The sequence below is a fragment of the Streptomyces sp. NPDC050418 genome (assembly GCF_044458745.1).
Lineage (GTDB): Bacteria > Actinomycetota > Actinomycetes > Streptomycetales > Streptomycetaceae > Streptomyces.
This window is the reverse complement of record NZ_JBITIG010000014.1, coordinates 115,344-170,876: the sequence shown is the minus strand read 5'-3', so window position 1 is coordinate 170,876 and position 55,533 is coordinate 115,344. Positions and strand designations below refer to the sequence as shown.

General features: G+C 70.9%; 56 protein-coding genes, 1 pseudogene and 1 riboswitch (2 of these 58 running past the window's edge). Of the genes and pseudogenes, 34 read left to right on the top strand and 23 right to left on the bottom strand.

Annotation, left to right across the window (positions count from 1 at the left end):
• The 8 genes from ACIBI4_RS30090 to yhfZ form a co-directional block, all read right to left on the bottom strand.
• Nucleotides 1–1,191: the 5' portion of a phosphopentomutase gene (locus ACIBI4_RS30090; protein WP_399207300.1), read on the bottom strand. The gene continues 48 nt to the left of window position 1, outside the view; only the first 1,191 of its 1,239 coding nucleotides appear in the window; it begins with the start codon at nucleotides 1,189–1,191; the stop codon falls past the left edge of the window.
• Nucleotides 1,188–2,357: an alanine racemase gene (locus ACIBI4_RS30085; RefSeq protein WP_399207299.1), complete on the bottom strand. Its 1,170-nt coding sequence runs from the start codon at nucleotides 2,355–2,357 to the stop codon at nucleotides 1,188–1,190. Before ACIBI4_RS30085 ends, ACIBI4_RS30090 begins: the two co-directional genes overlap by 4 nt.
• Before the next feature lie 6 nt (nucleotides 2,358–2,363).
• On the bottom strand, nucleotides 2,364–3,491 hold the full coding sequence (locus ACIBI4_RS30080) for an aminotransferase class V-fold PLP-dependent enzyme (protein WP_399207298.1): 1,128 nt from the start codon (nucleotides 3,489–3,491) through the stop codon (nucleotides 2,364–2,366).
• A 1-nt stretch (nucleotide 3,492) separates the two neighbouring features.
• Nucleotides 3,493–4,455, bottom strand: a complete 963-nt coding sequence (locus ACIBI4_RS30075; protein ID WP_399207297.1) for a phosphotriesterase — start codon at nucleotides 4,453–4,455, stop codon at nucleotides 3,493–3,495.
• 56 nt (nucleotides 4,456–4,511) lie between these two features.
• Nucleotides 4,512–5,795, bottom strand: coding sequence for a YhfT family protein (locus tag ACIBI4_RS30070; protein WP_399207350.1), 1,284 nt, complete (start codon nucleotides 5,793–5,795; stop codon nucleotides 4,512–4,514).
• 134 nt (nucleotides 5,796–5,929) lie between these two features.
• Nucleotides 5,930–6,286, bottom strand: coding sequence for a DUF2620 domain-containing protein (locus ACIBI4_RS30065; RefSeq protein WP_399207296.1), 357 nt, complete (start codon nucleotides 6,284–6,286; stop codon nucleotides 5,930–5,932).
• An 86-nt stretch (nucleotides 6,287–6,372) separates the two neighbouring features.
• The gene (locus ACIBI4_RS30060; protein WP_399207295.1) at nucleotides 6,373–6,750 is read right to left on the bottom strand and encodes a PRD domain-containing protein; all 378 of its coding nucleotides are present in this window, start codon (nucleotides 6,748–6,750) and stop codon (nucleotides 6,373–6,375) included.
• 98 nt (nucleotides 6,751–6,848) lie between these two features.
• Nucleotides 6,849–7,790 (bottom strand): GntR family transcriptional regulator YhfZ, encoded by a 942-nt coding sequence (yhfZ, locus tag ACIBI4_RS30055; protein WP_399207294.1) that lies wholly within the window; start codon nucleotides 7,788–7,790, stop codon nucleotides 6,849–6,851.
• A 95-nt stretch (nucleotides 7,791–7,885) separates the two neighbouring features.
• Here yhfZ and ftsH point away from each other — a divergent pair, with 95 nt between their 5' ends.
• Entirely contained in the window at nucleotides 7,886–9,811 is a 1,926-nt protein-coding gene (ftsH, locus tag ACIBI4_RS30050) for an ATP-dependent zinc metalloprotease FtsH (RefSeq protein WP_399207293.1), read from the top strand.
• A 23-nt stretch (nucleotides 9,812–9,834) separates the two neighbouring features.
• Here the strand turns inward: ftsH and ACIBI4_RS30045 are convergent, their stop codons facing one another.
• Nucleotides 9,835–10,680 (bottom strand): SAM-dependent methyltransferase, encoded by an 846-nt coding sequence (locus ACIBI4_RS30045; protein WP_399207292.1) that lies wholly within the window; start codon nucleotides 10,678–10,680, stop codon nucleotides 9,835–9,837.
• 430 nt (nucleotides 10,681–11,110) lie between these two features.
• Here ACIBI4_RS30045 and ACIBI4_RS30040 point away from each other — a divergent pair, with 430 nt between their 5' ends.
• From ACIBI4_RS30040 to ACIBI4_RS29960, 17 genes are all read left to right on the top strand, one after another.
• A complete protein-coding gene (locus ACIBI4_RS30040) occupies nucleotides 11,111–11,704 on the top strand; it encodes a hypothetical protein (protein WP_399207291.1) in 594 nt (197 codons plus the stop codon).
• Nucleotides 11,705–11,886: 182 nt separating this feature from the next.
• Nucleotides 11,887–12,327, top strand: coding sequence for a 30S ribosomal protein S16 (gene rpsP, locus ACIBI4_RS30035; RefSeq protein WP_399207290.1), 441 nt, complete (start codon nucleotides 11,887–11,889; stop codon nucleotides 12,325–12,327).
• A gap of 2 nt (nucleotides 12,328–12,329) precedes the next feature.
• The gene (locus ACIBI4_RS30030) at nucleotides 12,330–12,569 is read left to right on the top strand and encodes an RNA-binding protein (RefSeq protein ID WP_165332918.1); all 240 of its coding nucleotides are present in this window, start codon (nucleotides 12,330–12,332) and stop codon (nucleotides 12,567–12,569) included.
• Between the two features lie 91 nt (nucleotides 12,570–12,660).
• The gene (rimM, locus tag ACIBI4_RS30025) at nucleotides 12,661–13,266 is read left to right on the top strand and encodes a ribosome maturation factor RimM (protein WP_399207289.1); all 606 of its coding nucleotides are present in this window, start codon (nucleotides 12,661–12,663) and stop codon (nucleotides 13,264–13,266) included.
• Entirely contained in the window at nucleotides 13,266–14,087 is an 822-nt protein-coding gene (gene trmD, locus ACIBI4_RS30020; RefSeq protein ID WP_399207288.1) for a tRNA (guanosine(37)-N1)-methyltransferase TrmD, read from the top strand. The genes rimM and trmD overlap by 1 nt, the downstream gene beginning before the upstream one ends.
• A gap of 128 nt (nucleotides 14,088–14,215) precedes the next feature.
• On the top strand, nucleotides 14,216–14,566 hold the full coding sequence (gene rplS, locus ACIBI4_RS30015) for a 50S ribosomal protein L19 (protein WP_399207287.1): 351 nt from the start codon (nucleotides 14,216–14,218) through the stop codon (nucleotides 14,564–14,566).
• Between the two features lie 72 nt (nucleotides 14,567–14,638).
• A complete protein-coding gene (gene lepB, locus ACIBI4_RS30010; RefSeq protein WP_399207286.1) occupies nucleotides 14,639–15,316 on the top strand; it encodes a signal peptidase I in 678 nt (225 codons plus the stop codon).
• On the top strand, nucleotides 15,309–16,337 hold the full coding sequence (gene lepB, locus ACIBI4_RS30005; RefSeq protein WP_399207285.1) for a signal peptidase I: 1,029 nt from the start codon (nucleotides 15,309–15,311) through the stop codon (nucleotides 16,335–16,337). The genes lepB (ACIBI4_RS30010) and lepB (ACIBI4_RS30005) overlap by 8 nt, the downstream gene beginning before the upstream one ends.
• The gene (gene lepB / locus ACIBI4_RS30000; RefSeq protein WP_399207284.1) at nucleotides 16,279–17,208 is read left to right on the top strand and encodes a signal peptidase I; all 930 of its coding nucleotides are present in this window, start codon (nucleotides 16,279–16,281) and stop codon (nucleotides 17,206–17,208) included. Before lepB (ACIBI4_RS30005) ends, lepB (ACIBI4_RS30000) begins: the two co-directional genes overlap by 59 nt.
• A gap of 162 nt (nucleotides 17,209–17,370) precedes the next feature.
• Nucleotides 17,371–18,129: a signal peptidase I gene (lepB, locus tag ACIBI4_RS29995; protein ID WP_399207283.1), complete on the top strand. Its 759-nt coding sequence runs from the start codon at nucleotides 17,371–17,373 to the stop codon at nucleotides 18,127–18,129.
• Complete coding sequence (locus ACIBI4_RS29990) at nucleotides 18,122–18,667, top strand: NUDIX hydrolase (protein WP_399207282.1); 546 nt, start codon at nucleotides 18,122–18,124, stop codon at nucleotides 18,665–18,667. The genes lepB (ACIBI4_RS29995) and ACIBI4_RS29990 overlap by 8 nt, the downstream gene beginning before the upstream one ends.
• A gap of 55 nt (nucleotides 18,668–18,722) precedes the next feature.
• Nucleotides 18,723–19,031, top strand: coding sequence for a DUF2469 domain-containing protein (locus tag ACIBI4_RS29985; RefSeq protein WP_003993268.1), 309 nt, complete (start codon nucleotides 18,723–18,725; stop codon nucleotides 19,029–19,031).
• 123 nt (nucleotides 19,032–19,154) lie between these two features.
• Nucleotides 19,155–19,535 (top strand): YraN family protein, encoded by a 381-nt coding sequence (locus ACIBI4_RS29980; protein WP_399207281.1) that lies wholly within the window; start codon nucleotides 19,155–19,157, stop codon nucleotides 19,533–19,535.
• The gene (locus ACIBI4_RS29975; RefSeq protein ID WP_399207280.1) at nucleotides 19,535–21,154 is read left to right on the top strand and encodes a YifB family Mg chelatase-like AAA ATPase; all 1,620 of its coding nucleotides are present in this window, start codon (nucleotides 19,535–19,537) and stop codon (nucleotides 21,152–21,154) included. The genes ACIBI4_RS29980 and ACIBI4_RS29975 overlap by 1 nt, the downstream gene beginning before the upstream one ends.
• Nucleotides 21,151–22,377, top strand: a complete 1,227-nt coding sequence (gene dprA, locus ACIBI4_RS29970) for a DNA-processing protein DprA (protein ID WP_399207279.1) — start codon at nucleotides 21,151–21,153, stop codon at nucleotides 22,375–22,377. The genes ACIBI4_RS29975 and dprA overlap by 4 nt, the downstream gene beginning before the upstream one ends.
• 251 nt (nucleotides 22,378–22,628) lie before the next feature.
• Nucleotides 22,629–23,462: an RNA polymerase sigma factor WhiG gene (whiG, locus tag ACIBI4_RS29965; protein ID WP_399207277.1), complete on the top strand. Its 834-nt coding sequence runs from the start codon at nucleotides 22,629–22,631 to the stop codon at nucleotides 23,460–23,462.
• Between the two features lie 76 nt (nucleotides 23,463–23,538).
• Nucleotides 23,539–24,096, top strand: a complete 558-nt coding sequence (locus tag ACIBI4_RS29960; RefSeq protein ID WP_399207349.1) for a TetR/AcrR family transcriptional regulator — start codon at nucleotides 23,539–23,541, stop codon at nucleotides 24,094–24,096.
• 291 nt (nucleotides 24,097–24,387) lie between these two features.
• On the opposite strand, the pseudogene ACIBI4_RS29955 reads toward ACIBI4_RS29960, so the two are convergent.
• A pseudogene (locus ACIBI4_RS29955) lies at nucleotides 24,388–24,723 on the bottom strand (peptidoglycan DD-metalloendopeptidase family protein); the annotation flags it as partial.
• A 450-nt stretch (nucleotides 24,724–25,173) separates the two neighbouring features.
• Between ACIBI4_RS29955 and rpsB the strand changes: the two are divergent.
• The 11 genes from rpsB (at nucleotide 25,174) to ACIBI4_RS29900 (ending at nucleotide 36,002) form a co-directional block, all read left to right on the top strand.
• Nucleotides 25,174–26,061 (top strand): 30S ribosomal protein S2, encoded by an 888-nt coding sequence (rpsB, locus tag ACIBI4_RS29950; protein WP_399207276.1) that lies wholly within the window; start codon nucleotides 25,174–25,176, stop codon nucleotides 26,059–26,061.
• Nucleotides 26,062–26,159: 98 nt separating this feature from the next.
• Nucleotides 26,160–26,996 carry a translation elongation factor Ts gene (gene tsf / locus ACIBI4_RS29945; RefSeq protein WP_399207275.1) on the top strand — a complete coding sequence of 279 codons (837 nt, stop codon included), beginning with the start codon at nucleotides 26,160–26,162 and terminating at the stop codon, nucleotides 26,994–26,996.
• A gap of 177 nt (nucleotides 26,997–27,173) precedes the next feature.
• Nucleotides 27,174–27,920 (top strand): UMP kinase, encoded by a 747-nt coding sequence (gene pyrH / locus ACIBI4_RS29940; RefSeq protein WP_399207274.1) that lies wholly within the window; start codon nucleotides 27,174–27,176, stop codon nucleotides 27,918–27,920.
• Between the two features lie 130 nt (nucleotides 27,921–28,050).
• Nucleotides 28,051–28,608 (top strand): ribosome recycling factor, encoded by a 558-nt coding sequence (gene frr, locus ACIBI4_RS29935; protein ID WP_399207273.1) that lies wholly within the window; start codon nucleotides 28,051–28,053, stop codon nucleotides 28,606–28,608.
• Entirely contained in the window at nucleotides 28,608–29,849 is a 1,242-nt protein-coding gene (locus tag ACIBI4_RS29930) for a phosphatidate cytidylyltransferase (protein ID WP_399207272.1), read from the top strand. Before frr ends, ACIBI4_RS29930 begins: the two co-directional genes overlap by 1 nt.
• An 81-nt stretch (nucleotides 29,850–29,930) precedes the next feature.
• Entirely contained in the window at nucleotides 29,931–30,395 is a 465-nt protein-coding gene (locus tag ACIBI4_RS29925; protein ID WP_399207271.1) for a hypothetical protein, read from the top strand.
• A 151-nt stretch (nucleotides 30,396–30,546) separates the two neighbouring features.
• Nucleotides 30,547–30,735: a hypothetical protein gene (locus tag ACIBI4_RS29920; protein ID WP_399207270.1), complete on the top strand. Its 189-nt coding sequence runs from the start codon at nucleotides 30,547–30,549 to the stop codon at nucleotides 30,733–30,735.
• A 77-nt stretch (nucleotides 30,736–30,812) separates the two neighbouring features.
• On the top strand, nucleotides 30,813–31,919 hold the full coding sequence (gene rlmN / locus ACIBI4_RS29915; RefSeq protein WP_399207269.1) for a 23S rRNA (adenine(2503)-C(2))-methyltransferase RlmN: 1,107 nt from the start codon (nucleotides 30,813–30,815) through the stop codon (nucleotides 31,917–31,919).
• A gap of 81 nt (nucleotides 31,920–32,000) precedes the next feature.
• Nucleotides 32,001–32,127: riboswitch (TPP riboswitch) on the top strand.
• A 79-nt stretch (nucleotides 32,128–32,206) separates the two neighbouring features.
• Nucleotides 32,207–33,301, top strand: a complete 1,095-nt coding sequence (locus tag ACIBI4_RS29910) for a thiamine ABC transporter substrate binding subunit (protein ID WP_399207268.1) — start codon at nucleotides 32,207–32,209, stop codon at nucleotides 33,299–33,301.
• A 59-nt stretch (nucleotides 33,302–33,360) separates the two neighbouring features.
• The gene (locus ACIBI4_RS29905) at nucleotides 33,361–34,968 is read left to right on the top strand and encodes an ABC transporter permease (RefSeq protein ID WP_399207267.1); all 1,608 of its coding nucleotides are present in this window, start codon (nucleotides 33,361–33,363) and stop codon (nucleotides 34,966–34,968) included.
• On the top strand, nucleotides 34,968–36,002 hold the full coding sequence (locus tag ACIBI4_RS29900; protein WP_399207266.1) for an ABC transporter ATP-binding protein: 1,035 nt from the start codon (nucleotides 34,968–34,970) through the stop codon (nucleotides 36,000–36,002). The genes ACIBI4_RS29905 and ACIBI4_RS29900 overlap by 1 nt, the downstream gene beginning before the upstream one ends.
• 99 nt (nucleotides 36,003–36,101) lie before the next feature.
• On the opposite strand, the gene ACIBI4_RS29895 is transcribed toward ACIBI4_RS29900, so the two are convergent.
• From ACIBI4_RS29895 to ACIBI4_RS29880, 4 genes are all read right to left on the bottom strand, one after another.
• The gene (locus ACIBI4_RS29895) at nucleotides 36,102–36,749 is read right to left on the bottom strand and encodes an LAETG motif-containing sortase-dependent surface protein (RefSeq protein WP_399207265.1); all 648 of its coding nucleotides are present in this window, start codon (nucleotides 36,747–36,749) and stop codon (nucleotides 36,102–36,104) included.
• Nucleotides 36,750–36,967: 218 nt separating this feature from the next.
• Nucleotides 36,968–38,083 (bottom strand): LOG family protein, encoded by a 1,116-nt coding sequence (locus ACIBI4_RS29890; protein ID WP_399207264.1) that lies wholly within the window; start codon nucleotides 38,081–38,083, stop codon nucleotides 36,968–36,970.
• A 64-nt stretch (nucleotides 38,084–38,147) separates the two neighbouring features.
• Nucleotides 38,148–38,819, bottom strand: coding sequence for a hypothetical protein (locus ACIBI4_RS29885; protein ID WP_399207263.1), 672 nt, complete (start codon nucleotides 38,817–38,819; stop codon nucleotides 38,148–38,150).
• 349 nt (nucleotides 38,820–39,168) lie between these two features.
• Nucleotides 39,169–40,095, bottom strand: coding sequence for a LysR family transcriptional regulator (locus ACIBI4_RS29880; RefSeq protein WP_399207262.1), 927 nt, complete (start codon nucleotides 40,093–40,095; stop codon nucleotides 39,169–39,171).
• 133 nt (nucleotides 40,096–40,228) lie between these two features.
• Here ACIBI4_RS29880 and ACIBI4_RS29875 point away from each other — a divergent pair, with 133 nt between their 5' ends.
• Nucleotides 40,229–41,437, top strand: a complete 1,209-nt coding sequence (locus tag ACIBI4_RS29875) for an MFS transporter (RefSeq protein WP_399207261.1) — start codon at nucleotides 40,229–40,231, stop codon at nucleotides 41,435–41,437.
• Here the strand turns inward: ACIBI4_RS29875 and ACIBI4_RS29870 are convergent.
• The 6 genes from ACIBI4_RS29870 to ACIBI4_RS29845 form a co-directional block, all read right to left on the bottom strand.
• Entirely contained in the window at nucleotides 41,427–43,808 is a 2,382-nt protein-coding gene (locus ACIBI4_RS29870; RefSeq protein ID WP_399207260.1) for a xanthine dehydrogenase family protein molybdopterin-binding subunit, read from the bottom strand. The two genes, ACIBI4_RS29875 and ACIBI4_RS29870, sit on opposite strands and share 11 nt — an antisense overlap.
• Nucleotides 43,809–43,813: 5 nt before the next feature.
• The gene (locus ACIBI4_RS29865; protein ID WP_399207259.1) at nucleotides 43,814–44,233 is read right to left on the bottom strand and encodes a VOC family protein; all 420 of its coding nucleotides are present in this window, start codon (nucleotides 44,231–44,233) and stop codon (nucleotides 43,814–43,816) included.
• A gap of 103 nt (nucleotides 44,234–44,336) precedes the next feature.
• A complete protein-coding gene (locus ACIBI4_RS29860) occupies nucleotides 44,337–45,497 on the bottom strand; it encodes a hypothetical protein (protein WP_399207258.1) in 1,161 nt (386 codons plus the stop codon).
• Nucleotides 45,479–46,252 (bottom strand): ABC transporter ATP-binding protein, encoded by a 774-nt coding sequence (locus ACIBI4_RS29855; RefSeq protein WP_399207257.1) that lies wholly within the window; start codon nucleotides 46,250–46,252, stop codon nucleotides 45,479–45,481. Before ACIBI4_RS29855 ends, ACIBI4_RS29860 begins: the two co-directional genes overlap by 19 nt.
• Before the next feature lie 205 nt (nucleotides 46,253–46,457).
• A complete protein-coding gene (locus ACIBI4_RS29850; RefSeq protein ID WP_399207255.1) occupies nucleotides 46,458–47,837 on the bottom strand; it encodes an aspartate aminotransferase family protein in 1,380 nt (459 codons plus the stop codon).
• Nucleotides 47,822–48,322 carry an Lrp/AsnC family transcriptional regulator gene (locus ACIBI4_RS29845; protein ID WP_399207348.1) on the bottom strand — a complete coding sequence of 167 codons (501 nt, stop codon included), beginning with the start codon at nucleotides 48,320–48,322 and terminating at the stop codon, nucleotides 47,822–47,824. The genes ACIBI4_RS29850 and ACIBI4_RS29845 overlap by 16 nt, the downstream gene beginning before the upstream one ends.
• Nucleotides 48,323–48,512: 190 nt before the next feature.
• Between ACIBI4_RS29845 and ACIBI4_RS29840 the strand changes: the two genes are divergently transcribed.
• Entirely contained in the window at nucleotides 48,513–49,949 is a 1,437-nt protein-coding gene (locus tag ACIBI4_RS29840; RefSeq protein ID WP_399207254.1) for a gamma-aminobutyraldehyde dehydrogenase, read from the top strand.
• Nucleotides 49,950–50,010: 61 nt separating this feature from the next.
• Here ACIBI4_RS29840 and ACIBI4_RS29835 read toward each other — a convergent pair whose 3' ends face one another.
• Entirely contained in the window at nucleotides 50,011–50,637 is a 627-nt protein-coding gene (locus ACIBI4_RS29835; protein ID WP_399207252.1) for a hypothetical protein, read from the bottom strand.
• Nucleotides 50,638–50,833: 196 nt separating this feature from the next.
• Here ACIBI4_RS29835 and ACIBI4_RS29830 point away from each other — a divergent pair, with 196 nt between their 5' ends.
• From ACIBI4_RS29830 to ACIBI4_RS29820, 3 genes are all read left to right on the top strand, one after another.
• Nucleotides 50,834–51,487, top strand: coding sequence for a response regulator transcription factor (locus ACIBI4_RS29830; protein ID WP_399207251.1), 654 nt, complete (start codon nucleotides 50,834–50,836; stop codon nucleotides 51,485–51,487).
• On the top strand, nucleotides 51,484–52,713 hold the full coding sequence (locus ACIBI4_RS29825; protein WP_399207249.1) for a sensor histidine kinase: 1,230 nt from the start codon (nucleotides 51,484–51,486) through the stop codon (nucleotides 52,711–52,713). The genes ACIBI4_RS29830 and ACIBI4_RS29825 overlap by 4 nt, the downstream gene beginning before the upstream one ends.
• A gap of 195 nt (nucleotides 52,714–52,908) precedes the next feature.
• Nucleotides 52,909–54,099 carry a PotD/PotF family extracellular solute-binding protein gene (locus ACIBI4_RS29820; RefSeq protein ID WP_399207248.1) on the top strand — a complete coding sequence of 397 codons (1,191 nt, stop codon included), beginning with the start codon at nucleotides 52,909–52,911 and terminating at the stop codon, nucleotides 54,097–54,099.
• Here ACIBI4_RS29820 and ACIBI4_RS29815 read toward each other — a convergent pair.
• Complete coding sequence (locus tag ACIBI4_RS29815; RefSeq protein ID WP_399207247.1) at nucleotides 54,041–55,357, bottom strand: MFS transporter; 1,317 nt, start codon at nucleotides 55,355–55,357, stop codon at nucleotides 54,041–54,043. The genes ACIBI4_RS29820 and ACIBI4_RS29815 overlap by 59 nt on opposite strands.
• Nucleotides 55,354–55,533 carry the final stretch of an ArsR/SmtB family transcription factor gene (locus tag ACIBI4_RS29810; protein WP_399207246.1) on the bottom strand. It continues 489 nt past the right edge of the window, so only the last 180 of its 669 coding nucleotides appear in the window; the start codon falls outside the window, past its right edge; the stop codon is at nucleotides 55,354–55,356. The genes ACIBI4_RS29815 and ACIBI4_RS29810 overlap by 4 nt, the downstream gene beginning before the upstream one ends.

Below are 55,533 nucleotides of genomic sequence, written 5' to 3'. Positions count from 1 at the left end.
TCCCGGATCCAGCCCCAGCGCAACCGCCGCCGTGGCCCCCACATCCGCCAACGACCCGGCATCCGGCAGGAGTTCGACCCCGGCGGCGCCCGGCCGGTGGATCAGGACCGGGACGTACTCCCGTGTGTGGTACGCGTGCCCGATCGTCGGATCGTTGCCGTGGTCGCCGGTGACGATCAGCCGGTCGCGGGGTGAGTCGAGGAGCGACAGCAGCTCCAGGAGCCCCGCGTCCACCTCCTCCAGGACCTCGCCGAAGCGGCGTACGTCCTGCTGGTGGCCGGCCAGATCCGTCTCCTGGACGTTGGCGACGGTCAGGCCGGGGCGGCGGGCGGCCTCCAGCGTGTGGGCCAGGACCTCGGCCGTCGGCACCGCCGGCCGCCGTACGGCCGCCTCGCACTCCAGGATGTCCGCCGCCTTGCCGACCAGCGTCACCGGGATCCCGGCCGCCGCCGCGAGCGAGGGCAGCTGGCGCGTGTGGTCCAACTCCGCGCCCAGGTGCTGCACTTCGAGCCCGCCGTTGCGGTAGAAACCGCTGGCCGGGGTGTCGAGGCCGATGGTCGAGGCGTCTCCTTCGCGTACGTACGTGGCGAGGGGCGCCGTCGCGTGGCCGCCGACCGCGATCACGCGGGCGACCGGGGCGACCGTCCGTACCGTACGGGCGATGGAGAGGATCGACGCGAAGGGGAAATCCTCCAGGCGGCCGGAGGTGTTCCAGTTGATGCCGGGGTCGGCTTCGAGGTTGTCGTGGACGAGCACGGAACCGTCCACGACCAACAGGGGCTTTCCGTCGAGGAGTTCGACCCGGTGGCCCGCGGCGCGCAGCGCGGCGCTCACCTCGTCGAGGTGCTCCGCGAGCCGCGCCACCGTGACCTTGCTGAAGTCCGCGCCCATCATCGTCTGATGCCCGGCGAAGGTGTCCGCGCCGGGATACCCGAGCGCCGCCCGCCCTGCCGCGACGGGCAGCGGGGTGCTGCGGGCCAGGTCGCGGTGGGGGTGGACGAGCCCGAGGCCCAGCTTGCCGAGGGCGGGCAGGTGCAGGGGCCGGCCGAGGGCGCGGGCGCAGTGGTCGAGGACGTGGCCGCAGGTGTCGGCCTGCAGGTCGCCGGGGCGCAGCACCCCGGCGTCGGGCATCGCGCCCACACCGAAGCCGTCGAGCACGACGATGACGGTACGACCGAGGCCGCTGCTCATGCGGTCGCCTCCGTCTGCGGGCGGCCCAACGCGTCGTACAGGCCGGTGAGCCGAGGACGGCCGGTGGAGATGCCGGCGACCACCGCGACATTGCTGCGGGTCACGAAGATCTGCGTACGGAACGCGAGAAGGGCCGTGTCGCCCACCCGGACCGCGTCCGACGCCTCGAGGAGGCGGTAGTAGTCGATGTTCTCGGCGGGGGCGTCGAGCACGGCGAGGCGCGTTCCCGTACGGGGAAGGAGAGCCTGCTTGATGCCCGCCCGCGGGTAGAACCCGCCGCCGTACACCGCGGGCCGCCCGTCGGCGAGCGTGTGCGCGACCTCGGTGACGTAGACGTACGCGGGCGTCTCGGGCTGGCCGGGGTCCGTCGCGTGCAGCGGGGTCGTGCCGGTCAGCGCGTGGCCGGGCTCGCCGTGCGTCGCGCCGAGCGAGGCGAGCAGCGGCAGCGAGGCCATCGAGGTGGCGCTGGGGGCGCTGAGCTTGAGCGCGGTGTGGCCGCGCGCGGCCAGCACCTCACGGCCCTTGAGCGCGATCTCGAAGTTGGGCGTCGCGCGCGGCGTGCCGTCCTCCGGGTCGCACAGCACGCACGGAAAGGCGGTCACGCCCGCGATCCGCACTCCGTCGAGCCGCTCGGCCTCGGCCGCGAAGGCGTCGAGCGCGTCGAGGGGTACGCCGCCTTCCTGGCCGGGGTAGACGGCGCCGGGTGCGCCTTCGAGGCGGATCAACACATCCTGGACGAAGCCGAGTTCGCGGGCCGCTTCGGATACGGCACGGGCGTTGGCCAGGTCGAAGACCGTGACCGTCTCCGGGCGCCAGGCCAGCATCCCGGGCAGCTGCCGGTGCGGGATCTGCACGAGGTGGCCGAGGTTCCCGGCCTCGGCGCCCGCGGCGTGCAGGACGCGTGCCTCGGGCGGGTCGATGGCCGCGAACTTAGGGATGTGCCGCGCGATGGCCTTGATCAGTTCGGGGTTGCGTCCGAACTGCTTGACCACGAACCAGAGCGTGAGCCCGAGCCGTTCGGCCTCGGCGGCGAGCAGTGCCGCGTTGGCCTCGATCGCGTCGAGGTCCATCACGTACGTGTCCGGCGGGATCGCTCCCGTGCGGTGCAGTTCGGCCGCGGCCGCGGCGAGGCCGGGGTTGCGGGCGAGGAGGCTGGTGAGGAACACGGTCGTTCAGTCCTTGCTGTGGGGCGCGCCCGTGGTGGGCAGCTCGCGAAGGGCCTTGCGCAGGATGTCGATCACCAGGTCGGCGCCGGCCCGCATCGGATTGATCCGTACGGTCCAGTCGGCGAGCTCCGGTGCGTCGTCGAGGGACGAGCTCGACATCCGGTAGAAGAGCGGGGCGATCTCGTAGCGCGAGTTGGAGCCCACGGGGTAGGGCGCGGCTCCGAACTTCGCGGCGACCGCGGGCAGTTCACGGGCCACGGGACGGTCGAGGCGTACGAGCAGACAGCGGTCCTGCGCGTTCGCGATCCGCACCTCGGCCACCCCCTCGACCTCGCCCGCCGCGAGCCGCTCGGCCACCTCCGCACCGACCTGCGACTGCACCGACCACATCACCGGTACGTGGGTCAGGGCCCGCAGCGCGTCGAGGGCCTGGTGGCCCTGGACCTGGCCGCCGCCCGAGTAGTTGTCGGCGCGCACCCGGGCCACGAGGTCCCGCGCGCCGACCACGGCGCCCACACCCTCGGGGCCGTGCAGCTTGAAGAGGGAGAAGCAGGAGGCGTCCGCGCCGAGTTCGACCCCGGCGGCGGGCGTGCGCAGCACCGCGTAGTTGTCGTCGACGACGGTGCGCACCCCGGCCGCCCGGCAGGCCGCGAGGACCTCGCCCGGGTCGTAGGAGTCGGCCAGGCGCTGGCGGGTGTGCTGGACGTAGGCCCAGGTGAACCGGCCGGAGGCGAGGGCCTCCCGCAGCAGCCCGGCGTCGTTGAAGTCGACCTCGACCGTCTCCAGGCCAAGACCGCGCAGGGTCACTTCGGTGCTGCGGTAGACGGGCGCCTTGTGGATGAGCAGCGGGCCGCGGGCGGTGGCGAGCGCGGCGCGGATCGCGCCGGTGCCCGCGCCCTGCACGAGCGCGGCGTCCTCGGCGCCGAAGAAGGCGGCGAGCACGGCCTCCACACGTGCCGTGGTCCGCGGCCGGCCCAGACCGGGGACGACACCGGCGTCGGCGCTGAAGAGCTGCTCGCCCTCGAAGTGGGCGGCCGTGCACTCCATCAGCCGGAACTGCTTGGCGACGGCCTCCTGCAGGGGAACCGTGGCCAGCGGAAAGGTCTCGGGGAGCGTTGCGTGGGGGAGCTTCATCTCATACGTCCTCGTGGGCGGCGCCGCCCGTCAGGAAGCGCACCGGATTGCGGCGCGTCATCAGATCGATCAGGTCCTCGTCGACCCCCGCTGCCCTGGCCTGCCCCAGGAACGTACGGAACAAGTGCCCGTATCCCGTGCCGCCTTCGGACTCCAGATAGCCGTGCCGCGAGATGTCGCAGCTGAGCAGCACGCGGTCGGCGTGCCCGGCGTCGAGGAGCTGGAGCAGGAGCCGCAGCCGGGTCGCGTCGGACTGGTAGCTCTCCTTGCCCACGGTGTCGAAGGCCACGTAGGCCCCGCTCGCCGCGAGCGTCTTGTGCACGGCCGGGTCGTCGAGCAGGTCCTGGTGCCCGATCGAGATCCGCTGCGGGGCGAGGCCCGCCCCGGTCAGCAGGTCGAGCTGGGCGAGCCCGCCGTGTCCGAGCTGGGCGTGGGTGGCCACCGAGAGCCCGGTGGCCACCGCGGCCTTCGCGGCGGCGAGCAGCGAACGCGTCTCCGGCTCGCTCGGTACGTCGCCGTGGCTGCCGACCTCGCCGATGACCCCAGGACGTACGCCCGTCGTGCCGATCCCGCCGTTGATCTCGCGGATCAGCGTGCCCGCGAGCCGCTCGGCGCTCGCGTCACCGATCTCCTCGGGGTGGAAGGGCTCGTAGTACCAGCCGGTCGCGGCGACCACCGCGACGCCCGACTCCTCGGACATACGGGCCAGGGCCTCGGCGTCGCGGCCCATGCCGCGGCAGGTCAGCTCGATGACGAGCGTGAGCCCGAACTCCTCGCGCAGGGCAGTGAGTTCCCCGGTGATCCGCTTGCCGTGCACGGCCGGGTCGAGCACGGCCGCCCGGTCACCGGTCCGGTCCAGGTCGAGGGCCAGGTGCTCATGGGCGAGGGCGGGGCCGCGGACGGCGGCGGGGGAGAGGGGGCCGAGGACGGTCTGCAGGTGGTTCCCGTGGTGAGGGTGGTTCATGTCGTACGCCTTACTGCTGCTGTGCCGGATGCTGCTGTGGGGGAGCCGCGGCCTGGTCAGCCCTTGAGCGGGGTGAACAGGTTCATCCAGTACAGGAGGTTGAGGACGATGCCGCCGATGATCACCGCGACCGGCGCGGCGGCCATGCGCACGACCGGCCGTCCCATGGCCTCGTTGATCAGGTAGAGACCGCCGCAGATGAGGATGCCGAGGCCGCCGCCCATCGCGTTGGCCGCCATCAGCGAACCGAAGAGGATCGCGAGCCCGAGCGCCTCGCTGATCGCGCTGCGCAGGTGCTCCGAGGAGTCGCGGACGCTGGGGAGCTTGCCGAGGACCTTGCCGATGTAGGAGAGGGCGAGGACTTCGAGGGCGAAGACCGCGGCGCCGGCGAGCGCGGCGAGGAACGGGTTCGGCATCAGATAGCCGATGGGGTACGCGAGGGTGAAGCCCGCGATGCCGTACGCGCCCGAGGCCAGTGCGGTCGTCGCGATCAGCGGGATGAAGCCGAACACGCGGTAGAAGTCGACCTGCGCGGCCTCCGCGTACTGCTCCTTGGCGATCAGGAAGCTGGTGGCCTCGCCGCCGCCGAAGATCTTCATCTGGGCGAGGACACAGATACCGGCGCCGAGCACCATGAACAGCGGCAGGTACTTGCGCAGCCGCGCCGCGCTCGCGCTGAACAGCGAGGCCATCGGGTCCTCGACGCCCTCCGGGAGCTCGTACGAGATACCGGCGGCCTTGTCGGCCTTGCGCTGCTTGAGGTCCTTGTCGATGGCGAAGCCGATGAGGGCGAGGACACCGACGGCCATGGCGAGCGCGCCCGCGAACATGTTGGGCCAGATCTTCATCGTCATGACCACGAGGGCCAGTTCGACGACACCGACGATCGCGCCGCGAAGGCGGCCGAACTGCTTGGTGACCGCGAGCACCGGGAACAGCGTGAACAGGAAGAGGATCGGCGTCGACATCTGCTGCATCGCCGTCAGGAAGTCGACGGGCAGCTTCTTCGCCAGGTCGTTCGCGCCGCCGAGCCCGTAGACCACGACCGCACCCCAGCCGGCGCCCAGCAGCGGGGCCAGCCACTTCTTCGGGGACAGCAGACCGAGGATGTCGGTCGGCAGGAAGAGCAGCCAGGGGTTCAGGACCCCTGACACCAGCGCCATCGGCGCACCCAGACCGAAGATGAACCCCGCCGACAGACCGAACGACACCGCGGTGGTGGCGCTGCGGGTCGTGCGCTTCTGGATGAAGTCGAGCAGGAACGGCCGCACACCGTCGTTGAAGACGGCCAGCGCCATGTGCGAGATGTACGCGGTGAGCGCACACAGGGCGATGACCATCAGCTGCTGGGACAGCGTGAAGTCCAGGTTGCTCGCGGCGAGGTGAAGGGTGTGCGGGTCGCTCTGCGCGACGGCGGCGGATGCGGCGGGGATCACGGGGTCACTCCTTTGTGCCCTGGGTTACGGCGGGGGGATCAGCCGCGTGCGGCTATGGCGCGGGCGATGACCGGGGCGACGTCGCCGATCTGGTCCATCGCGAAGCCGAAGACCTTCTTGCCGCCCGCGATCAGCGCGGTCACCTCGTCCTCGGTGGGAACGCTGCGGCCGAAGGTGTGGCAGGCGGCCTGGCCCATCAGGCCGACGAGCACGCCGAGGGAGGCGCCGGCGCCGGTGTGGCAGGTGCCGAGGTAGAAGTCGGCCTGGTTGACGCGGAGCTTCATCGCCGCGTCCATGTCGCTGGACACGATGACCTCGACGCCGTCGAGACCGAGCTGCTTGACCGCTTCGGCGACCTCGACCTTGCCGACGCCGCCGGTGAGGATCTTCGTCATGATGGGGGTCCTTCTCGTGAGGAGGGAGGTGTGAGGACGGAGGTGTGAGGGGCGGGAGTGAGGGGTGGGGAGTGTGGGGCAGAGGATCAGGCGGTGGTGCTGTGCTGGGCCAGGACGGCCAGGTGCATCGCGAGGAAGTTGACCTCGGAGTCGGGGAGTTCGGCGCCGAGCGCGGTGGCGGCGCGGGCCGACACCTCGCGGGCGCCGGCCAAGGCCTCGGGGTGCCCCGCGAGTTCGGCCTCGACCTGGTCGTCGGTGAGGAACTGCTCGATCGGCTCGCCGGCGAGGAGGCGCGTCAGCGCCATCATCAGATGGCTGGTGAGCATGCCTGCCGACTCCTCCGTGACCGTGCGGCCCCGGTCGGAGAGCGCGGCGAGCTCCGCGGTCACGAAGTCGGCCACCTCGGGCCGGACTTGACCGCTCTCACGGAACAGCTGGATACGGAGTGCGAGCTGATCGTCCATGACCTTCCCTTCCTGCTTGTTTACTTCGGACAGTAACCAGGATTCTGGATTCTCCAGAGAGGCCTTGGTCCCGTCCCTGTCGGGCCTTTGAGCGGGGTTCAGTACGACGGGATCCGCTCGCCCCGCAGGACCTCTTGCTGCAGTGACGTCACGAGTGACAGATCGAGCCCGTCCCGTACCGCCTCCAGTGCGTGCGCCCCCTCCGAGCGGCCGACGATCGCGGCCGAGGAGTTGCGCAGCGACAGCTCCCGCGTGATCTCGTCACCCAGCGGCAGGACGTCGACGACCTCGCCGCCGAGCCGGTCCAGCTCGTCGATGTTCCAGACGGTGGCGTCCACGCGGGCGCGCCGGAAGAGGTCGGGCAGCTGCATGTACGAGGCCTCGATCCACTCGATGTCGGAGCGGCCCGCGAAGGCGCGCTCGACGAGCATCGACTGGTCCTGCGAGGAGCGGTCGATCGCCACGCGGAGCCCGGGCCGGGTGGGCTGGGCGCCCTGGCGTACGAGCAGTCCGTGGGCGCCGACGTAGGTGGCGGGGCCGAGGTCGGCGACCAGCTCGATGGGCTCGCCCGCCTCGATCAGCCGGTCCGCGGCGAAGCGCGAGAGCACGACGAGGTCGACCTTGCGTTCGACCAGCGCCGTGACCCGGTCGGTCGCACCGCGCATGAACGTGATCGCGAAAGGTGCGCCCGCCTCCTCGAACGCGGTCCGCAGGCCGGTCGCGAGGCCCTCGTACCGGCGGGAGTACGGCAGCGGCATCGCGGCGAGCAGGGTGCCGAGGCCGGAGAGGCGCCACAGTATGGCGCGGTCGGAGCGGACCAGGAACGTGCCGAGGTGGCCGCGCGCCTGGGTGGTGATCGCGCCGGACTCCTCGAGCATGGCGAGGGCCGCCTGGACCGTGCCGTTGCCGACCTTCAGCTCTTCGGCGAGGTCGCGCACCCGGGGGAGCCGGGTGTCGGGCTCCTGGCCGAGGAGCAGCACTGCCAGCTGGCGGGCGGTGAGTCCGTTGCGGGTGAGGAAGCGCTCGTCGATGCCGTTCACGGAGCCGACAGTAACCAGGATCCTGGATATTGCACAAGGGCCCTGCGGCCCGAGTCGTAATGCCGGAAATGCCCGCCTCTCGAATAATGGCGAGCGTGACAGCCCCCAGCCCTGTGCCCCCACGCGACCGCACCGACCAGCCGTGGCGCTCCGAGGGCGCACCGCCGCCGCCCCCGCCGAAGAAGAAGCTGTCCTGGCGCAGCCTCCTGTGGACGGCCCTGCTCGTCTATCTGCTGACGAACCTGATCCTGGGCTTCTTCGGCGACGACAAGCCGCGGACCATCTCGTACACGGAGTTCAGCAGCCAGCTCAACGCCGGCAACGTCGAGAAGATCTACGCCAAGGGCGATCAGATCCAGGGCGACCTGAAGAAGTCCGTGGACGCGCCCGACGGCGGCAAGGGGACCTATCAGGAGTTCATCACCCAGCGCCCGAGCTGGGCGGACGACCAGATCTGGGACGAGCTGACCAAGCAGAAGGTCACCGTCACCGCGGAGCCGGTCTACAAGGAGCCCAGCCTCCTCACCAACCTGCTCCTGTCCCTCCTGCCGATCCTGCTGCTCGTCGCGCTGTGGATGTTCATGGCCCGCAGAATGGCGGCGGGCATGGGCGGCGGCGCGGGCGGCATGCTGGGGCGCAAACAGCCGCCGAAACCCGTCGAGTTGGAGGCGGACAAGCGCACCACCTTCAAGGATGTCGCGGGCATCGACGAGGTCGAGGGCGAGCTCAACGATGTCGTCGACTTCCTCAAGAATCCCGAGGCGTACCGCAGGATGGGCGCCAAGATGCCCGGCGGCGTGCTCCTCGCGGGCCCGCCCGGAACCGGCAAGACGCTGCTCGCGCGGGCCGTCGCGGGCGAGGCGGGCGTGCCGTTCTTCTCGGCCTCGGCCTCCGAGTTCATCGAGATGATCGTCGGCGTCGGCGCCTCACGCGTCCGTGAACTCTTCGCCGAGGCACGCAAGGTGGCCCCCGCGATCATCTTCATCGACGAGATCGACACCATCGGCCGGGCCCGCGGCGGCGGCAGCGGCATGGGCGGCCACGACGAACGCGAGCAGACCCTCAACCAGATCCTCACGGAGATGGACGGCTTCTCCGGCTCCGAGGGCGTCGTGGTCCTCGCGGCCACCAACCGCGCCGACATCCTCGACCCCGCGCTCACCCGGCCGGGCCGCTTCGACCGTACGGTCACCGTGAGCCCGCCCGACCGCAAGGGCCGCGAGGCGATCCTGGAGATCCACACCCGCGAGATCCCGCTCGCGGACGGCGTGGACCTCGCGCAGGTGGCCCGTACGACCCCGGGCATGACCGGCGCCGAACTCGCCAACCTCGCCAACGAGGCCGCGCTCCTCGCGGTCAAGCGCCAGCAGACGCAGGTCACCCAGTCCGACCTGTCCGACGCCCTGGAGAAGGTCCAACTCGGCGCCGAGCGCCCGCTGGTGATGCCCGAGGAGGAGCGCCGCCGCACCGCGTACCACGAGAGCGGGCACGCGCTGCTCGGCATGCTGCAGCCGGGCGCCGACCCGGTCCGCAAGATCACCATCGTGCCGCGAGGCCGCGCGCTGGGCGTCACTCTGTCGACTCCCGACGCCGACAAGTACGCGTACACGGAGGAGTACCTGCGCGGCCGGATCATCGGCGCGCTCGGCGGAATGGCCGCCGAGCACACCGTCTTCGGCGTGATCACCACGGGCGCCGAGAGCGACCTGGAGCAGGTCACGAACCTCGCCCGCGGCATGGTCGCCCGCTGGGGCATGAGCGAGCGCGTCGGCCGCCTCTCGGCCGTGCCCAACGACAGCCAGAGCCCGTACGGTCTGACTGCCGCGCCCGCGACGCTCGACGCGATCGACGGCGAGATGCGCCGCATCGTCGACGAGTGCTACGAATCGGCCTGCCGTCAACTCCGCGAACACCGCGACAAGCTGGACGCGCTCTCCGAGGCGCTGCTCGCCGCGGAGACCCTGGACGAGGAGGACGCGTACCGGGCGGCCGGGATCACCCGCCTGACGAAGGCGGAGTGAGCGGCCGTTACTTGGTGGCGTGTTCAGGAACGCGCCACCAAGTAACGGAACACATTGGCCATCCACACCGTCCCGTCCCGCCGCAGATGCGGATGGAGCGCTTCCCTCAGCTCCTTGCGCACCTGCCCGAGGTCGGTCGCGCCGACCGCCGCGTCGAAGAGCCCCGTCGACAGCAGTCCGCGCACCGCGCTGTCCATGTCCGTGTAGCCGAACGGGCAGGACACCCGCCCCGAGCCGTCCGGCCGGAGGCCGGCGCGCTGGGCCACGTCCTCCAGGTCGTCGCGCTCCGAGGGCCGCCAGCTCCCTGTCGACCGCAGCGGATCCGCGAGCCGCGTCGCCACCCGCAGCACCGACGACGTGGTGCACCGCTCGGGCGGCCCCCACCCCGCGAGCACCACCGGGCTCCCGCGCTCGGCGAGCGGCGCGGCCCGCGCGAGCACGGGCGCGAGCCCTTCCGAGTCACCCGCCATGCAGCCGATCGGCTGGAACGCGGTGATGAGGTTGTACGGCGGGTCCCCCGCGGCGGCGGGACCGTCCTCCAGGAGGCGGGCGCTCCGGCCGTCCAGCACTCCATCGGACAGCAGGCGTTCGCGGGCGAGCGTGAGCCGTTCCGGACACAGCGCCTCGACACCGGTGACCTCCGCGCCCCGCGACGCCGCCATCAGGAGCGCGAGCCCCGACCCGCAGCCGAGACCGAGCAGCCGGGTTCCCGCGCCCACTTCGAGCCGCTCGTACACCGCCTCGTAGAGCGGTACGAGCATCCGCTCCTGGATCTCCGCCCAGTCCCGCGCGCGAAGGCGGGCATCCGCCGCCCGGGGAGCAGCGACGCCCGGGTGGGTGAGGTGCCGTTGCGCGAGCGTAGGTGTCATGAAGTGCGCCCCAATCGCCGAGAGTGCCCTATGTGACGTACGGTTCGCCCCGCACTCCCCCCGTATGCCAGACAACTCCCCATCCGCGCCCGCGTCCAGAGGGTGAGGGCAAAGCATGGAAGTCCCGGATACGGTCGCCGCAGGGGCCCTCGGCAACTGAGGCGGACCGCTCCGGTAGCGCCCGTCTCCAAAGAGGCGGAAAAGCCTCTTGCGCATCGCGTGACATCTGCAGCCCCGGCGCGTGTACTGGGCCTACGCGCCGGTGCGTACGCGCCGCTACGTACCTACTTAGTACGAGCTATACGGCATCTCCGCAGATCAGCGCACCCGCCCTCGTCCCGGCGCATGAGCGGCAACTGACTGGTACGGGCAAATTATTTGGGATGCCCCGGAATAGGAACACCGAAGGCCCTTGGCTCGTTATCACGACGTGAGCACGACACCACCTGTTCTCGCCGCAGAGCTGGCGCAGGCGTGGGCCGACATTCAGCGGTTCCACCCCGAGCTGCCGGATCTTGCCGCGCCCGAATCCCTGATCGGAGAGTCCTCGTCCGCCTGTGGCGCCGAGCTCTCCTTCGAGCGCCTGCTGCACGAGGCCGTGCACGGGATCGCCGCGGCCCGCGGTATCCGTGACACCTCGCGCGCGGGGCGCTATCACAACCGCCGCTTCCTCGCGGTCGCCGAGGAGCTGGGGCTCGACCACCCGGAGGAGCCCCATGCGAGCAGCGGTTTCTCGCTGGTCACGCTGAATACGGAGGCCAGAAAGCGCTACCGTCCGACGATCGAGCGGCTGCAGCGCGCCCTCAAGGCGCACACGGCCGCCACCTCGGCGGACACGGCCCGCTCCTTCCGCGGCCCGGCCGCACGCCACGGTTCGTCCGGCGGCGGCGTCCGCGTCAAGGCGGTCTGCGACTGCGGCCGCAATGTCCGGGTGGTCCCCTCGGTCCTGGCCCAGGCCCCGATCATGTGCGGCGGCTGCGGGAAGCCGTTCCGCATCCCTGAGGCCGTCGCGGCCGTCGGCTGAGCCGCGATACGTGGCCGGGGGGAGCGCCCCCGGTCACGTATGGCACAATGGCTAGCTGTACTCGACAGCCGCATAGGAACCCTCTCGCCTCCGGCTGACGCGTCCATCGGGCACCCGAGTACCGCAACCCCACGTGGCATCTCATGTGCCCAACCACGTCAAGACCAGGAGACACCACTCCCGTGGCAGTCAAGATCAAGCTGAAGCGTCTCGGCAAGATTCGCCAGCCGCACTACCGCATCGTCGTCGCCGACTCCCGTACCCGCCGTGACGGCCGGGCCATCGAGGAGATCGGTCTGTACCACCCGACGTACAACCCGTCGCGCATCGAGGTCGACTCGGAGCGTGCCCAGTACTGGCTGTCCGTCGGCGCCCAGCCGACCGAGCCGGTCATGGCCATCCTGAAGCTCACCGGTGACTGGCAGAAGCACAAGGGCCTGCCGGCCCCGGCGCCGCTGCTCCAGCCGGCGACGAAGGAAGACAAGCGCGCCTCCTTCGACGCCTTCGCGAAGAGCATCGAGGGCGACGACGCCAAGGGCGAGGCCATCACGCCGAAGGCGAAGAAGGCCGACAAGAAGGCGGACGAGGCCGAGGCCTCCTCCACCGAGTCGACCGAGGCCTGAGCATGCTCGAGGAGGCTCTCGAGCACCTCGTGAAGGGCATCGTCGACAACCCCGACGACGTGCAGGTCGCTTCCAAGAACCTGCGTCGCGGTCGCGTTCTCGAGGTCCGGGTGCACCCCGACGACCTCGGCAAGGTGATCGGCCGCAACGGCCGCACCGCGCGCGCCCTGCGGACCGTCGTGGGGGCCATCGGCGGCCGCGGTGTCCGCGTCGACCTCGTCGACGTGGACCAGGTTCGCTGAACCAAAAGCAGTACCGGCACGGGCCGGGGAGGGCTTACGGCCCACCCCGGCCCGTAGTCGTACGCAAGGCAGAAACCCCAGGAGAGAAGCAGTGCAGCTCGTAGTCGGCCGGATCGGCCGCGCCCACGGCATCAAGGGCGAGGTCACCGTAGAGGTGCGCACGGACGAGCCGGAGCTCAGGCTCGGCCCCGGCGCCGTACTGACCACCGACCCGGCCGCCACGGGTCCGCTGACCATCGCGGCGGGACGGGTGCACAGCGGGCGGCTGCTCCTGCGCTTCGAGGGCGTGGGCGACCGCACCGGCGCCGAGGCCCTGCGCAACACGCTCCTGATCGCGGACGTCGACCCCGAGGAACTGCCCGAGGGCGAGGACGAGTACTACGACCACCAGCTCATGGACCTGGACGTGGTGCTCGCCGACGGCACCGAGGTCGGGAGGATCACCGAGATCTCGCACCTCGCCTCGCAGGACCTGTTCATCGTGGAGCGGGCCGACGGGACCGAGGTGATGATCCCGTTCGTCGAGGAGATCGTCGTCGAGATCGACCTGGAGAAGCAGCAGGCCGTCATCGACCCGCCGCCCGGCCTGATCGACGACCGCGCCGAGATCGCCTCCGCGCGGGACGCGGAGGCCGAGGGTGAGGCCGAGGGCGCGGAAGCCGAGGGTGCTTCCTCCCGCGAGGAGGCCGCGGAGTAATGCGGCTCGACGTCGTCACGATCTTCCCCGAGTACCTCGACCCCCTGAACGTCTCGCTCGTCGGCAAGGCCCGCGCCCGCGGCCGGCTCGATGTGCACGTCCACGACCTGCGGGAATGGACCTACGACCGGCACAACACGGTCGACGACACCCCCTACGGCGGCGGACCCGGCATGGTCATGAAGACCGAGCCCTGGGGTGACTGCCTGGACCAGGTGCTCGCCGACGGCTACGAGGCGGGTGTCGGCGGCCCCGCGCTCGTCGTGCCCACGCCCAGCGGCCGCCCCTTCACGCAGGAGCTCGCCGTCGAGCTGTCCGAGCGGCCCTGGCTGGTGTTCACACCGGCGCGGTACGAGGGCATCGACCGGCGCGTGATGGACGAGTACGCGACCCGTATGCCCGTCTACGAGGTCTCCATCGGCGACTACGTCCTGGCCGGCGGGGAAGCCGCGGTCCTGGTGATCACCGAGGCCGTGGCCCGGCTGCTTCCCGGGGTCCTCGGCAACGCGGAATCCCACCGCGACGACTCCTTCGCGCCCGGCGCCATGGCCAATCTGCTCGAAGGCCCCGTCTACACGAAGCCGCCGGAGTGGCGCGACCGCGGCATCCCCGACGTGCTGCTCAGCGGTCACCACGGCAAGATCGCCCGCTGGCGGCGGGACGAGGCACTGCGCCGTACGACCGCCAACCGCCCTGATCTCATTGAGCGTTGCGACCCGGCCGTCTTCGACAAGAAGGACCGGGAGATGCTCTCGATCCTGGGCTGGGCCCCGGAGCCCGGCGGCCGATTTTGGCGCAGGCACGAGAGCGTGGAAGAATAGGCGGCTGCTGTACGTCCAGCGTGCGCCCCTGCCACAGGGGGACATGACGCCCGTCCGGCGAAGCAGCTCGGAAACCTCATCTACCTCACCCGTCGATGACCTGTGGCATCGGCGAAGGAAGCGACATCATGGCCAACCTGATCGACGCCGTCAACGCTGCCTCCCTGCGCAGCGACGTCCCGGACTTCCGTCCCGGCGACACCGTCAACGTTCACGTCCGCGTGATCGAGGGCAACCGCTCCCGTATCCAGCAGTTCAAGGGCGTTGTCATCCGCCGCCAGGGCTCGGGCGTCAGCGAGAGCTTCACGGTCCGCAAGGTCTCCTTCTCCGTCGGCGTCGAGCGCACCTTCCCCGTGCACTCGCCGATCTTCGAGAAGATCGAGCTCGTCACCCGCGGTGACGTCCGTCGCGCCAAGCTCTACTACCTGCGTGAGCTGCGCGGCAAGGCTGCCAAGATCAAGGAGAAGCGCGACAACTGATCGCGCGCGCGAGTCCCCGCACCAGGGACTCGCGTACGGCCCGTCGGGGCGGCCGGATAGGCTCTGGCCCCGATGGACACCGAAGCACAGAGCACGGAGCGCGACCGCTCCTCCACCCCCGCAGGGGACCAGGAGGAGGGGCCGCGCTCCGCGCGTTTTCGGCCCTTCGAGCTGCTCGACTCGGGGCCGCGCCGGGCCCTCGCCGGGCTCGTCCTGATCGCCGTGGTGCTGCTCCTTGTCAGCCGCTTCGTGATGCAGCCGTTCCTGATCCCCAGCGGCTCCATGGAGCCGACGCTGCGCAACGGCGACCGCGTTCTCGTCAACAAGCTGGCGTACCGTTTCGGCTCCGCGCCGGAACGTGGAGATGTCGTGGTGTTCGACGGCACGGGCTATTTCGGGAACTCCGACTACGTCAAACGCGTAATGGGAGTGGGCGGTGACCGCATCGTCTGCTGCGGCGACGACGGGAGGATCGAGGTGAACGGCGAGCCGGTGAGCGAGACCTATCTGTACGAGGGCGACGCCCCCTCGACCGTGCCCTTCGACGTCGTCGTGCCCGAGGGCACCCTCTTCCTGCTCGGCGACCACCGCAGCGACTCCAGCGATTCCCGCGACCGACTCGGCTCGCCCGGCGGCGGCTTCCTGCCCGTCGAGCAGGTCGTCGGCCGGGTCGAGTGGGTGGGCTGGCCCGTCGGACGGTGGGCGGACATCGAGCAGGGCGCCGGGCCGGTGAAGGCGCCCCATGGGTAGCCGCGGCCGTCCGCGCGCCCACCACCGCGCCGACACCCGGCTCCCCACCGGCACCCGCCCGACCAGCGGCCCGGTCCTTCCGGGGCGGGCCGACCGGCGCAAGCTCGCGCGGAAGGTGAAGCGCCGGCGCCGCCGCTCGGCCGTCAAGGAGGTGCCGCTCCTCATCGGCGTCGCCGTCCTGATCGCGCTGGTCCTCAAGACCTTCCTGGTGCAGGCCTTCGTCATCCCGTCCGGCTCCATGGAGCAGACGATCAAGGTCGGCGACCGGGTGCTCGTCGACAAGCTCACGCCCTGGTTCGGCTCGAAGCCGCAGCGCGGGGACGTCGTGGTGTTCAAGGACCCCGGCGGCTGGCTGCCCCCGGGCGAGGCCAGGGCCGGCGAGGATCCGGTGGTCCTCAAGCAGATCAAACAGGGCCTCACCTTCATCGGGCTGCTGCCCTCGGACGACGAGCAGGATCTGATCAAGCGCGTCGTCGGCGTCGGCGGCGACCGCGTCAAGTGCTGCGACAAGGACGGCCGCGTCACGGTCAACGGTGTCGCGATCGACGAGCCGTATCTCAACCCGGGGGACAAGCCCTCCATCGACCCCTTCGACGTGAAGGTCCCCGAAGGCCGGCTGTTCGTCCTCGGCGACCACCGCTCGGACTCGGCCGACTCGCGCGCCCACATCGACCAGGGCCAGGGCGGCACGATCTCCGAGGACGGCGTCGTGGGCCGCGCCGTCGTGATCGCCTGGCCGATCGGCAACTGGCGCGGGCTCGAGGAACGCAGCACGTACGCCTCCGTGCCCGATGCCGCGAGCGCGCGTGGCGGGTCGACCGCGGCCGGCGACGTGTCGCATAGGGTGACCCGAGACAATTTCGGTGGGGCTGCCCTGCCGCCGACCCCTGCGGAACTCCCGCTCGTTATGGGAGTGGTAGGCCTGCGTCTGACCTGGCGCAGGCAGCGGTACCGAACGAGGAGTGGATGTGGGGGATTTGGCCGTCGGCGCACGATCCGGACACGACGAACCCGAGGATGAACGCGAAGTGATCAGCGGCGGTGGTCCGGCCGGTTCCGATGACTCCCATGACGGGTCCCGTGGTGCCGGTGACGCCGAGGACAACGACCAGCCGGACGAGACGGCGGACGGCGGTGACAAGAAGCCGCGCTCCTTCTGGAAGGAGCTGCCGCTGCTCATCGGTATCGCGCTGCTGCTCGCGCTGCTGATCAAGACGTTCCTCGTGCAGGCGTTCTCGATCCCCTCGGACTCGATGCAGAACACCCTGCAGCAGGGTGACCGCGTCCTGGTCGACAAGCTCACGCCCTGGTTCGGCTCCGAGCCGGAGCGCGGCGAGGTGATCGTCTTCCACGACCCGGGCAACTGGCTCGCGGGCGAGCCGACCCCGAACCCCAACGCGTTCCAGAAGGTCCTGAGCTTCATCGGCCTGATGCCGTCCGCCGAGGAGAAGGACCTGATCAAGCGGGTCGTCGGCGTGGCCGGTGACACGGTGGAGTGCAATGGCACAGGGCCGCTCATGGTCAACGGACAGGCACTCAACGAGCCGTTCGTGAAGCCTGGCGCCACCCCCTGCTCCGAGGGCAATGACGGCGGGCAGTTCAAGGTCACGGTCCCCGAGGGCAAGCTCTGGGTCATGGGCGACAACCGGCAGAACTCGCTGGACTCGCGCTACCACCAGAACGACCCCGGCGGCGGCTTCGTCCCGGTGGACAACGTCGTGGGCCGCGCCTTCGTCATCGCCTGGCCGCCCACCCGCTGGTCCACGCTGCCCGTCCCGGACACGTTCGACCAGCCGGGCCTGTCCGCCGCGATGTCGGCGGCGCCGGGCGCGCTGGGGCTCGCCGGTGCGGTGCCGCTCGTCGTGTGGCGTCGGCGGAAGTCCCGGGTCTGATCTGTAGAGGTTCGTTCCGGGGTTCCGGGCGAGGGTTTCTGGCGACGGTACTGCCAGGTAGGGTGCCGTCCCAGACCGCCGATCTTCTCGGCGCTCCTTCCGGCGTACGACGCTGAGTGCGTGCGCCCGGAAGGCGGATCCTCCGAGGTGGGACGGGCTGGGATGAGCAGAGCACGCGGGACGGGCCGGAGTGCCGGCCGGTCGGGCAGCAGCGCGGTGTCGGGCATCGCCGTGGCGCTCGGCTGTGTGCTCTTCCTCGGCGGCTTCATCTGGGGCGCGCTCGTCTACCAGCCGTACACCGTGCCCACGAACTCCATGTCGCCCACCATCGAGGCCGGCCAGCGCGTGCTCGCGCAGCGGATCGACGGCGACGAGGTCCGGCGCGGCGACGTCGTGGTCTTCAAGGAGAAGGCCTGGGGCGACCTGCCGATGGTCAAGCGGGTCGTCGCGGTCGGCGGCGACAAGATCGCCTGCTGCGATGCCAAGGGCCGGATGACCGTCAACGGCAAGGCGATCGAGGAATCGTATCTGCCGACGAGCGCGCGGGACGCGGGCACCAGCTTCCCGCCCACGACCGTGCCCAAGGGCCGGATCTTCCTGCTCGGCGACGACCGCTCCATCTCGCTGGACTCCAGCGCCCACATCGAGGACGCCGGCAACGGCGCGGTGCCGGTGTCCGGGGTCGACGCCCGCGTCGAGGCGATTGCCTGGCCGATGGACGGCATGCTCGCCGGGGCCGACGGCTTCAAGGACCTGCCCGGCGGGATCTCCGAGCCCGGGCCGCTGCGCCTGATGATCGCCGCGGTGATCGGCGGCGCGGTGCTCGTCCTGGGCGGCGCGGCCTACGGCTCGCTCGCCGCGCGGGCGGGCAGGCGCGGGCGTCGGCCTGCCGCGCGCAGGGAGGAGCCGGCGGGTGTCTGAGGAGACTGCCGGGCTCAGCGAGTCCGAGGAGACTGCCGGGCTCAGGAAGGTCGCGCGGGTCGTGCTGCTCGATCCACAGGACCGCATTCTGCTGCTGCACGGACATGAGCCCGACCATCCCGAGGACGACTGGTGGTTCACGCCGGGCGGCGGTCTGGAGGGCGACGAGACCCATGAGCAGGCCGCGCTGCGGGAGCTGGCCGAGGAGACCGGGATCACGGACGTGGAGCTGGGTCCCGTCCTGTGGAAGCGGGTCTGTTCCTTCCCGTTCGCCGGGCGCCGCTGGGACCAGGACGAGTGGTACTTCCTGGGGCGTACGACGCACAGCGCCGCGGCCGCAGTGGAGTCGATGACCGCTTCGCCCGGACTGACCGATCTGGAGCGGCGCACTGTCGCGGGATTGCGGTGGTGGACCTGCGGGGAACTCATCACGGCACATGAGACGGTGTATCCGACCAAGCTCGCCGGGCTGCTGAGCGCACTGCTCGACGAGGGTCCCCCGAGCGCTCCCGTGGTCCTCGATACGGAAATCGTCTAGAGGCGGGCGGGGCTGGCGCACAATAGGGGGACGCACGGCTGAAGGGGAACATGCCATGAGCGCCGAGGACCTCGAGAAGTACGAGACCGAGATGGAGCTGAAGCTCTACCGGGAGTACCGCGACGTCGTCGGGCTGTTCAAATATGTGATCGAGACCGAGCGGCGCTTCTACCTCACCAACGACTATGAGATGCAGGTGCACTCGGTCCAGGGCGAGGTCTTCTTCGAGGTCTCCATGGCGGATGCCTGGGTGTGGGACATGTACCGGCCGGCGCGCTTCGTGAAGCAGGTGAGGGTGCTCACGTTCAAGGACGTGAACATCGAGGAGCTCAATAAGAGCGATCTCGAGCTGCCGAGCGGCTGAGGCTCCACGCTGGCTGGGGGTTCCTCATGCGGGTGAGTGAGTTATCCACAACCCGGCGGTTATCCACCAAGATCAACAACTTTTAGCGGACTGCGACACCTTCGACCTCGGAGGTGATGTGCCATGAGCGCACGCAGTGCACTGGGCAAGTACGGGGAGAACCTGGCGGCACGCCGGCTGACCGACGCCGGCCTGAACATCCTGGCGCGCAACTGGCGGGCGGGCCGCCGAGGCGAGATCGACATCGTCGCGATGGACCGTGACGCGCTGGTCGTCTGCGAGGTCAAGACCCGAAGAGCGGGACCACCGGGCGCGCCCGGGCCTTTCCAGCACCCCATGGAAGCGATCACCCCGGCGAAGGCGGAGCGGCTGCGCGCACTGGCCGAGACCTGGGTGCGCCGGCACGGCGGGCCGCCGTCGGGCGGGGTGCGGATCGACCTGGTCGGCGTCGTGCTGCCGTCGCGGGGTGCGCCGGTGGTCGAGCATGTGCGGGGGGTGGCCTGATGGCCTTCGCCCGTACGTGTGCGGTGACGCTGGTCGGCGTCGAGGGCGTCGTCGTCGAGGTGCAGGCGGACCTGGAGCCGGGCGTCGCCGCGTTCACCCTGGTCGGCCTGCCCGACAAGAGCCTCACCGAGAGCCGGGACCGGGTGCGCTCGGCCGTGGTCAACTCCGGGGCCGATTGGCCGCAGAAGAAGCTGACGGTAGGGCTCAGCCCGGCCGCCGTGCCCAAGGCCGGCTCGGGCTTCGACCTCGCCGTCGCCTGCGCGGTCCTCGGCGCCGCGGAGCGGATCGATCCCCGTGAGCTCGCCGACGTCGTGATGATCGGTGAACTGGGTCTTGACGGCCGGGTGCGGCCGGTGCCGGGGGTGCTGCCCTCCGTGCTTGCCGCCGCCGACGCGGGGTTCAAGAAGGTCGTGGTGCCGGAGGCCACGGCGGGCGAGGCGAAGCTGGTCCCGGGGATCTCCGTGCTCGGCGTACGGACGCTGGCGCAGCTCATCGCCGTACTCAGCGACGAGCCGGTACCGCACGAGGAGCCCGACGACAGAGGGCTCCCCGACGCCTCCCTCGCCGGGTTGCACGTTCCGGGCGCCGGAGTGGGCACCGGCCTCTCGGGGATCGGTGACCACGAGCGCGTGCTCGATCTGGCCGACGTCGTGGGCCAGTTGTCGGCGCGAACGGCGATCGAGGTGGCGGCTGCGGGGGGCCATCACCTCTTCCTCTCGGGCCCGCCAGGCGCAGGCAAGACCATGCTGGCCGAGCGGCTCCCCGCGATCATGCCGCCGCTGACCCGGGCGGACGCACTGGAGGTCACGGCCGTCCATTCGGTGGCGGGGATGCTCCCGACGGACAGGCCGCTCGTCGACATGCCGCCGTACTGCGCACCGCACCACTCGGCGACCATGCAGTCCCTCATCGGCGGGGGCAACGGACTGCCGAGGCCGGGAGCCGTGTCCCTTGCGCATCGTGGAGTGCTCTTCCTCGATGAGGCGCCGGAGTTCAGCCCGAAGGCACTGGACTCGCTGCGACAGCCACTTGAGTCGGGGCATGTGATCGTGGCGCGGGCGGCGGGGGTGGTGCGGCTTCCGGCACGGTTCCAGATGGTGCTCGCAGCGAATCCGTGTCCGTGCGGGCAGTACACGGTCATGGGGGAGATGTGCGACTGCCTGCCCGCGATGGTGCGGCGCTATCAGGCACGGCTCTCCGGGCCACTGCTCGACCGCGTGGACATCAAGGTCGAGGTCGACAGGGTCACGCGCACCGAGCTCACCGGACAGCTCGGCGGCGGGGAGCCGACGGCGGTGGTCGCGGCCCGGGTGCGGGCGGCTCGCGAGCGCACCCTGGTCCGCCTCGACGGCACTCCGTGGCGGACCAACGCCGAGGTGCCCGGGCATGAGCTGCGCACCCGCTGGCGCGCGGCGCCGGGCGCGATGGACGGCGCGGAGCGGGACCTCGAACACGGCCTGCTCACCGCACGCGGCCTCGACCGTGTTCTCCGGGTGGCCTGGACCATCGCCGATCTGTCCGGCCACGACCGGCCCGACAGCGCGGACGTCGACCTGGCCCTGCAACTGCGGACCGGGATCTCGCGCGGGGTACCCATGGTGATCGGGGCGGGCGGATGACGGGCGCGGACGGCGTGGAGGCAGAGCCGGATCCCGGAGCGGACGTGGAGCGGTATCCGGATGCAGGCGCGGAGACGGACCTGGAGCGGGAGCGGTGGGGGCGGGTCGCGCTGGCCCGGACGTTCGAGCCCGGGGATGCGCAGGCCGGGCGGTGGCTGCGGACGTACGGCGTGCACGGGACCCTGGAGCGGATCGCGGCAGGGGACGAGACGCTGAGCGGGGTGAAACCGGCGCGGCTCATCGGGCTCGAGGAACGGCTGCGCGCCGCACGGCCCGAGCGTGACCTCGAAGCGGCCGCGGCCTTCGGTGCACGGTTCGTGGTGCCGGGGGACGCGGAATGGCCGCTGCAGCTCGACGATTTGGGCGATGCGCGACCCGTCGGCCTCTGGCTCAGGGGCGGTCAGTCGCTGCGGATATGGGCGCTGCGCTCGGTCGCCGTCGTCGGCTCACGGGCCTGTACGCCCTACGGGGCGCACATGGCCCAGACGCTCAGCGCCGGCCTCGCCGAGCGGGGCTGGGTCGTGGTGTCCGGTGGGGCGTACGGGATCGACGGAGCGGCGCATCGGGGTGCGCTCTGCGCCGGCGGGGCCACCGTCGCGGTGCTCGCCTGCGGGCTCGACCACGTGTACCCCTCGGGGCACAAACGGCTCTTCGCGCGCATCGCCGAACAAGGGCTGCTGGTGGGCGAGTTGTCACCCGGCGCGCACCCCACCCGCTACAGGTTCATCCAGCGCAACCGCGTCATCGCCGCGTTGACCAGGGGAACGGTCGCCGTGGAGGCCGCCGTGCGCAGCGGGGCGCTCGTGACCGTGCGGCGCGCGCAGGAGCTGGGCCGCCATGTCATAGGGGTTCCCGGCCCGGCGACCAGCGGACTCTCCGCCGGGGTGCATCAACTGCTGCGCGGTGAGGGCGTGCTGGTCTCGGATGCCGCCGACGTCGTCGAACAGGTCGGGGAGATGGGAGAGCTGGCGCCCGAGCGGCGCGGCCCCCTCGTCCCCAGGGATCTTCTCGCACCGCCCGCGGCACGGGTGTTGGAGGCGCTGCCCGCGCACGGCTCCGCCACAGCCAAGGAGATCGCACGAAGTGCGCAGACGGCCGTGGACGACGCGGTCGGCAGGCTGTACGAGCTGCAGTCACTGGGGTTCGTCGAACGACACGGCGACGGCTGGCAGTTGACACGCCAGGGTCCGAAATCGTCTGCACGCGAGGAAAGGAGGTCCTGAGCGGGGGATTGAGCCGTCCGGTGGACCGGCCGTGACCTAGGCGGTTGCCGGGATCCGGGGCCCTGGGGCGGTCGGCCGCCGTGAACCGGAGGACGTCAGCCGACGCGTATGCGAGCCCATACGAGCAAGGGTGATCCCCCGCCCTTCGCACACTGCGACACTCCAGTCACGCTACGCTCACAAGGCTTCCGACTCCGACAAGGCCAACTCGGCTTCACTTCACGGTTCCACAGAACGGCACAAGGCGACGAATGCCCCAGCACACCTCCGGGTCTGACCGCGCGGCAGTTCCCCCAGCGGCCCGCGCCGGCGTGCGGCCACCCGCACCCTCGTCGCTCGACGAACTGTGGCGGTCGTACAAGACAACGGGTGACGGAAGGCTGCGCGAGCAGCTGATCCTGCACTACTCGCCGCTGGTCAAGTATGTCGCGGGCCGGGTCAGCGTGGGGCTGCCGCCCAACGTGGAGCAGGCCGACTTCGTGTCCTCCGGGGTGTTCGGGCTGATCGACGCGATCGAGAAGTTCGACATCGAGCGCGAGATCAAGTTCGAGACGTACGCGATCACACGGATCCGTGGCGCGATGATCGACGAACTGCGCGCCCTGGACTGGATTCCGCGGTCCGTGCGGCAGAAGGCGCGCAACGTCGAGCGGGCCTACGCCACGCTGGAGGCACAGCTGCGGCGCACCCCGTCCGAGGCCGAGGTGGCCTCCGAGATGGGGATCGCGGTCGAGGAACTGCACGCGGTCTTCAGCCAGTTGTCCCTGGCCAACGTGGTGGCGCTGGAGGAGCTGCTGCACGTCGGCGGCGAGGGCGACCGGCTGAGTCTCATGGACACGCTCGAGGACACCGCGGCGGACAACCCGGTGGAAGTGGCCGAGGACCGCGAGCTGCGCCGGCTGCTCGCGCGGGCCATCAACACGCTGCCCGACCGTGAGAAGACCGTGGTCACGCTCTACTACTACGAGGGTCTGACGCTGGCCGAGATCGGCAACGTGCTGGGTGTGACGGAGAGCCGGGTCAGCCAGATCCATACGAAGTCGGTGCTGCAGCTTCGCGCCAAGTTGGCGAGCTTTGGCCGCTGAATCGGTCCTGCCGGGCTGGGTTCCGGGCGGGGTGGCTCCGTAGAGTGGGGGCGTGCCAAGGATTCGAGCGGCCTCCGTGGCCGAGCACCGGTCGATGCAGCGCGGCGCTCTACTGGACGCCGCGCGTTCCCTGCTGTCCGAGGGCGGGACGGAGGCGCTGACCTTCCCCGCACTCGCCGAGCGGACCGGTCTGGCCAGGTCCTCGGTCTATGAGTACTTCCGTTCGCGCGCGGCTGTGGTCGAGGAGCTGTGCGAGGTCGACTTCCCCGTGTGGGCGGCGGAGGTCGAGGTGGCCATGGAGCAGGCCGCGACCCCCGAGGGCAAGGTCGAGGCGTATGTGCGCTCGCAGCTCTCGCTCGTCGGGGACCAGCGGCACCGGGCCGTCGTCGCCATCTCCTCCAGCGAGCTCGACGCCGGCGCGCGGGAGAAGATCCGGGCGGCGCACGGCGGGCTGGTGGCGATGATCGTCGAAGCCCTTGAGGCACTGGGGCACACGCAGCCCCGGCTGGCGGCGATGCTGCTGCAGGGCGTCGTGGACGCAGCCGTCCGCCGGATCGAGGGCTCGGCCCCGCAGGACGCGGCGGCGATCACGGACGCGGCGGTGGGGATGGCGCTGCGGGGCGTCAGCGGTTGAGTGCGCTCCGAGCCCGTCTGAGTGCTGCTCGCCCTCTCCTCGCCGGGGCCTGAACCGGCGGTGGGCCAGGGCCGCGGTCAGGAACAGGGCAACGGCCTGGAGGGTTTCGCCCGAGCCCGGGCCGAGGCCGGCGGCAGCCGTCGCCGGGGTCGCCGGGAGTTCCGGGAGGCCCAGGACCGGGAGCAGGCGTGATGGAGCCCGGCGGAGCATCCACGCGGGGAGCAGGTCGAGCGGGTTGAGGTAGACCTTGCCCCGGCGAAGGCCCCAGTGCAGACAGCTCGTGCCGGGGCAGTGGGCCGGGGTGGCCTCCAGAACGGCGATCACTTGGCCCGCGGCCACCTCCTCGTCCTCCTCCACCACGGCACGTACCGGCTCATAGGTCGTCCGCAGCGGCGGGTCGCCCGTGCCCGCCAGTTCGATGGACACGACGCCCTTGCCCGCGACCCGGCCCGCGAACGAGACCCGTCCCGGGGCCGCCGCCCGGACCGCGGCGCCGGGAGCGGCCGCCAGGTCCACGCCCCGGTGACCCGCTCCGTACGGTGACGCGGGCGGATCCCAGCCACGTACGACCGCGGGCCGGTCACCCACCGGCCAGGCGCGGTCGCCGGACGGGACCGGGGCCGCCATCCGGTCCGAGGCGACGGCCCCCGCGCTCGCCGTGCCCAGCAGGACCGTGGCGAGCACCGAAACCAAGGCCGCCACCCGCAGGGGCGGGCCTGCGGACAGGCGCCGCTGTCGTAAGCGAGCCGGGCGAGCCGGGCGTGCCAACCGCACGCGAGCGCTGGGATTCGTCTTCTGGTGCATGCACGGACGGTCGCAGAACACCGGGTTTTCCGCGGATCTTGGCCGTGAACTGTGGATAACCGGCCGGTTGTGGACAGCGGCGTCACCCGCCGCCTTCACGGTCCCGTACACTTCTTGTGGCGATCCGGGTCACCGGGTCGACTTCGCACGCCCCGACGCCGGGCTCTTCGAGCCGTCGGAGTCAGTGCCCAATCGGTCCCGTACCTCAAAGTACGCGGCATGGGTGCGCGTGGGCGTCAGGCACATAACCGAGAACACACAAGGAGTACGGCCATGGCCGTCGTCACGATGCGGGAGCTGCTGGAAAGCGGCGTCCACTTCGGTCACCAGACCCGCCGTTGGAACCCGAAGATGAAGCGCTTCATCTTCACGGAGCGCAACGGCATCTACATCATCGACCTTCTCCAGTCGCTGTCGTACATCGACCGCGCCTACGAGTTCGTCAAGGAGACCGTCGCCCACGGCGGCACGGTCATGTTCGTCGGCACGAAGAAGCAGGCGCAGGAGGCCATCGCGGAGCAGGCCACCCGCGTCGGCATGCCCTACGTGAACCAGCGCTGGCTGGGCGGCATGCTCACCAACTTCTCGACCGTCTACAAGCGTCTGCAGCGCCTCAAGGAGCTCGAGCAGATCGACTTCGACGACGTCGCCGCGTCCGGTCTGACCAAGAAGGAGCTTCTCGTGCTCTCGCGCGAGAAGGCCAAGCTGGAGAAGACCCTCGGTGGTATCCGCGAGATGCAGAAGGTGCCCAGCGCCGTCTGGATCGTGGACACCAAGAAGGAGCACATCGCTGTCGGCGAGGCCCGGAAGCTCAACATCCCGGTCGTCGCGATCCTCGACACGAACTGTGACCCCGACGAGGTCGACTACAAGATCCCGGGCAACGACGACGCGATCCGCTCCGTCACCCTGCTCACCCGCGTGATCGCCGACGCCGTCGCCGAGGGCCTCATCGCCCGCTCCGGCGCTGCCGGCAAGGGCGACAAGGCCGAGGGCGAGCCGCTCGCCGCCTGGGAGCGCGACCTCCTCGAGGGCGAGAAGAAGGCCGAGGAGGCCCCGGCCGCCGCCGAGGCGCCCGCCGCCGACGCCGCCCCGGCCGCCGAGGCTCCGGCTGCCGAGGCCCCGGCTGCCGAGGCCGAGAAGCCGGCCGAGCAGGCCTGACCCACACCCCGGGTTCCAGTTTCGGTAAGTGACGGCGGGGGCCGACCAAGCCCCCGCCGTTCCCCCGTAGACAGACTTCGAGAAAGATTCACTGAATCATGGCGAACTACACCGCCGCCGACGTCAAGAAGCTCCGTGAGCTCACCGGTGTCGGCATGATGGACTGCAAGAAGGCGCTCGACGAGGCCGACGGCGACGTCGACAAGGCCGTCGAGGCGCTCCGTATCAAGGGCCAGAAGGGCGTCGCCAAGCGCGAGGGCCGTTCCGCCGAGAACGGTGCCGTCGTCTCCCTCATCGCCGACGACAACACCACCGGTGTCCTCGTCGAGCTGAAGTGCGAGACGGACTTCGTCGCCAAGGGTGACAAGTTCCAGGCCGTCGCGGGCGAGATCGCCGCGCACGTCGCGAAGACCTCCCCGGCGGACCTCGAGGCGCTCCTCGCGTCCGAGATCGAGGCCGGCAAGACCGTGCAGGCTTTCGTCGACGAGGCCAACGCCCAGCTCGGCGAGAAGATCGTCCTGGACCGCTTCGCGCAGTACAGCGACGGCTTCGTCTACGCGTACATGCACCGCACGATGCCCGACCTGCCCCCGCAGATCGGTGTCCTCGTCGAGCTGGACAAGGCCGACGCCGACGTCGCCAAGGGCGTCGCGCAGCACATCGCCGCCTTCGCGCCGAAGTACCTCTCCCGTGAGGACGTTCCGGCCGAGGTCGTCGAGACCGAGCGTCGCGTCGCCGAGGAGACCACCCGCGCCGAGGGCAAGCCGGAGGCCGCGCTCCCGAAGATCGTCGAGGGTCGCGTCAACGGCTTCTTCAAGGACGCGACCCTCCTGGGTCAGCCCTACGCCCTTGACAACAAGAAGACCGTCGAGAAGGTCCTGGCCGAGGCCGGTGTCACCCTGAAGCGCTTCTCGCGCATCAAGGTCGGCATCTGAGTCCGTACCGCGACCGACGGTAGACCCCGATAGGGTCGACGGCAGTCGCCGCCGCACTCGCCTCGTGCGGGCGGGCGGACGACCGCAGAACTGACGAGGAGGCCATTGCCGAGCAGGGACATCCATCCCCGGCAATGGCCTTCTCGTATGTGCATCACTGCTCCAAGGGAGAACTCCATGCCCCATGCCGATGACGGCAAGAAGTCCGGCCGCTTTCTGCTGAAGCTCTCCGGTGAGGCCTTCGCCGGCGGCGGCGGCCTCGGCGTCGACCCCGACGTGGTGCACGCCATCGCCCGCGAGATCGCCGCGGTCGTCCGTGACGGCGCGGAGATCGCCGTCGTCATCGGCGGCGGCAACTTCTTCCGCGGCGCCGAGCTGCAGCAGCGCGGCATGGACCGGGCGCGCTCCGACTACATGGGCATGCTCGGCACGGTCATGAACTGCCTCGCCCTGCAGGACTTCCTGGAGAAGGAAGGCATCGACTCCCGCGTCCAGACCGCCATCACCATGGGCCAGGTCGCGGAGCCGTACATCCCGCTGCGCGCCGTGCGCCACCTGGAGAAGGGCCGCGTCGTCATCTTCGGCGCCGGTATGGGCATGCCGTACTTCTCCACCGACACCACCGCCGCGCAGCGCGCCCTCGAGATCGACGCCGAGGCGATGCTCATGGGCAAGAACGGTGTCGACGGGGTCTACGACTCCGACCCGAACAAGAACCCCGACGCGGTCAAGTTCGACGCCCTCGAATACGGCGAGGTCATCACGCGCGACCTCAAGGTCGCCGACATGACCGCGATCACCCTGTGCCGGGACAACAAGCTGCCGATTCTCGTCTTCGAGCTTCTGACGGCGGGCAATATCGCTCGCGCGGTCAAGGGTGAGAAGATCGGCACGCTCGTGAGCGACCAGGGCACCCGGAGCTGACTGCCTGACTCCGGGCCATCCCGTACGGGGATGGACAAAGCCCTGCCGGTCGGACACCGTGCAGGAAAGAGACGGACTTAGCCGGCCGCCCCGTGCATGCCGGGCCACTCAAGACACGCAGGAGCAAGTGGTGATCGAAGAGACCCTCCTCGAGGCCGAGGAGAAGATGGAGAAGGCCGTCCTGGTCGCCAAGGACGACTTCGCCGCGATCCGCACCGGGCGTGCGCACCCGGCGATGTTCAACAAGATCGTGGCCGACTACTACGGCGCCCTGACGCCGATCAACCAGCTGGCGTCGTTCTCGGTGCCGGAGCCGCGTATGGCCGTGGTGACCCCCTTCGACAAGAGCGCGCTGCGCAACATCGAGCAGGCGATCCGCGACTCGGACCTGGGCGTCAACCCGAGCAACGACGGTCACCTCATCCGGGTGGTGTTCCCGGAGCTGACCGAGGAGCGCCGCCGCGAGTTCATCAAGGTCGCCAAGACAAAGGCCGAGGACTCCAAGATCTCGATCCGCTCCGTGCGCCGCAAGGCCAAGGAGACGATCGACAAGGCGATCAAGGACGGCGAGGTCGGCGAGGACGAGGGCCGTCGCGCCGAGAAGGAGCTCGACGACACCACCTCGAAGTACGTCGCACAGGTGGACGAGCTGCTCAAGCACAAGGAAGCCGAGCTGCTCGAGGTCTGATGAACGACTCTTCCTGGGGGGCTCCGCCGCAGGCCGGCTACTGGGGACCGCCCGAGATGGGCCCTGTCCAGGGGCGCCCCGAGGCGGGTCCTGCCTACGATGAGCCGGAAGTTCAGCAGACCCGGCCCATGCCTGTCGTATCGGAAGCCGATTTCGCAGAGTTGCACGCGGCGGCCGGTCCGGGCACGGACCAGGACCAGTACGGAACGGGGGCCTCTCGGCTGAGCGGCCCCTTGTTCCGCGACGAGATGCCACAGGAGCCCATGCCCAGCGCCGCCCCCTCGCCCTCGGGCGAGCCTTCCGAGCCGCCGCGGCATGCGGCGCCGCAGGGCGGGGACCACGGTGCGCAGGCCGGAGCCCCGTCGGCACCGGCAGGTCCGTCCGCGGCGCCCGCTCCGTCCGCCGCGCCCGCAGGCCGGCAGAAGAAGCGGGCCGGGCGGGATCTGCGGGCTGCCATAGGCGTCGGTGTCGGGCTCGGCGCGGTGATCATCGCGTCGCTCTTCATCGTCAAGGCGGTGTTCGTCGGCGTCATAGCGCTCGCCGTCGTCGTCGGCCTGTGGGAGCTCACCACGCGGCTGCAGGAGCGCAAGCAGATCAAGGCGCCGCTGGTGCCGCTCGCGGTCGGCGGTGCGGCCATGGTCGTCGCCGGTTACGTGCGCGGGGCCGAGGGCGCCTGGGTGGCGATGGCGCTCACCGCGCTCGCGGTCCTCGTCTGGCGGATGACCGAACCGCCGGAGGGCTACCTCAAGGACGTCACCGCCGGTGTCTTCGCCGCGTTCTACGTGCCGTTCCTGGCCACGTTCGTCGCGCTGATGCTCACGGCGGACGACGGTCCGCAGCGGGTCCTGACCTTCCTGCTTCTGACGGTGGTCAGCGACACCGGTGCGTACGCGGTCGGCTGGCGCTTCGGCAAGCACAAGCTCGCGCCGCGCATCAGCCCCGGCAAGACGCGCGAAGGTCTGCTCGGTGCGGTCTCGTTCGCGATGGTCGCGGGTGCGCTGTGCATGGCGTTCCTGATCGACGGCGGCACGTGGTGGCAGGGTCTGCTGCTCGGGCTCGCGGTCGCGGCGAGTGCCACGCTCGGTGACCTCGGCGAGTCGATGATCAAGCGCGATCTCGGCATCAAGGACATGGGCACGCTGCTGCCGGGCCACGGCGGCATCATGGACCGCCTGGACTCCCTGCTGCCGACGGCTCCGGTCGTCTGGCTGCTGTTCGTGGTGTTCGTGGGGTCCGGCTGACCTGCGTTTCTTTCGTACGAGGAGGGGCTCGCCCAGAAATGGGGCGGGCCCCTTTTCGTATGACCTCCGTATGATCACGCCATGCCGCGCTCGCACCCGCACCCGCACCTGCCGACCACCGAGTCCGCCGTCGCCGCGATCCGCGAGATCGCGCGCGAGGAGAACCGGGAGATGGCCGTCACCGACGCCATCGGGGCGGACCAGACCTCACGGCGGACCTCCGCGGGGGCCTTCGTGGTGCTCGATCCGGACGGTTCGCTGCCGCACGAGGCCTACGTCGAGCTGGGCGGCACACCCGTCGTCGACGTACGGCTCTTCCCCGAGGACGACGCGAAGATCGTGGTCGACGGCGTCGAGTTCCACGACGTCCCGAGGGACGCGGTACCCGCCTTCCTGCGCTCCGTCTACGGCGGCCTCGCCTCGGTCAAGGGACGGTTCTTCCCGCCCGGCGAATGGCTCATCGTGCCGCTGCCGGGCGACGAGACATACAAGGAACTGATCGAGGTCAGCCTGACCCCGTGGCTGGCGCGCAGCGTGCGGAAGTAGCTTCACGACTCGGACGTGGCGAAACTCCTGTGCGCCGGCAACCGAGGGTGCGGCAGCATGGCCGCATGCCTGACCTGAAGTGGGAGGACGTTGAAGTCTTCCTCGATCCTGAACTGAACGGGACGCTGCCGGATATGTGTTGCGGCCGGCCGTGAGCAAGAGGCGATATGTCGCGCGGGGCGTCCCCGGTGGGTATCGGGTGTGGGACAACAAGGGACGGCGATGGTGGGGTGATCACTATGAGCTGTGCCCTGATGATCTCCTGACTGAGCTGAACGGGGCAGCCCGCTCGGAGAAGATCACCGCCCTGATGAAGCGGTACCGGGCGTTGAAGAGGTAGCGACGGCGACCGTCAGTGACAGGGCCCCGGGCGACGGCCGCAGGTCACGTCCATTTGTCTGCGACACTGATACAGCCATGCCTAAACCCGGAGAACTCACTTTCGTCGCCCCCCGCGGAGCCAAGAAGCCGCCGCGGCACCTTGCCGATCTCTCGCCCGCCGAGCGCAAGGAAGCCGTTGCCGCGATCGGGGAGAAGCCGTTTCGTGCCAAGCAGCTGTCGCAGCACTACTTTGCGCGGTATGCCCATGACCCTGCCGAGTGGACGGACATTCCGGCCGGCTCGCGGGGCAAGCTCCAGGAAGCGCTGCTTCCTGAGCTGATGACTGTCGTGCGGCATCTGTCGACCGACCAGGAGACCACCCGCAAGACCCTGTGGAAGCTGCATGACGGGACGCTCGTCGAGTCCGTCCTCATGCGGTATCCCGACCGCGTGACGATGTGCATCTCGTCGCAGGCCGGCTGCGGGATGAACTGTCCGTTCTGCGCGACCGGGCAGGCCGGGCTCGACCGGAACCTGTCGACCGCCGAGATCGTGCACCAGATCGTCGACGGGATGCGCGCGCTGCGGGACGGGGAGGTGCCCGGCGGGCCGTCGCGGCTGTCCAACATCGTCTTCATGGGGATGGGCGAGCCGCTCGCGAACTACAACCGGGTCGTCGGCGCCATCCGGCGGCTGACCGACCCGGAGCCCGACGGGCTCGGGCTGAGCCAGCGCGGGATCACCGTGTCCACGGTCGGGCTCGTCCCGGCGATGCTGCGCTTCGCCGACGAGGGCTTCAAGTGCCGGCTCGCCGTCTCGCTGCACGCGCCCGACGACGAGCTGCGCGACACCCTCGTACCGGTCAATACGCGGTGGAAGGTGCGGGAGGTGCTCGATGCCGCGTGGGAGTACGCGGAGAAGTCCGGGCGCCGCATCTCGATCGAGTACGCGCTGATCCGGGACATCAATGACCAGGCCTGGCGCGGGGACCGGCTCGGGCGGCTGCTCAAGGGGAAGCGGGTGCACGTCAACCTGATCCCGCTGAACCCGACGCCCGGTTCGAAGTGGACGGCCTCGCGGCCCGAGGACGAAAAGGCCTTCGTCGAGGCGATCGCCGCGCACGGTGTACCGGTGACGATCCGGGATACCCGTGGGCAGGAGATCGACGGGGCCTGCGGTCAGCTGGCGGCGTCCGAGCGCTGACGATCAGGGACGACCGTCCCGAGCGCTGAGACTCGTACAGGCGTCCGGCTGTCAGCAGGTAGCCTGGCTGAAAACATCTGCATATTCCGACAGGGGAGCGCCACAGCGCTGAGAGTGCGGACGCCATCGGGCCCAGTGCCCCGGCCGCCGCAGACCCTCTGAACCTTGCCCAGGTCATTCTGGGTAGGAAGTTCGGTCACCACTCGAGCTGTTGCGCCCTGCCCGGAAACCGTCCGCGGTTTCCGGGCAGGGCCGCGTCTCTTCCTGGTCACTTCCAGGAGGAATCAGTGAGCACCACCAGATACGTCACGATCACCGCCGTGGCCACGGGCCTCGGCATGGTCGCCCTCGCCGCCTGCGGCAGCGGCTCGTCCGGTTCCGGTGAAGGCTCCGGCACGGAGTCGAAGACCGTCACGCTGGTCAGCCATGACTCGTTCAACGCGTCGAAGGACGTGCTGGCAGCGTTCGAGAAGAAGACCGGCTACAAGGTCCAGGTCCTCAAGAGCGGCGACGCCGGATCGGCCGTCAACAAGGCGGTCCTGTCCAAGGGCAACCCGCAGGGCGATGTCTTCTTCGGCGTCGACAACACGCTGCTCTCGCGCGCTCTCGACAACGGCATCTTCACCTCGTACGAGGCCAAGGGCCTGGACCGGATCCCTGAGAAGCTGCAGCTCGACAAGGACGGGCACCGGGTGACGCCCGTCGACACCGGTGAGATCTGCGTCAACTACGACAAGGCGTACTTCGAGGAGAAGAAGCTCGACCCGCCGCAGTCCTTCGACGACCTGGTCAAGCCGGAGTACAAGAACCTGCTGGTCACCGAGAACGCCGCGACGTCCTCGCCCGGCCTCGGCTTCCTGCTCGGCACCGCCGCGCAGTACGGCGACGACGGCTGGCAGGACTACTGGTCGAAGCTGAAGGACAACGGCGTCAAGGTCGTCGACAGCTGGGAGCAGGCGTACAACGAGGAGTTCTCGGGCTCCGCCGGCGGCAAGAAGGCCAAGGCCGACCGTCCGCTCGTCGTCTCGTACGCCTCCAGCCCGCCCGTCGAGGTGCTCTACGCGGAGAAGAAGACCGACACCGCGCCGACCGGGGTCTCCACCGGGACCTGCTTCCAGCAGACCGAGTTCGCGGGCCTTCTGAAGGGCGCGAAGAACGAGGCCGGCGGCAAGGCGCTGATCGACTTCCTGATCTCGAAGCAGTTCCAGGACGACATGCCGCTGAACATGTTCGTCAACCCGGTCGTCGAGGACGCGACGCTGCCCGAGCTCTTCACGAAGCACGGCGCGAAGGTCGACGACCCGCAGACGATGGACCCCAAGAAGATCGCGGAGAACCGTGAGGACTGGGTCAAGTCGTGGCAGTCGCTGGTCGTGAAGTAACACCCCGGGCGGCATCCCGGGGCAGGGACCTGCGCGGGAGCGCGATCCGGTGCGGTCTGATGGCCGTGCCGGTCGCGTTCTTCGCGCTGTTCTTCGCCTATCCTGTCGCATCGATCGTCGGACGGGGTCTGAAGACCGGCGAGGGCTGGCAGTTCGGGCGCTTCGGCGAGGTGCTCTCCGATCCGGCGATCGGCCAGGTCCTGTGGTTCACGACCTGGCAGGCCCTCGCCTCGACCGCGCTCACGCTGCTGATCGCGCTGCCAGGCGCGTATGTCTTCGCGCGCTTCGACTTCCCCGGCAAGCAGTTGCTCCGGGCTGTCGTCACCGTGCCGTTCGTGCTGCCCACGGTCGTCGTCGGCTCGGCCTTCCTCGCGCTCCTCGGGCGCGGCGGGCTGCTCGACGAGGCGTGGGGCGTACGGCTCGACACCACGGTGTGGGCGATCCTGCTCGCGCATGTCTTCTTCAATTACGCGGTCGTCGTACGGACCGTCGGCGGTCTGTGGTCGCAGCTCGACCCGCGCCAGGAGGAGGCCGCGCGGATGCTCGGCGCCTCGCGGTTCGCGGCCTGGCGCAAGGTGACGCTGCCCGCGCTCGGGCCCGCGGTCGCGGCGGCCGCGCTGATGGTCTTCCTCTTCACGTTCAGCTCGTTCGGGGTCGTCATGATCCTCGGCGGACCCGCTTTCGCGACCCTTGAGGTCGAGATCTACCGGCAGACCGCGCAGCTGCTCGCCCTCGACACGGCGGCAGTCCTGACGATGGTGCAGTTCGTGGCCGTCTGCGGGATCCTCGCGCTGCACGCGTGGACCGTACGGCGCCGGGAGACGGCACTGAAGCTCGTCGATCCGCAGCGCACCTCGCACCGGCCGCGCGGCGCCGGTCAGTGGACGCTGCTCGGCGGGGTCCTCGCGACCGTCGCGCTCCTGATCGTGCTGCCGCTCGGCGTCCTCGTGCAGCGCTCGTTCGCCACCGCGGACGGCTTCGGGCTCGGCTATTTCAAGGCGCTCACCTCGGCGGAGGGCGGGGCCTTCCTCGTCCCGCCGATCGACGCCGTGTGGAATTCACTGGAGTACGCGGTGGTCGCCACGGCCATCGCCGTGGTGATCGGCGGGCTCGCCGCCGTGGCGCTCACCCGGCGCGCGGGCCGTTTCGTACGGGGCTTCGACGCGCTCCTGATGCTGCCGCTCGGGGTGTCGGCGGTGACCGTCGGCTTCGGGTTCCTGATCACCCTGGACGAGCCGCCCCTCGACCTGCGGGCCTCGTGGATCCTGGTGCCGCTCGCGCAGGCGCTGGTCGGCGTGCCCTTCGTCGTACGGACGATGCTGCCCGTGCTGCGGGCCGTGGACGGGCGGCTGCGGGAGGCCGCGGCGGTGCTCGGGGCCTCGCCGTGGCGGGTGTGGCGCGAGGTCGATCTGCCGCTCGTGCGGCGGGCGCTGCTTGTCGCGGCCGGGTTCGCGTTCGCCGTCTCGCTCGGTGAGTTCGGGGCGACGGTGTTCATCGCACGCCCGGAGAACCCGACGCTGCCCGTCGCCGTGGCCACGCTGCTCGGGCGGGCCGGTGAGCTCAACTACGGGCAGGCGATGGCCCTTTCGACCCTACTGATGCTGGTGTGCGCCGTGTCGCTGCTGCTCCTCGAGCGGGTGCGGACGGACCGGACCGGGGAGTTCTGATGGCGCTGCTCACTCTGGAGACCGCCGGCGTCCGCTTCGGCGGGCACGCGGCGCTCGACGCCGTGGACCTGGAGGTCGCCGAGCACGAGATCGTCTGTGTGCTCGGGCCGAGCGGCAGCGGGAAGTCGACGCTCCTGCGGGCCGTCGCGGGCCTGCAGGACCTCGACTCCGGGCGGGTCCTGCTCGACGGGCGCGACCAGCGCGGGGTGCCCGCGCACCAGCGGGGCGTGGGCCTGATGTTCCAGGACCATCAGCTGTTCCCGCAGCGCGACGTGGGCGGCAACGTCGCCTTCGGGCTGCGGATGCATGGGGCGTCCAAGGCCGAACAGGCCGTACGGGTGGCCGAGTTGCTCGATCTCGTCGGCCTTCCGGGCGCCGGTCGGCGCGCGGTCGGCTCGCTCTCCGGCGGTGAGCAGCAGCGCGTGGCGCTCGCCCGCGCGCTCGCGCCGCGGCCCCGGCTCCTGATGCTCGACGAACCGCTCGGTCAGCTGGACCGCTCGCTGCGCGAACGGCTCGTCGTCGAACTGCGGGAACTCTTCGGCGAGTTGGGCACCACCGTCCTCGCCGTCACCCACGACCAGGGCGAGGCCTTCGCGCTCGCCGACCGGGTGGTCGTGATGCGGGACGGGCGGATCGCCCAGTCGGGGGCGCCCCTCGACGTGTGGCAGCGGCCCGCGGACGCGTTCGTGGCGCGCTTCCTCGGCTTCGACAACGTGGTGGAGGCGACGGTCTCCGGCGAGGTGGCCGACACGGTCTGGGGCAAGATCCCGGTCCCGGCCGATGCGCCCGACGGGCGGTGCGAGCTGCTGATCCGGCCCGCGGGGGTACGCCTCGTGCCCGCCGCCGAGGCCCAGCTGACCTGCGCGGTCGCCGCCCGCACCTTCCGCGGCACGCATGTCGCGCTCCAGTTGCAGCCCGCGGACGCGCCCCGCCTGGAGGCAGCGTGCGCGCTGCGGGACGCGCCCGAACCGGGCCATGAGGTCGGGGTGGCGTTCGACGCGGCGGAGGTCGTGGTGCTTGGGAGCGAGGGCTGAGACGGCGGTAGTGGTCCGCGACGCGGACGTGGCGGTACGGGGAGGACTCACCCCTCCCCGTACCGCCACCGGATCACGGCAGAAGCCGCTTGCCGCGGATCAGTCCCGCGCCGAACTCCGCCTGCGCAGCGCGTACATCACGCCGGCGCCCGCCGCGACCAGCGCCACCGCGATCCCGGCGATGAGGCCGGTGTTGGTGCTCGAACCCGTCTCGGCGAGGTTGGAGTCACCCGCCGGGGAGGGCTTCGTGGTCGGCGGCTCGGTGGGCTCCGCGGGCTTCGACGGCTCCGGGGTCGCCGTCTCGACCGGCGTCGACGGGGTCGGCGTGGGCGGCTCGCTCGGCTTGTCCGGCGTGCAGCCCTTGTCCGGGGTGGTGAGCAGCGGCTTGATGTCCTCGTCGACCAGGTCGGCGGCCTTCACGTGCACGCGGTACGTGGCCTTGGGCTGCCAGTCCTCCTTGAAGGTGATCGTGGTGCCTTCGCGGCTGCCCTTCACCTCCTGGGTGCCGATCAGCTTCTCGGCGCCGTCCGCCTGGCGGTAGACGGTGATGGTCGCAGGGACGCCCGACGGGTCCTTGTCGGTGACGTTGATGACGCCCTGCTCGCCGTCGCAGAGGGCGGCGGCGCTGAACTCGCTGATGTCGCAGGCCAGGGCGGACCCGGCGGCGCCGAGGGTGAGCGCCGTCGCGGCGGCGGCGACACCGGCGAATCGCGCGGCGCGGGTGGATATGCGGGGGGTTGCGGACACGGCTTCCTTCACAGGATCAATGCGGAAGAGAGGTGTGCGAGGAGGCAGTTGGGAGGCATGCGCCGAGGGCGAGCGCAGCTTCTGCCTCAGCACTCTCACGGTCACCACACGTTTACAAGTGCCGGTGAGGCAGCGTCAATGCACTGTGGAGAGCCGGGGCCCAGTCTTGACCGTGGCTTGACCCGCCGTTCCCCTCACAGACGCCGTAGCGCGTCGGCTCACAGACGCCGCAGCGCGTCCGCCGCCTCCTCGACCGTGTCCACGAGCGCGATCCGCGGCTCCATCGCGCGGTCCTTGGCGAGGGCCTGGAGCAGTGGCCATGTGGGGAGGTGCTCGGTCCAGTGGGAGCGGCCGACGAGGACCATCGGGGTCGGCTCGCCGCGCGAGGCGTAGTAGTTGGGCGTCGCGTTGTCGAAGATCTCCTGGACGGTGCCCGCCGCGCCGGGCAGGAAGATCACTCCGGCGTCGGACCGGGCAAGCAGCCCGTCCTCGCGGGTCGCGTTGGCGAAGTACTTGCCGATGTGCGCGGCGAACGGGTTCGGCGGCTCGTGACCGTAGAACCACGTGGGAATGCCGACCGAGGCGCCGCCGTCCGGCCAGCGCTCGCGCACGGCGAAGGCGGCCCGTGCCCACTCGGTGACCGACGGAGTGAACGAGGGTGCCTTGGCGAGGAGTTCGAGCGCCTCGTCGAGCATCGCGTCGTCGTGAGCGGAGGCGTACGCGCCCAGGTTCGCGGCCTCCATCGCCCCAGGTCCGCCGCCCGTGGCGACCGTGAACCCGTGCCGGGCCAGGCTGCGGCCCAGGCGCGCGGCGCCCTCGTACGCATCCGTGCCGCGGCCCATCGCATGCCCGCCCATGACGCCCACCACGCGGGCGCCGGTGAGGAGTTCGTCCAGGGCGTCCGAGATCGAGTCGTCGTGGACGGCGCGCAGCATCGACGCGAACACGTCGCCGCCCGCCTTCGTCTCCTGGAACCACTGGTACGCGCGGGCGTCGGGCGTCGCCTCGTACGAGACGGCGATGCCCTGGAACAGCTCCTCTGGCGTGTAGAGATGCCCGCGGTACGGGTCGAAGGGGAGCCCCGGCACCGGCGGGAACACCAGCGCACCGCCCGCCCTGACCTTGGCCGCCGCGGCCGGCTCCATCGGACAGCCGAGGAAGACGGCCCCCTCGGCGTCGGTGCTCAGCAGGGCGAAGGTGCGCTCCGTGAGATCGACGGCCTGGATGCGGTGCTGGGCGAGGGATCCCTTGGCCACGGCCGCGTCGAACTCGTCGAGCGTTTCGATCTCACGGTTCGCCGAGGGCGCTGGAATGAAGCTGTGGTGGTCGGGCACGCCCGCCAGCTTACGGCGGCGGGCGCGTGGGGACCGGTGCGCAGTGGTGCGCCGATGACGCGTCTCAGCGGCCCAGCGCGCCCCGGATCGTGAGGCCGTGGCGGGTCCGCAGCCGCCGCAGCTCCCACAGGCTCACCGCCGTCACCGACAGCGGGCCGCCGAAGACCGCCGCGAGCCACACGCCCGTGGGCAGCGAGTCGTAGGCGCTCGAGAACAGGTCGAGCAGCGAGAGCTCCCAGACCAGCACGATCGCGATGAGCGGCGGCAGGACCTCGTGGATGTCGGTCGTACGGAACACATGGATCACCGACAGGACGGCGCCCCACAGCACGAACCCGATGCCCCACACGGCGACGAGGGTGAGGACGAGCTGGTACACGAGCATCAGGTAGTCGCCGCCGTCCGGCTGTTCGGGCATCTTGCCGAACGGGCCGCCGGTCAGCTTCTCACCGGTGAGCAGGACCATGTAGACGATCATGGCGCCCATCGAGAGCAGCGCGCCGAGCGGTCCCCGGGCCCGCCGCAGATACAGGCTCCGGCGGGGCGGACGGCTCGCGGCAAGGAACACGCCGACGATGACGGGGAACGTGACCGCGAGAAGGGCCGCCGAGTTGGCCATCTGCTCGGCCCGCTGGGTGGCCACGGCCTGGGCGTCCGAGGCGATCCGGTACGACACGAGGATCCACACCATCGCGAGCAGACCGGCGACCACGCGCAGGATCTGGATCCGCCGCACGGCCGGATCGTCCACCCGGTCGGGACGCGAGGGCTTGCACACGACGCGGGCGACCGCGACCGGGTTGCGGAACCAGAACCTCCGGCGGCGGGGCGCGGGTTGCGGCGGCCAACCGGGCTGCGGAGGACCGCCGGGTCCGACCTGCGGGGGCACACCCGGCTGCGGCTGCGGCGGTCCGGGCGGAGGCCCCCAAGCGGGCTGCGGCCCACCGCCGTACGGCCCTTGTCCAGCACTCATCGACGTCCCCCGATGCGGAATCCCTGACGTGGTCGCGGATGAAGATACGCCGTCCCCGCTCAGCCGTGCGGAGAAACGACACCTCTGCGCCGTACGTGCACAACTGACCCGCTCAGACCGCCCACGAGGGCACCCACACCTCACGCCCCGCGCCCCGTTCCACCCCGGGCAGGAACTCCCGCAGCGCCGTGAGCGCCGGATGCGGATTGTCGGCGTGCCAGATAAGCGAGTGCGGATAGACGGGTGAGGGGCCGCGGACCGGGATGCGGCGCAGGTCGTAGTCCGTGGGCCACACCAGGCGGGTGCCTTCGCCGAGGAGCGTGGTGAGTCCGGTGGAGTCCGCGATGGCCTCGAGGAGCGCCTCGGTGCCGAAGTTCGGCCCGATGGCGTCGATCGACAGGCCGAAGTCCGCGGCCAGTTCGTCGTAGTACGCGGTCCACTCCGCGCCCTCGACCAGGCCCGGCATCCAGATCCGTTGGCCCGCCAGCTCCGCCGGCGTCACCGCGGCGGCGTCCGCGAGCGCGTGGCCGGGGCCGGTCAGGAGCATGTGCGGCTCGTCCAGGACACGGACCGTGCGGATGCTGTCGGGCAGCCGGTCCGGCGGTGCGACCACCGCGCGGAACGACGCGTCGACCGCCCCCGTCCGTACCGCCTCGATCGCCTCGTCGGCGTCGGAGAGCGTCACCACGTCCAGCTCGGCCCGCGGATGCGTCCGGTGGAACTCCCGCAGCAGCTGCGCCGGGGCGATCCGGCGCGCGATCACGTCCACGCGCAGCGCCCGCCGCCCGGGCTGTACGGAGGCCACGGCCCGCTCGGCGGCGCGCAGCAGCTCGCGGGCGTGCGGCAGGAAGGCCCGCCCGTCCACGGTGAGCTGCGCGCCGCGCGTGGTCCGGGCGAAGAGCCGTACCCCGAGCTCCTTCTCCAGGGCCGCGATCCGTTTCGAGACAGCCTGCTGGGTGACCGCAAGCTCCAGGGCCGCGTCCTGGAAACGGCCCGTGGCGGCGACGGCGGCGAACGTACGTACCCCTGCGAGGTCCATGCGGTGCAGCGTACGGACACAACTTCTGGTTGTCGCGGCGGGCGCAGACGGTTGTTTGCGTGCAGCTCGGAGGTCTGGCTTTGATGGCTGCCGTCAACGAGGCGTTGTGTGGCGGCTGGGCAGGGAGGCCGGGATGGGGCGTGGGTTCCGGTGGCTGTGGGCCTCGTACGCCGTGAGTGTGTTCGGCACGTGGCTGGCCTTCGACGCCTTCGCGCTGATCGCGGTCCTCGTCCTGGACACCGGGCCCGCGGGCGTGTCCGCGCTGGCCGCGGCCGGGCCCGCGGTGGGGGCGCTGGTGGCGGTGCCGCTCGGGCCGTGGCTGGAGTTCCGGGCCAAGCGGCCCGTGATGATCGGGATGGACGTGGCGCGGTGCGCGGCGCTCGGGACGCTGCCGGTCGCGTATCTGATGGACGCGCTGACCCTCGGACAGCTCGTGCTGGTGTCGGTGGCCGTCGGGGCGGCGGACATCGCGTTCACGGCGGCCAGTGGTGCGCACCTCAAGGGGCTGGTGCGTGAGGAGCAGCTCCTGGTGGCCAGTGGGCGGTTCGAGTCGACGATGTGGACGGCGTCGATGGTCGGGCCGCCGGCCGGCGGGGCACTGGTGGGGGCCTTCGGGCCCGTGGTCGCCGTCGGGGTGAACGCGGTGAGCTTTCTGCTGTCCGCCGCCGGGATCCGGCTGATCGGTGAGGCCGAGGAACCGCCGCCCGCGAAGGCTCCGGGGGAGAGGGTGCGGCTCGGGGACGGCTTCCGGTACCTGCTCCACCACCGTGAGCTGCGGCCGCTGTTCCTCCACACCGTGCTCGTCAACGCGCTGATCATGACGAGCGCGCCGCTGCTCGCCGTCCTGATGCTGGGACCACTCGGCTTCGCCCCTTGGCAGTACGGGCTCGCCTTCGCGGTGCCGTGCGCGGGCGGGCTGCTCGGCTCACGGCTCGCGCGCCGGCTCGTGCCGCGGTACGGGGAACGGCGGGTGCTGCGGACGGCCGGGGTGCTGCGGGTGTGCTGGCCGGTGGGGCTCGGGCTGGTGCATACGGGGGCGAGCGGTCTGGTGCTCGTGATGGTGGTCGAGTTCGGTCTGATCACCTGTTCCGCCGTGTACAGCCCGGTGCTGGCTGCGCGGCGGCTTGCGGTGGTGCCGCGGGAGTGGGTGGGACGGGTACTTGCGGCTTGGGCGGTGGCGGGGAAGCTGGTGACTGCGGGGCTGGTGGGGATGTGGGGAGTGGTGGGGGCCTCGGTGGGGGTGCGGGAGGCCATCGTGCTGTCCGGCGTGCTGCTGTTGTTCACGCCTCTGCTGCTGGGTGGGCGGGCGCCCGCGAAAAGCGGAGCGCAGCTCAGACCTTGACCAGGCCGAGGATGTGCTCCGGCCGCACCGGCACCCTCCTCAGCGCCACCCCCGTCGCCGCGCGGATCGCCGAGACGATCGCCGGGGTCGAGGAGAGCGTGGGGGCCTCGCCCGCGCCGCGGAGGCCGTACGGGGCGTGGGGGTCGGCCAGTTCGAGGATGTCGGCCGGCATCGGCGGGGTGTCGAGGATCGTCGGGATCAGGTAGTCCGTGAAGGACGGGTTGCGGACCAGGGACGTGGCGGGATCCACCACGATCTCCTCCATGACCGCCAGCCCGAGGCCCTGCGTCGAGCCGCCCTGGATCTGGCCCAGGACCGAGAGCGGGTTCAGCGCCTTGCCCACGTCCTGGGCGCAGGCCAGCTCGACCACCTTCACCAGGCCGAGTTCCACATCCACCTCGACCACCGCGCGGTGCGCCGCGAACGCGTACTGGACGTGGCCGTTGCCCTGGCCGGTGACCGGGTCGAGCGCCTCGGTGGGGCGGTGACGCCACTCCCGTTCCAGGTCGATGGTCTCGTCGCCGAGGACGTCCGTGAGGGAGGCGAGCGGGCGTCCGTCGGGTGCGAGCACCTTGCCGTCCGCGAGGCGGAGGCCCTCGGTGGCCGGCCACGCGAACCTCCGTTGTCCCAGGGCGAGTACGGCTTCGCGTACCGCCTCGCAGGTGTACTTGATCGCGCCCCCGGTGACATAGGTCTGCCGGGACGCCGAGGTCGAGCCCGCGTTGCCCGCCGTGGTGTCGGCGGGCCGCAGCGTGACCTGCGAGACGCCGAGTTCCGTACGGACGATCTGGGCGTGCACCGTCACCCCGCCCTGCCCCACCTCGGCCATCGCGGTGTGCACGGTCACCACCGGCTGCCCGGCGAGGACTTCGAGGCGGATCCGGGCGGTCGAGTAGTCGTCGAAGCCCTCGGAGAAGCCGACGTTCTTGATGCCGACCGCATAGCCGACGCCTCGTACGACCGCCTCGCCATGCGTGGTGTTGGACAGGCCACCGGGCAGGTCACGCAGGTCGGGCGGGCCGCCCGCCGACTCCCAGGGCGCCTCGGGCGGAAGGGGCAGATCCCGGACACGGCCGAGGAGTTCGGCCACGGGCGCGGGGGAGTCGACCGGCTGACCGGTCGGCATCACAGCGCCCTGTGTCATCGCGTTGCGCTGCCGGAACTCCACCGGGTCCAGCCCGAGTTCCGCCGCGACCCGGTCCATCTGGGACTCGTACGCGAAACAGGCCTGCACCGCGCCGAAGCCGCGCATCGCCCCGCAGGGCGGGTTGTTGGTGTAGAGGCCGAGCACCTCGATGGCGGCGGTGTCGCAGACGTACGGACCCATGCCGAGCGAGGCCGCGTTCCCGACGACCGCCGGGGTCGAGGAGGCGTACGCGCCGCCGTCGAGCACGATGCGCGCCACCACATGCGTCAGCTTCCCGTCGCGCGTGGCCCCGTGCTCGTAGTGGAGCTTCGCGGGGTGGCGGTGGACATGACCGAAGAAGGACTCGTAGCGGTTGTAGACCATCTTCACGGGGCGGCCGGTGCGCAGCGCGAGCAGCGAGGCGTGCGCCTGGATCGACAGGTCCTCGCGGCCGCCGAACGCGCCACCCACCCCGGAGAGCGTGAGGCGCACCTTCTCCTCGGGCAGGCCGAGCACGGGCGCGATCTGCTTGCGGTCCACGTGCAGCCACTGCGTGGAGACGTAGAGGTCGATGCCGCCGTCCTCGGCGGGCACCGCGAGACCGGACTCCGGACCGAGGAACGCCTGGTCCTGCATGCCGACTTCGTAGTCCTCGGCCACGATCACATCGGCCCGCGCGCGGGCGGCGCCGAGGTCGCCGCGGACGATCGGCTGGCGGTGGACGATGTTGGGATGCGGTACGTGCCGTGCGTGCGCGTCGTCGCGGTCCGGGTGCAGGACCGGGGCGTCCGGCGCGGTCGCGGTGGCCTCGTCGGTGACGGCGGGCAGCACCTCGTACTCGACGACGATCCGCTCGGCGGCGCGGCGCGCGGTCTCCGGATGGTCGGCCGCGACCAGCGCGACCGGCTCGCCGTGGAAGCGGACCCGGCCGTCGCACAGCACGGGCTGGTCGACGATCTCCAGGCCGTACGTCTTCGCGTGCGGCAGGTCCTCGTACGTCAGAACCGCCTGGACACCGGCCAGTTGCAGGGCCGGACCGATGTCCAGGCGGGTGATGCGGGCATGCGCGTGCGGGGCCCGCAAGGTGTGGCCCCACAGCATGTCCTCGTGCCACAGGTCCGAGGCGTAGGCGAACTCGCCCGTGGTCTTGAGGGTCCCGTCGGGCCGGAGTGTCGACTCGCCGATACCGCCCGGGGTCAGGGTGCCCTGGGTGAGACCGGTCGGAAGGTTGGTCACTCCGGCCATGCCGCTCAGCCCTGCACCATCGCCGGGTCCATCCACATGACCTCGAAGTGGTGGCCGTCCGGGTCCTGGAAGGAGCGCCCGTACATCTGGCCGTAGTCCTGCGGGTCCTTCGCCGGCGCACCGCCCGCGGCCAGCGCCCGGTCGCACAGCTCGTCCACCGCGGTGCGGCTCTCGGCGCTCAGACAGATCAGCGCCTCGTTGGCCACCGCGGAATCGGCCAGCGGCTTCGACGCGAACTCGTTGAACTTCGCCTCGGCGAGCAGCATGATCACGATGGTGTCGCTGATCACCACGGAGGCGGTGTTCTCATCGCTGAACTGCGCGTTGATGGTGTACCCGAGCTCGGAGTAGAACTTCTTCGCGCCGTCGATGTCCTTCGTCGCGAGGTTGATGAAGACCATCGGCGTGTATGCGTTGTCAGCCATGAGGTGTCCGCTCCTGAGTCGCTGTCGTTCGATCGGTGTCGTTCGTTACGCAGGGATAGACGGCAGGCCGTACGGAAACTCATCGGCCCCTGCGACAAGTTTTTCAGCTTGTCAGCGGAGCCGCAGCGAGCAGCGCAATGATGCAGGTCAGAGGCGTGAGGACGGCCAGAAGCGCCAGCGTCCGCAGCCATACGGCGGTCCGGAGCAGCGAGCGGGGCGCCCCGAGCCGCAGCAGCGCGGTCCTGGTGTGCGCCCGGGCCTGCCGGGCCTCCACCGCCGCCGTGACCAGCGCGAGCAGGGTGCAGCCGGCCACGAGAGAGCCGCCGAGCGCGGTCAGCGGCCCGAACGACGCCGCGTCCCCCGCGTACAGCGCCAGCGCCGCGATCCCGGCCGCGACCACCGCGCACACCACACCCAGCGGACGCCCGATCCGGGCCGCCTCCGCCTGCAGGACCCGGCCCGCGAGCAGCCGCGCGGCGCCCGGGCGCCAGGACTGGAGGAGGCGGCCGCACAGATACGTGAGCCCGGGGCCGGCGACCACGAGGCCCGCCGCCGTGACGGCCCAGCCGGCCAGGACGCCGCCCGGGGTGGACACCAGGCGGCCGGGCAGCGGCAGTCCGGCACCGTCCGCCCCGGCCGCGTACAACTCGACGGAGAGACCGACCGCGATCAGCGCCACGCCCCACGGCAGCCCGGTCGGCACGGGGGCCGGCGCCTCGGGCCGTGGGGGGTCGAGCAGTTCGGCCGCGCGCGGGCGGCGCGGGCGTAGGACCAGGGCGCAGGCCGTGGACGCGGCGAGCGGTACGGCCACCAGCAGGGTCAGGACGGCGGCGAAGGGCAACGACTGGCCCGCGCCCAGGACTCCGGCCGCGTCACCGTCCAGCGGCAGACCGCTCAGGTCGCCGCGCAGATGCAGGAAGAAGAGCAGCGCGAGCATCGAGCCGAGGGCGCAGGACATCAGGGTGTTCAGGGCGGCGAGCAGCATCATGCGGTGCTTGCCGAACCCCACAGCCGACAGGCCGCGCTGCACGCGGGTGCCCGGATCGGTGCGGGCGACGGCCACCGCGAGCTGCACGGTCGCCGCGAGCGGCGCCAGACACCACAGCAGCCGCAGCGCGGAAGCCCGGCCCGCGTCGGGGTGGCCCAGCGCGTACCCCATCGCGCACAGGAGCAGAAAGCCCGTGCCCGCCGCGGCGGCCGCGACCGCGAGGCGCCGCAGCAGGACGACCGGGTGGGTGCCGCGGGCTAGACGGAGAGCGAACACGCCGACCCCTCCGGGGCCGGGGCGGGCAGCCGCACCTCATGCGGGGCGGGCTCGGCCGCGGGGCCTGGCACCCGCGCGGCGGCGACCTTGCGGCCGTCGAGCAGCTGCACCGTACGGTCCGCGAGCGAGGCCACCTCGGCGTCGTGCGTGGCGAGCACCACGGTGAAGCCGTGCGAGCGCGCCGCCGTCGTCAGGGTGCGCAGCACCTGGGCGCGGTCGGCGCGGTGCAGCGCCGCGGTGGGCTCGTCGGCGAAGAGCACCGTCGGCCCGGTGACCAGGGCGCGGGCGACGGCGACCCGCTGCCGCTCGGACTGGAGCAGCTCGCAGGGGCGCTTGCGGGCGCAGTCGCCGATGTCCAGGCGCTCCATCCACTCCGCGGCGGCCTTGCGTGCCGTGCGGTGGGGGAGGCCGCGGAGCAGCAGGGGCAGCGCCGCGTTCTCCCAGGCGGTGAGCTCGGGCACGAGGACCGGCGCGGGATCGATCCAGCCGAAGCGCTCCAGGCGCAGCCGCTCCCGTGCCGCCGGGCTCATGGTGTGCACGGGCGCGGAGTTGAACCACACCTCGCCCTGCTGCGGGAGCAGCTGACCGGACAGGCACTGCAGGAGGGTGGTCTTGCCGCTGCCGCGCGGACCGCCGACGGCGAGGATCTCGCCCTCCCGCACCTCGACCGAGACACCCGTGAGGGCGGGTGAGCCCTTGTGCGTGACATGCAGGGCACGGGCCCAGAGCACGTTGTTGTCCGGCGGGGCCACCATGGCGTAACACCTCGGTTCTGTCGTGTACGGCGGTGCGGTGCTGACGGCGTCGGGCGGTGCAAGTCCCGTACCCCGTAAGGGCGAACGAGAGCGGCGGCCGATCGGTCACACGAACCGTAGGGACGAACCGGAACATGGCGGACAACAAACGGCCCGGGCACCCGCGTTCTCACTCGAACGGGGCACCCGGGCCGAAGGTGGGCGCTTAGAGCTTGGTCCACGCCTCCGTGAGCACCGTGCGCAGGATCTGCTCGATCTCGTCGAAGGTCGACTGGTCGGCGATCAGCGGCGGCGCGAGCTGGATCACCGGGTCGCCACGGTCGTCGGCACGGCAGTACAGGCCGTTGTCGTACAGGGCCTTGGAGAGGAAGCCGTACAGGACGCGCTCGGTCTCCTCGTCCGTGAAGGTCTCCTTGGTGACCTTGTCCTTCACGAGCTCGATGCCGTAGAAGAACCCGTTGCCGCGGACGTCGCCGACGATCGGCAGGTCGTGCAGCTTCTCCAGCGTGGCCTTGAACGCGCCCTCGTTGTCGAGGACGTGCTGGTTCAGCTTCTCCTTCTCGAAGATGTCGAGGTTGGCGAGGCCGACGGCCGCGGAGACCGGGTGGCCGCCGAAGGTGTAGCCGTGCAGGAAGGTGTTGTCGCCCTGGTAGAACGGCTCGGCGATCCTGTCGGAGACGATGCAGGCGCCGATCGGGGAGTAGCCCGAGGTCATGCCCTTCGCGCAGGTGATCATGTCCGGTACGTAACCGAACTTGTCGCACGCGAACATCGTGCCGAGCCGGCCGAAGGCGCAGATGACCTCGTCCGAGACGAGCAGCACGTCGTACTGGTCGCAGATCTCGCGCACGCGCTGGAAGTACCCGGGCGGCGGCGGGAAGCAGCCGCCGGCGTTCTGCACCGGCTCCAGGAAGACGGCCGCGACGGTCTCCGGGCCCTCGAAGAGGATCTGCTGCTCGATCTGGTCGGCAGCCCAGCGGCCGAAGGCCTCGGGGTCGTCGCCGTGGATCGGGGCGCGGTAGATGTTGGTGTTCGGCACCTTGTGCGCACCGGGCACCAGCGGCTCGAACGGGGCCTTCAGGGCCGGGAGTCCGGTGATGGACAGGGCGCCCTGCGGGGTGCCGTGGTAGGCGACCGCTCGCGAGATGACCTTGTACTTGGTGTGCTTGCCCTGCAGCTTGAAGTACTGCTTGGCGAGCTTCCAGGCGGTCTCGACCGCCTCGCCGCCGCCGGTGGTGAAGAAGACCTTGTTGAGGTCGCCCGGCGCGTGGTGCGCGAGGCGCTCCGCCAGCTTTACGGCCTTGGGGTGGGCGTACGACCAGACCGGGAAGAAGGCCAGCTCCTGCGCCTGCTTGAAGGCGGTCTCGGCGAGCTCGACGCGGCCGTGACCGGCGTTGACCACGAAGAGGCCGGCGAGGCCGTCGAGGTAGCGCTTGCCCTTGTCGTCGTAGATGTAGGTGCCTTCACCGCGGACGATGGTCGGCACGGGGGAGTTCTCGTACGACGACATCCTGGTGAAGTGCATCCACAGGTGGTCGTAGGCGGTCTGGGAGAGGTCCTTGCCCATGGTTATCGGGATCCCCATTGGTAGGTCTGCTTCTTGAGCTTGAGGTACACGAAGCTCTCGGTGGACCGCACACCGGGAAGCGTGCGGATCCTCTTGCTGATGACGTCGAGCAGGTGGTCGTCGTCCTCGCAGACGACCTCGGCGAGCAGGTCGAACGATCCTGCGGTGAGCACCACGTACTCGACTTCGTCCATGGCCGTCAGCGCGTCGGCGACAGGTTCGAGATCGCCCTCGACGTTGATGCCGAGCATCGCCTGCCGCCGGAAGCCCACGGTGAGCGGGTCGGTGACGGCGACGATCTGCATCACGCCTTGGTCGAGCAGCTTCTGCACCCGTTGGCGCACGGCCGCCTCGGACAGGCCCACGGCCTTGCCGATGGCGGCGTACGGGCGCCTGCCGTCCTCCTGGAGCTGTTCGATGATCGCCAAGGAGACGGCATCGACGCCATTGGGTGTCTTGCCACTGTTGTCTGCGCTGCGACTGGCCACGACCCCACTGTGCAGGAGAGGTCGTCGGTCTCGCAAGCCCTGAGCGATGAAATTCGTTGTTTACGGCTCCGAATGGCGCGGATTCCGTAGTTGTGACCTGAGCGGTATGTCGAAAGCGTCGGTACTCGGTCTAGTGTGGGGATCTCACGTACTGGACAGGTACGGACGTACGCCCACGGGAAGCACCACTACAGGAGGCCGGGCAGTGAGCACCGAACTGCGTCGTCTGCGGAACTACATCAACGGGGAATTCCGGGACGCGGCCGACGGCCGCACCACCGAGGTGGTGAACCCGGCGACGGGCGAGGCGTACGCGACGGCGCCGCTGTCCGGGCAGGCCGACGTCGACGCCGCGATGGACGCCGCCGCGGCCGCGTTCCCGGCCTGGCGCGACCTCGTGCCCGGCGAGCGCCAGAAGTACCTCCTCAAGATCGCGGACGCCTTCGAGGAGCGCGCCGAGGAACTGATCGCGGCCGAGGTCGAGAACACGGGCAAGCCGATCGGGCTGACCCGCGAAGAGGAAATCCCGCCGATGGTGGACCAGATCCGCTTCTTCGCGGGTGCGGCGCGGATGCTCGAAGGCCGTGCGGCCGGCGAGTACATGGACGGCCTCACCTCGATCGTGCGCCGCGAGCCGATCGGTGTCTGCGCGCAGGTCGCGCCGTGGAACTACCCGATGATGATGGGCGTATGGAAGTTCGCCCCGGCGCTCGCCGCGGGCAACACCGTCGTCCTCAAGCCCTCGGACACCACGCCCGCCTCGACCGTCCTGATGGCCGAGATCATCGGCTCGATCGTGCCCGCGGGTGTCTTCAACGTCGTCACCGGCGACCGTGACACCGGCCGCATGATGGTCGAGCACAAGACGCCCGCGATGGCCTCCATCACCGGATCCGTCCGCGCCGGCATGCAGGTCGCCGAGTCCGCGTCGAAGGACCTCAAGCGCGTCCACCTGGAGCTCGGCGGCAAGGCGCCCGTCGTGGTCTTCGAGGACACCGACATCGCCAAGGCCGTCGAGGACATCTCGGTCGCCGGCTTCTTCAACGCCGGCCAGGACTGCACCGCCGCGACCCGCGTGCTCGTGCACGAGTCGATCCACGACGAGTTCGTGACCGCGCTCGCGAAGGCCGCCGCGGACACCAAGACCGGCATGCCGGACGACGAGGACGTGCTCTACGGGCCGCTCAACAACCCGAACCAGCTCGCCCAGGTCTCCGGCTTCATCGACCGTCTCCCGGCGCACGCGCGCGTCGAGGCGGGCGGCCACCGCGTCGGCGAGACAGGCTACTTCTACGCGCCGACCGTCGTCTCGGGCCTCAAGCAGGACGACGAGATCATCCAGAACGAGGTCTTCGGACCCGTCATCACCGTGCAGTCCTTCTCCTCCGAGGAGCAGGCGATCGAGTACGCGAACGGCGTCGACTACGCGCTCGCGTCCTCCGTCTGGACGAAGGACCACGCGCGGGCGATGCGCATGTCCAAGGTGCTCGACTTCGGCTGCGTGTGGATCAACACCCACATCCCGCTGGTCGCGGAGATGCCGCACGGCGGCTTCAAGAAGTCCGGCTACGGCAAGGACCTTTCGGCGTACGGGTTCGACGACTACACCCGGATCAAGCACGTGATGACCTCGCTGGGCTGAGTCGGCTGTACGTGTGAAGGGCGGTCCCGCACGGGGTGCGGGACCGCCCTTCGGCGTCCGATCAGGCCGACTCGCTCGTGGCCCCCTTGCCGTCGTCGTGCCGCTCCTCGTGCAGGGACGGGCCCTTGTCCGGGCCGGGCTTCGCGGGGACGCCCGGTCCGGCCGCCTCGTCCGGCAGCGGCACGCCCGCCTTCTCCATGATCGGGGCGCAGGCCTTGAAGGCCTTCTTGTACGCCTTCGCATGCGGGGCCGACGCCTTGCCGCCGCCGCTCAGTTCGAGCCGTACGGCGCCGTCGCCCGTACTCGACACCTTGACGTCGGGGAACGAGCCGAGGCCGTTGTCGCGCATGCACTCCGAGAAGTCCGCGGCGCCCTGCTTCACCTTGCCGGGATCGGCGCCCTTGACGAGCAGCACCATCGAGAAACGCGCCCCGTCCTTCTTGCCCTTCCCGGCGACCTCCTTGTGCGTGAACGGGCCGTCGTCGAGCGGCGTTCCGTCCGCGGCCGGGTCGGGCCGCTCGTACCCCGGCGGAGTCGAGCCGTCGGACGCCGTCGCCTGGACGGAGAAGACGGTGCCGAGCGCCGCCGCGGACAGCAGAGCGCCGGCGGCCACGAGCCGCCGCTTCCGGGACCGGGCCGGTCCCTGCGGCGGGCCGGGCGGTTGCTGCGGCATGGGCGGTACGTGCATGAGGTTCCTCCTCGTTGATACGCGGCCGGCTCCCCCGAGCCGGTCCTGCGGAGCCAGCACAGCGCGCGGCCGGTTACGGCACGGGAACAGCGGGCGGCGGCCGCACAGGAACCGTCGGCGGGCCCCCTGCGACCAGCGATTCCTTACGCGAACCTCACTTACGCCCCCGTAACCGCGACGCGGCCACACTGCGGGCATGCGGGTGCTGGTGGTCGAGGACCATGTGGAGCTGGCCGAGACGGTGGCCGGGGGGTTGCGTCGGGAGGGGATCGCGGTCGATCTCGCCCATGACGGACCGACCGCCCTGGAACGCGCCGACGTCAACGGCTACGACGTCGTCGTGCTCGACCGCGACCTGCCCGGGCTCCACGGCGACCAGGTGTGCGCCGCGCTGAGCCGGGGCGGCAGCCGCGCCCGCATCCTGATGCTCACGGCGTCGGGGACGGTCGCCGACCGCGTCGAGGGCCTCGCGCTCGGCGCCGACGACTACCTCGCCAAGCCGTTCGCCTTCGCCGAACTCGTCGCCCGATTGCGCGCGCTGGCCCGCCGCGCCCAGCCCGCGCTGCCGCCCGTGCTCGTCCGCGGGGAGCTGCGGCTCGATCCCGCACGCCGTACGGCAGGCAGGGGCGGGCGTGAACTGGCGCTCAGCCCGAAGGAGTTCGCCGTCCTCGAGCTCCTGATGGCGGCGCAGGGCGCGGTGGTCTCGGCGGAGGAGCTGCTCGAACGGGCCTGGGACGAGGCCGCGGATCCTTTCAGCCAGACGGTGAAGGTCACGGTCAGCAGGCTGCGCCGCAAGCTGGGTGAGCCACCGCTGATCGAGACGGTCGAGCGGGCGGGGTACCGGCTGTGAGCAGCGAGCCCACGGCTGCCCGTCCCCGGTTCGGGGTGCCCCGCACGATCCGCTGGCGCCTCACCCTCCTCTACAGCGGCCTGTTCATCGTCGCGGGCACCTGCCTCCTCGGCTTCACCTACCTGCTCGTCTCCCAGGCCGCAGCCCCATCCTCCGCGAGCAGCAGCTCGGTGCAGATCCCCGACGGGCTCCCGGGCGACGGAGCACCGGGCAACGGAGCGCCGGGTGACGGCCTTCCGGGCGGTGGGCTGCACAAGGTCATCGAGGAGGAAGTGGCCGACGCCCGCAGCGAGCAGCTCGACGACCTGCTCGTACGCTCCGTCTTCGCCCTCGCCGTGATGGCCGCCGCCTCCCTCGCGCTCGGCTGGCTGGTCGCCGGGCGGGTGCTCTCGCCGCTGCGCACCATGACTGCCGGTGCCCGCCGGATCTCCGCGGACAATCTGCACGAGCGGCTCGCGGTGCGCGGCCCCGACGACGAACTCAAGGCGCTGGCCGACACGTTCGACGATCTATTGGCCCGGCTGGAGGACTCCTTCGCCGCGCAGCGGCAGTTCGTCGCCAACGCCTCGCACGAACTGCGCACCCCGCTCACGCTCCAGCAGGCCGTCATCGACATCACGCTCGCCGACCCCGGGGCGGACCCGCCCGCGCTGCGCGACGCCCTCGGCCGGGTGCGGGCGGCCGGGCAGCAGCAGGAGCGGCTGATCGACGCGCTGCTCACCCTCGCCCGCAGCCAGCGCGGACTGCAGCGCGAGGAGGCGGTGGACCTGGCCTGCCTGGTCCGCGATCTGCTGCCCGCGGACAGCTCCCTGCCCGCGGACGGCTCACTGCGCGTGGACGCCCGGCTCGAACCGGCACCCGTCCTGGGGGACGCGCAGCTTCTGGAGCGCCTTGTCACCAACCTCAGGGACAACGCCGTACGCCACAACAGCCCTGGTCCGGACGGCAGTTGGATGACCGTACGGACCGGGGTCAGGGACGGCCGGCCGACGCTGCGGATCTCCAACAGCGGCCCGGTGATCCCGGCCGACCAGGTGGCCGGTCTGTTCCAGCCGTTCCGCCGCCTCGGACCCGACCGGGTGCGCGGCAAGGACGGCGGCCAGGGCCTCGGGCTCTCCATCGTGGCGGCCGTCGCCGCGGCGCACGGGGGAGAGGTGCGGGCATGGCCGTGTGCCGGGGGAGGGCTCGACGTGGAGGTGATCCTGCCGACGGCGGTACGCGCCTGAGCTGGGGAACGCCGCGGCCCGAGCGCGGGACGGATGCCACCTGAGTGCGGGATGGATACCGCCCGAGCGCAGGACCGATGCCGCCTGTCCGCCGGACCGGCGCCGCCCACCCGCTGGACAGGGTGTCGGGTGAGCGCCCGACCACTCGACGCCCCGTCCATTGCCCGGACCAGGCCGCCGGGGCAAGCTGCCCCCGTGCTCACTCACCGAAGCGTCAGCCCGCTCTCCCGCCGCAATCTTCTGCGTGCCCTCGGCGGCACGGCCGCGCTCGGTGCGCTGGCCGGCTGCGGGGTGCCCGCCGCGTACATCGGCCCCGAGGACCGGGCCGCCGCCGACCGTTCGGCGCGCGAGAAGAAGCTGTCCTTCGCCAACTGGCCGCTGTACATCGACACCGACGACGAGGACGAGTCGAGCCGGCCCACCCTGGAGGCCTTCGAGAAGCGCACCGGGATCTCCGTGCACTACACGGAGGAGATCAACGACAACGACGAGTTCTTCGGCAAGATCAGCCCCTCGCTGCTCAACCGCCAGGAGACCGGCCGCGATCTGATCGTCATCAGCGACTGGATGTGCGCCCGCTTCGTCCGCCTCGGCTGGGTACAGGAGATGGACCGCTCGCGTCAGCCCAACGTCGCCAAGTACCTGGACCCGCTGCTGCGCGAGCCGCACTTCGACCAGGGCCGCAAGTCCACCGTGCCCTGGCAGTCCGGGATCACCGGCATCGCGTACAACCGCAAGGCGCTGGGCCGCGAGCTGGGTTCGGTCTCCGATCTGTGGGCGGACGACCTGCGCGGCAAGGTGACACTCCTGTCCGGTCTCGACGAGGCCTTCGCGCTCCTGATGCAGGGCGACGGCGTGGACATCACGCGCTGGACCCAGGACGACTTCCACAAGGTGTGCGACCGGATCGAGAAGCTCGTCGACTCCCGGCACATCCGCCGCTTCACCGGCAACGACTACCTCAAGGACCTGGAGAGCGGCGACGTCCTCGCCTGCCAGGCGTACTCCGGAGACGTGATCCAGCTCCAGGCGGACAAGCCGGAGATCGAATTCCTGATCCCGGAGGAGGGCGCCGAGCTCTGGTCGGAGTCCCTGATGATCCCCAACCTGGCCCGCCACAAGGCGAACGCGGAACTCCTCGTCGACCACTACTACGACCCGGAGGTCGCGGCCGAACTCGCCGCCTGGGTCAACTACGTCTGCCCGGTCCCGGCGGCGCGCGACGTCCTCGCGAACTCCAAGGACGAGGAGACGGCGGCGCTCGCCGAGGACCCGCTGATCTTCCCGGACGACGCGATGCGCTCGCGGCTGGCCATCGCGCGCGACATCACGCCCGGGGAGCGGCCCGCTCTGGCGAAGCGGTGGAACGGGATCGTGGGCCTCTGAGCCGGTCCACCTCCCGCCATTCCGGGCGCAGTCCGGCCAGGTTGGTGGTGAGGAAGTACGCGATCCCGCCGGTGACCAGCGCGGGCACGAGGCCCACGCCCGTGACCGCCGCACCCGCGATCAGCCCGCCGAGCGGGATCCCGGCCCAGGCGGCCGCGTCACCGAGCGCGTTGACCCGGCCGCGCATCCCGCGCGGCACGCGCTCGAACAGGAGGGCGCCGAGTACGGGGTTGATGAACCCGGCCCCGAAGCCGCTGACCGCGAACACGGCGACCACCGCACCGAGCGGCACGTCGAAGGCGAGCACCAGGAAGCGCGGCGCCCCGCACAGCAGGAACCCGATGATCACGGTCGCCCTGCGCCGCAGCCGGTGCGCGACGGCCGTGGCGATCAGGCTCCCGCCCACCGCCGCCGCCCCCATCGCACTGCCGAGCAGACCGATGGCGGCGGGCCCGTGGCCGGAGGCGTCCGCCCAGACAGGGATGAGGACGCTGGAGATCGCCGCGTCGAGCAGGTTGGTGATGCTCACCATGACGATGAGGGTGAGCAGCAGCGGTTCGCGGCGCAGGAACGTGAAGCCCTCGCCGAAGCGCTGCCAGTAGCCGGGCTCGTCGCCGGCCTCCGCCGCGGGCGCCTCCGCGCGTCCCATCCCGCGCGGCAGCAGCAGCCCGATGATCACCGAACCGAGCGCGAAACAGACCGCGTTGACGACAAGGCCCGCCATCGGCCCGAGCAGCGCCACCAATGCGCCGCCCGCCGCCGGACCGACCGTCGAGGCCAGCCGCTCGATCACGCCGGAGACCCCGGTGGCCCGTTCCAGCGGGACGTCGCAGCGCTCGGCGGCCTCCGGCACCATCACTTCCTTGGCCAGATTGCCCGGGCCGCGCGCCGCGCCGATCACCGCGACCAGGACGAGGAGCAGCGGGAACGACAGCAGTCCGAGGACATGGAGGAGCGGCACCACGGCCACCGCGGCCGTGCTCACCACGTCGGCGCTCCAGGACACCGCCCGTGGTCCGATCCGGTCGACGACCGGTCCGGTGAGCGCCTTCACGATCACGTACGGCGTCATCTCGCAGAAGACGACAAGTCCCGTCTGCGTAGCGCTCCCCGTGGTGCTGAGCACGAACCAAGGGATGGCGACGACCGAGATCCGTGTCCCGGTGATCGCCATCGCCATGGCGGCGAGCACCCCGACGAGCGGCCGCAGGCTGCGCCTCCCGCCGGCTATGTGCTCCTTGCCCGCGGCCCGCCTCATGACGGGTCCTCGCCGGACTCGGACCTGGACCCGGACTGGGACGCGTCCCCCGGCGCGTCCAGCTCCGGCAGGATCTGCGTGATCACCCCGACCCGCTCCGCGCCCGCGGGTGCGCTCGCCGCCGTCTCCGGGTTGTCCCAGCGGTAGCGGGCGAGCACCTCCCACAGCTCCTGGCG

Excerpts from the sequence above, each read along its gene's own strand:
- ACIBI4_RS30030 (WP_165332918.1), top strand. The coding sequence starts at position 12,330 with ATGCTCGAGGAGGCTCTCGAGCACCTCGTGAAGGGCATCGTCGACAAC.
- ACIBI4_RS30080 (WP_399207298.1), bottom strand. The coding sequence starts at position 3,491 with ATGAAGCTCCCCCACGCAACGCTCCCCGAGACCTTTCCGCTGGCCACG.
- pyrH (WP_399207274.1), top strand. The coding sequence starts at position 27,174 with ATGCCCCATGCCGATGACGGCAAGAAGTCCGGCCGCTTTCTGCTGAAG.
- whiG (WP_399207277.1), top strand. The coding sequence starts at position 22,629 with ATGCCCCAGCACACCTCCGGGTCTGACCGCGCGGCAGTTCCCCCAGCG.
- ACIBI4_RS29875 (WP_399207261.1), top strand. The coding sequence starts at position 40,229 with ATGGGGCGTGGGTTCCGGTGGCTGTGGGCCTCGTACGCCGTGAGTGTG.
- ACIBI4_RS29835 (WP_399207252.1), bottom strand. The coding sequence starts at position 50,637 with ATGCACGTACCGCCCATGCCGCAGCAACCGCCCGGCCCGCCGCAGGGA.
- ACIBI4_RS29850 (WP_399207255.1), bottom strand. The coding sequence starts at position 47,837 with ATGGGGATCCCGATAACCATGGGCAAGGACCTCTCCCAGACCGCCTAC.
- ACIBI4_RS29905 (WP_399207267.1), top strand. The coding sequence starts at position 33,361 with ATGGCCGTGCCGGTCGCGTTCTTCGCGCTGTTCTTCGCCTATCCTGTC.
- ACIBI4_RS29900 (WP_399207266.1), top strand. The coding sequence starts at position 34,968 with ATGGCGCTGCTCACTCTGGAGACCGCCGGCGTCCGCTTCGGCGGGCAC.
- ACIBI4_RS29975 (WP_399207280.1), top strand. The coding sequence starts at position 19,535 with ATGGCCTTCGCCCGTACGTGTGCGGTGACGCTGGTCGGCGTCGAGGGC.
- ACIBI4_RS29870 (WP_399207260.1), bottom strand. The coding sequence starts at position 43,808 with ATGGCCGGAGTGACCAACCTTCCGACCGGTCTCACCCAGGGCACCCTG.
- ACIBI4_RS29830 (WP_399207251.1), top strand. The coding sequence starts at position 50,834 with ATGCGGGTGCTGGTGGTCGAGGACCATGTGGAGCTGGCCGAGACGGTG.
- ACIBI4_RS30060 (WP_399207295.1), bottom strand. The coding sequence starts at position 6,750 with ATGGACGATCAGCTCGCACTCCGTATCCAGCTGTTCCGTGAGAGCGGT.
- lepB (WP_399207283.1), top strand. The coding sequence starts at position 17,371 with ATGAGCAGAGCACGCGGGACGGGCCGGAGTGCCGGCCGGTCGGGCAGC.
- ACIBI4_RS30045 (WP_399207292.1), bottom strand. The coding sequence starts at position 10,680 with ATGACACCTACGCTCGCGCAACGGCACCTCACCCACCCGGGCGTCGCT.
- tsf (WP_399207275.1), top strand. The coding sequence starts at position 26,160 with ATGGCGAACTACACCGCCGCCGACGTCAAGAAGCTCCGTGAGCTCACC.
- ACIBI4_RS29930 (WP_399207272.1), top strand. The coding sequence starts at position 28,608 with ATGAACGACTCTTCCTGGGGGGCTCCGCCGCAGGCCGGCTACTGGGGA.
- ACIBI4_RS29855 (WP_399207257.1), bottom strand. The coding sequence starts at position 46,252 with ATGGTGGCCCCGCCGGACAACAACGTGCTCTGGGCCCGTGCCCTGCAT.
- ACIBI4_RS29980 (WP_399207281.1), top strand. The coding sequence starts at position 19,155 with ATGAGCGCACGCAGTGCACTGGGCAAGTACGGGGAGAACCTGGCGGCA.
- ACIBI4_RS29925 (WP_399207271.1), top strand. The coding sequence starts at position 29,931 with ATGCCGCGCTCGCACCCGCACCCGCACCTGCCGACCACCGAGTCCGCC.
- ACIBI4_RS30065 (WP_399207296.1), bottom strand. The coding sequence starts at position 6,286 with ATGACGAAGATCCTCACCGGCGGCGTCGGCAAGGTCGAGGTCGCCGAA.
- lepB (WP_399207286.1), top strand. The coding sequence starts at position 14,639 with ATGGACACCGAAGCACAGAGCACGGAGCGCGACCGCTCCTCCACCCCC.
- lepB (WP_399207285.1), top strand. The coding sequence starts at position 15,309 with ATGGGTAGCCGCGGCCGTCCGCGCGCCCACCACCGCGCCGACACCCGG.
- ACIBI4_RS29865 (WP_399207259.1), bottom strand. The coding sequence starts at position 44,233 with ATGGCTGACAACGCATACACGCCGATGGTCTTCATCAACCTCGCGACG.
- dprA (WP_399207279.1), top strand. The coding sequence starts at position 21,151 with ATGACGGGCGCGGACGGCGTGGAGGCAGAGCCGGATCCCGGAGCGGAC.
- ACIBI4_RS29985 (WP_003993268.1), top strand. The coding sequence starts at position 18,723 with ATGAGCGCCGAGGACCTCGAGAAGTACGAGACCGAGATGGAGCTGAAG.
- ACIBI4_RS29880 (WP_399207262.1), bottom strand. The coding sequence starts at position 40,095 with ATGGACCTCGCAGGGGTACGTACGTTCGCCGCCGTCGCCGCCACGGGC.
- trmD (WP_399207288.1), top strand. The coding sequence starts at position 13,266 with ATGCGGCTCGACGTCGTCACGATCTTCCCCGAGTACCTCGACCCCCTG.
- ACIBI4_RS30070 (WP_399207350.1), bottom strand. The coding sequence starts at position 5,795 with ATGGTCATCGCCCTGTGTGCGCTCACCGCGTACATCTCGCACATGGCG.
- rplS (WP_399207287.1), top strand. The coding sequence starts at position 14,216 with ATGGCCAACCTGATCGACGCCGTCAACGCTGCCTCCCTGCGCAGCGAC.
- rlmN (WP_399207269.1), top strand. The coding sequence starts at position 30,813 with ATGCCTAAACCCGGAGAACTCACTTTCGTCGCCCCCCGCGGAGCCAAG.
- rpsB (WP_399207276.1), top strand. The coding sequence starts at position 25,174 with ATGGCCGTCGTCACGATGCGGGAGCTGCTGGAAAGCGGCGTCCACTTC.
- ACIBI4_RS29815 (WP_399207247.1), bottom strand. The coding sequence starts at position 55,357 with ATGAGGCGGGCCGCGGGCAAGGAGCACATAGCCGGCGGGAGGCGCAGC.
- ACIBI4_RS30075 (WP_399207297.1), bottom strand. The coding sequence starts at position 4,455 with ATGAACCACCCTCACCACGGGAACCACCTGCAGACCGTCCTCGGCCCC.